Below are 55433 nucleotides of genomic sequence, written 5' to 3' on the forward strand. Positions count from 1 at the left end.
TCTCCCGCAGGATCCCGATGATCTGCTCTTCCGTGAATCTCGCTCGTTTCATTCCGTCCGTCCTTTCAAGGGCCGGACTCTAGCTCCACGTGGAGGAAATTCTCAGGGGCACGTCAGAAGGGGTTGGGTCTGCGGTTGCGCGAGCTGCTGAAATCGTCAGAAAGTTATGCCCGGCTTGGGTTTCAGCCTCGCGCTTTCCTAGATTTCGTAATGATGGGGTCAGGTGTTCGAGTCACCTAAGCGGCACCACCTTTCCATAGTCATCGCTAGGCAGACCACCTGCTCAGCTGCACGCTCTGGCGCAGGCTTGGGCCAATACTTCTGCGGAATCGACCAGCGGCACCGACACATCCTCCGCGGTCAGCAGGAGGGGGACCTCGGTGCAACCGGCGATGACGACCTCGGCGCCTGCCTCGACCAGGGTGGCGGCCAAGCGGCGCATTTCAGCGCGCGCTGCATCGCCGGTGTCGCCGCGCTTCACGGCATAGACGCAGCCCATGAAGGTTTCGCGGTCCTGCCCGGTGAGGCGGACGATCCTGCACCCCCTGGCCTGAAGGGACCGGGTATAAAGCGCCTCACCGCCCGGCGTGGCCAGGACGCCGACCTTCCTGGGCGCGGCCTCGCCAGTCGCCGTCAGCGCCGCCTCGGTGGTCTCGGCGATCATGTCGATGAAGGGCAGGCCGGCCTTCTTGATTCCGGCCGCCTGGGCATGAGCGGTGTTGCAGGGCATAGCCAGGACCTGGGCCCCAGCGTCTCGCAGCCGCATCGCCATCTGACCCAGAACGCTTTCGGCGGCATCCGGCTGGCGATTGCGGTCGGGCACCTGGGGATTGATGTCGGCGATGATCCGGATGTGGTCGGCATCCCCCTCGGCGGGGGTCAGGGCCTGAATCCGAGCCAGAAAGGCCACGGTCGCGGCGGGGCCCATGCCGCCCAGGACGCCGAGGACCTTGCTCACAATGCCCCCTCCATCTCGCCCTGATAGCCGAACAGGCCCTGCGCCCCGCCGGTGTGCAGGAAGACCACCGTCTCGCCCTCGAACCGTCCGGCCCTGGCCAGGGCGATCAGACCCTTCATCGCCTTGCCGGTATAGACGGGGTCCAGAACGATGCCGTCGGTGCGGGCCGCCAGTTTCAGCGCCTCGATCACCGCCCCGTCGATCAGGCCATAGCCCTCGCCGACATAGTCGCAGTCGGCGACGACCATGGCATCCGTGACGGCGTCGGGCCGGCCAAGCAGGGCTGCCGTCTCCTGCGCCAGCTTGAGCACATTGGTCTCCTGTTTCGGCTTCGGAGCGCGCACCCCGATACCCAAGACCGGAATGTCCGCACCCATGACCGCCAATCCGGCGACCAGTCCCGCATGGGTGCCTGCGCTGCCGGTCGCCGTCACGATCCGGTCGATGGGCAGGTCCAGCTCGTCGGCCTGGACCACGATCTCGCGCGCGCAGTCGACATAGCCCAGGGCCCCGATCGCATTCGATCCGCCGCCCGGGATGACATAGGGCCGGCCACCGCGCGCCCGCACCTCTGCCGCCGTCTTCTCCAGCTCGGCCGGCATGTCCGATCCGCCGTCGACGAAGCGAATGCCTGCGCCGAACAGCCGGTCCATCAGCACGTTGCCGTTGTGGACATAGTCGGTGGCCTTCGACCCGGTCCGCTCTTCCAGGATGACCTCGCACTTCAGCCCGTGGGCTGCCGCCGCCGCCGCCGTCTGACGCACATGGTTGGACTGGACTGCGCCCTGGGTGACCAGGGTGTCGGCCCCCTGTTCGAAGGCGTCGCCCAGCAGGAATTCCAGCTTGCGGGTCTTGTTGCCGCCGCCAGCCAGGCCGGTGCAGTCATCACGCTTGATCCACAACTCCACGCCCAGCGCCTCCGACAGGCGCGGCAGCGGCTCCAGCGGTGTTGGCAGATGCGCCAGACGGACGCGGGGAAAACGGGCGAGGTGCATGGGCGGGCTCCGGTCGAGGGTCACCCCTCATAGCGGGCCGCTATCGGTTTGCCGACCTCAGTTCGCAGCGGGCGGGTTCAGGGCGTCCAGAAGGATCCGGATGGTCTGTTGTGCCGTTAGTTCGCCGCGCTGCTTCAGATGGTCCAGCGCGTCTCCCTGCGCGGGCGTGATGCGGGCGCTGGCCATGCTCCATCCGTCAAACAGGCGCTCCCGGATCGGCTCGCGGTCGATGATGTGCAGTTCGCAGTGCCGTGGGTCGCTCTGAAGTCGGCGCAGCAGGTTGTCCAGCGATGCCGGTCGCCCCTCGATCACCTGAACATAGCGTTCGTTGTGGGCGGCCAGAGCGCCGGTCAGGCCGTCACGGTCGTTGTTCCGCTGTGACTCGGCCAGGATGGTCGCCAGATTGACCAGTGATCCGGTGGATCCTGTCGCCCTGCTCTCATAAACCAGCCGTTCCAGACCTGAATTCATCGCGCTTCCCTCGCCGGTCGCTCAATGCCCGACAACGACAGGGTTGCATAGGGGAGGTCGCGGTGATCGCTGCAACGCCAAAGGGTTACGCTGGCGAAATATCCGCTTTTGTCTCATCATCGGGACATGTCGATCGATTCGCCTGCTCCCCGCCCGCGTGGCCGTGCCGGAACAGAGGCCGCCATTGTCGAGTCGGCCCAGCGCCTGCTGCTGCGCGACGGCTGGTCCGCCCTGAATGTCCAGTCCCTGGCGGCGGAGGCGGGTGTCGATCGCAAGCTGATCTATCGCTATTTCGGGGGCGTCGACGGTGTGGTCGCCCGCCTGGCCCGCGCACTGGATGTGTGGCTGGGCCAGACGCTGGCCGAGGCTCCGCCCAGCACCGCCGCCAGCTATCGCGAGTTCGCGCGCGAGGCGCTGAAGGCCTATCTGGCGGCGTTGCGGGCCAATCCGCTGATCCTGCGGATGCTGGCTTGGGAGCTCAGCGCGGATACGCCCCAGCTGCGTGACATGGAAAGAGCGCGTTCGGCTGTGGTGCAGGACTGGATGCGCGAGCGTCGCCCCCGGCTGCGTCTGCCGCCTCAGGGAGACGTCGTGGCCCTGAACGCCGTCATGCTGGCCGCCGTCCAGCATCTGGCCCTGACCGCAGCCGGCCGGGGCCGGTTCGCGGGGCTGGAGCTGGACGCCGCCGGCTGGGCTCGCATCGAGGCGGCCATCGATCAGCTGACCGCCGCCTGGCCGGATTGAACCGCACGCGCTTTGCGCCTATCGTCGCCCCGTTCTCCGGGGGGTCGCATCCAAGCGGCTGAGATTGGCGTAGCCGCCTGACCCGTCGAACCTGATCCGGGTCATGCCGGCGAAGGGATGAGTAACACGCGGTCCATGGCCCTCGCCACAGGACCCCGCGCCCGACGTCGGCGGAGCCCTCTTGCACAGAGGCCGCCATGAACATCCACGTCACGCCAGAACCCCAAGAGCCCAACGTCGACCTGTCGCTCAAGGATGCGCGCGAGGAGGTCATGCGCGAGACCGGCACCATCCCGACCGGCGAGCGGGCGGGCAGCCGCAAGGTCTATGTCGCCGGCGAGCTCTACCCCGACATCCGGGTGCCGTTCCGCGAGGTGGCGGTGCATCCGTCGGCGAACGAGCCGCCGGTGACCATCTATGACAGCTCCGGCCCCTATACCGACCCGACCGTCACCATCGACATCAAGCGCGGCCTGCCGCACGTGAAGTCCAGCTGGCAGCTGGATCGCGGCGACATCGCCCCCGTCGCCAATCCGCGCGAGGTCCGGCCCGAGGACAACGGCCATGCCAGCGGCAAGAACCTGGCCCCGCGCTTCGACACCTCCAACCACCGCGTCTTCAAGGGCGTCGAGGGCCGCCCGGTCACCCAGTACGAATACGCCAAGGCCGGCATCATCACGCCCGAGATGGAATATGTCGCCATCCGCGAGAACCTGCGCCGCGAGCAGAACAGCCCCTGCATCCGCGACGGCGAGGACTTCGGCGCCAGCATCCCCGACTTCGTGACGCCTGAGTTCGTGCGTCAGGAGATCGCGCGGGGCCGCGCCATCATCCCGCACAACATCAACCACCCCGAGGTCGAGCCGATGATCATCGGCCGGAATTTCCTGGTGAAGATCAACGCCAACATCGGCAATTCGGCCGTCCTCAGCTCCGTGGACGACGAGGTCGACAAGCTGGTCTGGGCCACCCGCTGGGGCGCCGACAACGTCATGGACCTGTCGACGGGCCGCAACATCCACAACATCCGCGACTGGATCATCCGCAACTCCTCCGTCCCCATCGGCACCGTGCCGATCTATCAGGCGCTGGAGAAGGTGGGCGGCATCGCCGAGGACCTGACCTGGGAGGTGTTCCGCGACACCCTGATCGAACAGGCCGAACAGGGCGTGGACTATTTCACCATCCATGCGGGCGTGCGCCTGCCCTTCGTGCCGATGACCGCCAAGCGCGTCACCGGCATCGTCAGCCGCGGCGGCTCCATCATGGCCAAATGGTGCCTCAGCCATCACCGCGAGAGCTTCCTGTACGAGCATTTCGAGGACATCTGCGACATCATGCGGGCTTATGATGTCAGCTTCAGCCTCGGCGACGGCCTGCGTCCCGGCTCCATCGCCGACGCCAATGACGAGGCCCAGTTCGCCGAGCTGCGCACCCTGGGCGAACTGACCAAGATCGCCTGGGCCAAGGGCTGCCAGGTCATGATCGAGGGCCCCGGCCATGTGCCGATGCACAAGATCAAGGCCAATATGGATGAGCAGCTGAAACACTGCCACGAGGCGCCCTTCTATACCTTGGGGCCGCTGACCACCGACATCGCCCCCGGCTATGACCACATCACATCCGCCATCGGCGCGGCCATGATCGGCTGGTTCGGCACGGCCATGCTCTGCTACGTCACGCCCAAGGAGCATCTGGGCCTGCCCGATCGTCAGGACGTCAAGGACGGCGTCATCACCTACAAGATCGCCGCCCACGCCGCCGACCTGGCCAAGGGCCACCCGGCCGCCCGCCTGCACGACGACGCCCTCTCACGCGCCCGGTTCGAGTTCCGCTGGGAGGACCAGTTCAACCTCGGCCTCGACCCCGAAACGGCCCGCAAATACCACGACGCGACCCTGCCCAAGGAGGCCCACAAGACCGCCCACTTCTGCTCCATGTGCGGACCCAAGTTCTGCAGCATGAAGATCAGCCAGGACATCCGCCGGGACGCGGCGGCCCAGAACGATGCGGGCGGCTCGCTGGCGGAAGCGGAGGCCGGGATGGCGGAGATGAGCGCGAAGTTCCGCGCCGGGGGCGGGGTGGTGGAGGTGAAGGTTTAGATATACTCGTCGCCATAATCTGATGACGGGCTCGCGCGGAACACCATCCTCGATGGTGTGGTGGCAGCTTTAGATGTCTTCTTCGGATCGTAGAACTCTACCTTTTCTGACCAAAGCGTTCCGAAGTAAGGGTGGCCGCTTACAAAGCTGGATTTGACAGACCCTGGCCACCACCCCTTGAGCGTCGCTTCATAGGCAAGAAGCCACATCTCCGACTTAAGGCCGTCCTGCGTAGCGAACGCCTTCCACTCTGGAACTTTGAGCTTGCCCGATATCAGGCCGCGATCATTCAGGTCTAAGGTGAGAAGGCCAACTGCGGAGCTTCGCAACGGTCGGACGCGATCAAACAAGCCAGCGTCCAACTTCAGGCCAATCTCCCTCGCCCAGAATAGGAGCCATGCGACTTCATCGGTGTGGGCGGCCTCGGCCTTTACGGGAACTTGCTGCAGAATGAAGTCTGCGATTTCGCCTTTGTCAGTGACCTTGTCAGCGCGGATGGCCGCAAGATGCTCTGCGACAAAGCGCAGACAACTGGGCGAGCGCCTCGCACAGTAGAGAAGCCACCGGAATAGATGGGCCGTGTTAGTGGTTTGCACGCTAAATGAGACAGCTCTCTTGGCCGCAAATAGGAGGACGTGCTCCTTGGAATTCTCATCGGCTAGATAGAGAGCGTGCTCAAAAAATGAGTCTAGGTCGTCTCGCTGGCGAGTGCCCGGGCTAGGTTCGAAATTCCTAATGAAGCTGACCCACTCCGGTGCGTGCTTGCACCCCATCCCGTGGGTGTCTGTCTTCTCAGCACTTAACTCTAGCTCATACTCATAGAGCGCATTGGCGATGCCGACCAAAACGGCGGACTCGGTTTCGTCCTCCCTAAGACCGATAATAAAATCATCGACATATCTCACAGAACGATCATTGAGATCGGGTATGGTTTGCTTCGCAATTTGCTCGATCTCGGCAGCAATCAACTCTGAAACTATCCGAGACGTATCAGGACCGATCGGTATGCCTACAGTTTGTCCCTCCTGACCTGCGCCGATTGCTCGATCTAACTGATTTCCAAAATGACCTTTAAACGCTGGCTTGTTATAGTTCTTCTTTGCGAACTCTTTGCCGACTAAACTCCAAGCGATCGAGTGGGTGTATATCGACGGGAAGAAGCGCGTCACGTCGGTCTTAACGTATCGACCATACAACCCCAAAATTTTTGATCGCCGTCTGGCTACCGCGTCGAAGTCTACTCCCGTGACCGATCGCCCTGGACCAGAAAGCAGGATAGCAGGCTTGAATTCAGATGTGGAAGATCTCTTTAGACGTTTCTCAATATCTGGCCAGTTATCTGCTATGATCTTGGCAACCGCGAACTGGTTGACTGGATTGACAATGGACAGAGACCGGCGGGCATGGCCATAACGAGGAATCGAGTAGTGTTCGGGCTTGGTTCTAAACGCTAGGATTTTTTCAACATCCCAAGCTGACCTAAGCTTGGTCGTACTATTTGCAAAATCTTCCGTAGTGAACGTCGGCGGCAACTCAGTTGGAAAGTAGCCGCGTCCCAAGAGCCGCTTTAACCGACGCTCTTTAAGAGGTCGCGTTGGGACCAATATTTTCTTGACCACCAGTGCCCTCCAGCACCTCCGTTCGACAACTCACACTAGAAGCACGTTAGAAGCCTCGCAACCGGCCAAAACTGCTGTTCCCGCCACCGTCCGCAGCGTCTCTTGGCAGAACCAAGAACACACCCTTTTTCGCCGTCGCGCTGGCTGATCGACCGAGCTAATTTCCTTCCCATGCCCACCCTCGTCCTCCTCGCCGGTCCGAACGGGGCCGGGAAGACCACCTTCATCAACGGCTTCCTGCGTGAGCGCGCGGAGACCTTTCGGTTCGTCAATCCGGACGAGGTGGCGCGCGGCCTGACCGGCGCGGGCGCGCCGCGCGATCTGGCCGCCGGGCGGCGGGTGCTGGAGCGGCTCGACGAGCTGGCGGCCGAGCGGGCGGACTTTGTGCTGGAGACAACCCTGGCCACCCGCTCCCATGCCGTCCGCATCCGCGACTGGAAGGCGGCGGGTTACCGGTTCGAGCTGATCTATCTGCGCCTGCCCAGCGCGGACCACTCCGTCGCCCGTGTTGCGCACCGCGTCTCGCAGGGCGGCCATGGCATTCCGGAAGACACCTTGCGACGACGCTTCGACGTCAGCCTCGAATATCTCGAAACGACCTACAAGCCGCTGGCCGACGACTGGACGGTCTACGCCAGTGGCGGTCCAACGCCCGAACTGCTAGATTGGGGACCGCGATGAGCAAGTCGATCTTCGATCACGAAACTGTCCTGAAGGGCCTTCGGCGCGCCGCCGAGATGGCCAAGCACGGCACGCGCGAGGAAAAGTCCGGCAAGTTCCTGCCGCCGCCCGGCTGGAAGGGTCGCCTGATCACGGCCACCGACGACAGCCCGTCGAAGCCGGCCAAGGGCAAGGCGGCTTAGGCCCCTACGACCGATCTTGACGTAGCCGCATGCTAGCCCTGCCTCCGTTCGCAACGGGAGGAGACAGATGGCAGACGGATCACCCACGCTGTACGGCAAGGGGCGCAGTGCGCCGGATGAGGTCTGGGGGCGGGTGCGGGAGGACTATCTGTCGGGCCTGCCGGGGATCGAGGTCTGTCGGCGGCACGGGGTAGGGCTGACGGCCATGCGCAACCGGGCGGCGCGCGAGGGCTGGCGGCGCACGGACCAGCCCTGGACCCCGCCCAACACCCTGGATCCCGATGACGAGGGGGTCTTGCTGGAGCATGAGATCGACGGCGACCTGGACCGGGTCGAACTGCGCCAACTGTCCTTCGTCGCCTGGCGCCGCATGCAGCGCGCCGTCCTGCGCGGCCAGGCGGCCGAGGCCCTGCGCTGGCGCCGCGTCCGACTCATCCTCGACGCCGAGGCGGTCGAGGAGGATCAGGCCATGGAGCAGGAACAACGCCGCTGGGACTACCTCCACGGCCCGGTCGAAGTGGACCGAGTGGACTGAGTGGACTGTGTTTTCAGTCCTTCTCCCCTCCGGGGGAGAAGGTGGGCCGGAGGCCCGGATGAGGGGGATGCCGGCCGCGCGCTCATTGTCGGACGGTCTGCGAATCTACACAGCCCCCTCATCCGACCCGCTTCGCGCGCCACCTTCTCCCCCGAGGGGAGAAGGCTAAGCCGCCGCCACCTTGCGCAGCGCTTCGGCGAAGACCTCGGCCGGTTGGCCGCCACTGATCAGATACTGGCCCTCGATGACGACGGCAGGGACCGCGTTGATCCCCCGGGCGCGCCACAGGGTCTGGGCGGCGCGGACCTCGGGCGCATACAGGTCGTCGGACAGGACCTCGACCGCGCGGGCCCGATCCAGGCCGGCGGTCGCAGCGGCGTCGGCCAGCACCTCCGGATCGGTCAGGGACCGGTTGTCGGTGAAGTGGGTGCGGAACAGGGCCTCCTCCAGCGCGCGCTGGGCGGGGGCACCGCCCGTCTCGTGCGCCCAGTGCAGCAGGCGGTGGGCGTCGAAGGTGTTCCACATGCGGCTGTCGGGGCCCATGCGCATCTCAAATCCCGGCCAGGCATCCTCGGCCCGTTCGGTGATCATGGCGCGATTGGCGGCGGACTGTTCGGGAGTGGAGCCGTATTTGCGGGCGATGTGTTCGCCGATCTTCTCACCCTCCGGGGCCATGCCGGGGTTCAGCTCGAACGGCTGGAAGGTGATGGTCGCCTCTATCCCCTCGGCCCGGACGGTGGCCAGCGCCTGTTCCAGCCCGCCCAGGCCGACTACGCACCAGGGACAGACCACATCGGAGACGAAGTCGATGCTGAGGGTGCGGGTCATGCGACGGTGACACCCTTCCAGAAGGCGATACGGCCCTTGATCTCTTTCGCCGCATCCTTGGGCTCGGGATAGTACCAGGCGGCGTCGCGGTTCTCCTGACCGTCGACGACGACGGTGTGATAGGAGGCCGTGCCCTTCCACGGGCAGACGGTGGTGGTGTCGCTGGGTTTCAGGACGCCGTCAGTGACCGCGTCCGCCGGGAAGTAGTGGTTGCCCTCGACCACCACGGTGTCGTCGCTCTGGGCAATCACCGTGCCGTTCCATGTCGCCTGAACCATCGTCGTCTCCTGTGAGGGATGAGGACGGGATATGGGGCCTTGGCCGGGTTTCGCCATGCGTCAAATCGTGGGTTCCGTTGTCAAAAAGGACCGGCTAACGTCCTCGCTCTGGAAGAAAGCGAGGCCGTCATGTCCGATCTGGAAACCTTCCGCGCCGAGACGCGCGCCTGGCTGGAGGCCAACTGCCCCGCCGAATGCCGGGGGCCGCTGGAGAACGAAGAGGACCGGGTCTGGGGCGGGCGCAATCCGACCTTCAAGACGCCCGCGCACAAGCGCTGGATGGAGGTCATGGGCGCGCGCGGCTGGACCGCCCCGGAATGGCCGACGGAATATGGCGGCGGGGGGCTGAGCCGCGAGGAGGCCAAGGTCCTGGCCTCGGAGATGCGCCGCATCGACGCCCAGATGCCGCTGTCGTCCTTCGGCATCTGGATGCTGGGCCCGGCCCTGCTGCAGTTCGGCACCGAGGAGCAGAAGAAGCGCTTCCTGCCCGAGATCGTGCGCGGCGAGATCCGCTGGTGCCAGGGCTATTCAGAGCCGGGCGCGGGGTCGGACCTGGCGTCGATCCAGACGAAGGCCGAGGATCGCGGCGACCACTGGATCGTCAACGGCCAGAAGGTCTGGACCAGCTATGCCGACAAGGCCGACTGGATCTTCTGCCTGGTGCGGACCGACCCGGACGCGCCCAAGCATCTGGGGATTTCCTTCGTCCTGTTCGACATGGCCAGCCCGGGCGTCTCGACCCGGCCCATCGTCCTGATCAGCGGCAAGAGCCCGTTCTGCGAGACCTTCTTCGACGATGTGCGGGTGGAGAAGGAGAATCTGGTCGGCGAACTGAACCGGGGCTGGGACGTGGCCAAGGCGCTCCTGGCACACGAGCGGACGATGATCGGGGCCATGGGCAGCCTTGGGGCGGGCCGGCCGCTGGGTCAGGTCGCGGGCGACAGCGTCGGGCTGGACGACGACGGGCGTCTGGACGACCCCATCCTCCGTGCACGGATCGCGGATCTGGACGTCGACATGGCCGCCTTCAATCTTTCGATGGAGAGGGTGGGGGATCAGGTCAAGGCGCGTCAGGCCCACCCCGCCATCGCCTCCATGCTGAAATACTATGGCTCGGAGCTGAACAAGCGCCGGCACGAGCTGATCATGGCCGCCGGCGGGTCGGATGCTTTGGAGTGGGAGGGCGAACGCTCGCGCAACGGCACCGCCGCCCGCGACTGGCTGCGGACCAAGGCCAACTCCATCGAAGGCGGCACTTCGGAGGTCCAGCTGAACATCATCGCCAAACACCTGCTGCAACTGCCGGGAGCCTGAGACCTTGCCGCTGATCCTGACCGAAGAGCAGACCATGCTGAAGGAGGCCGCCGATGGCTTCCTGAACGAGAATGCGCCGATCGCCCATCTGCGGGCCCTGCGTGACAGCCACGATGCCGACGGCGTCTCGCGGGACCTGTGGAAGGCGTTCGGCGAGATGGGGTTTGCGGGCGTCATCATTCCCGAGGAGCACGGCGGCACCGGCCTGGGCGCGGTCGAGGCGGGCGTGGTGGCCGAGGCCCTGGGCCGCACCCTGACGCCGTCGCCCTTCATGGGATCGGGCGTGCTGTCGGCCAAGGTGCTGATCGACGGCGGTTCGGCCGAGCAGCAGACGGCCTGGCTGCCCCGCATCGCGGCGGGCGAGGCGATCCTGTCGCTGGCCGTCGACGAAGGGGCCAAGCACAGAACTTCCGCCATCGCCACGACGGCGGAGCGGTCGGGCAATGGCTTCAAGCTGAACGGGACCAAGGGGTTCGTGCTGGACGGCCACATCGCCGACGCCCTGATCGTGGCGGCGCGGACAGAGGAGCGGCTGACGCTGTTCCTGGTCGATCCGAAGACGGCGGGTGTCGAGATCGAGCGGACCGTCATGGTCGACGCCCACAATGCGGCGCGGGTGACGCTGACCGATGTCGAGGTCGATGCCGATGCGGTGATCGGGGCGGTCGACGGTGGTGAGGGGTTGCTGGAAGGCGCGCTGAACCTGGGCCGGGCATGTGCTGCGGCTTCGCTGACCGGGGCGGGGGATCAGGCGTTCCAACTGACGCTAGAGTATCTGCGGACCCGCAAACAGTTCGGCAGGCTGATCGGCGAGTTCCAGGCTCTGCAGCATCGCTCGGCCCATCTTTTCACCGAGATCGAACTGGCCCGCGCCGCCGTTCTGGGGGCCTTGCAGCGGCTGGATGCGGGGCGCGACGATGCCGGACTGGCGGTTTCGGTTGCCAAGGCCAAGGCCGGGCGTGTCGCGGAACTGGCGGTGCAGGAGGCGGTCCAGATGCATGGCGGCGTCGGCATGACCGACGCCTTCGACGTCGGCCTGTTCATGAAGCGGGTGCGGGTGCTGAACGAACTGATGGGCGACGCAGGCTTCCATACGGAACGGCTGGCGCGGGCGAAGGGGTTCTGAGTATGAAAGCGGCAGGTTCAGTGTGGCTGATGATCGCGGTATTCGCGTCAGCCGGCTGCTCCACAGTGCCCGCAGAGGAGCCCGCCGATCCCACTCGACCGAGGGTAACACTTGATTGCGTGAAATATCCGCTGCCCACACGGGACAGGGCCTTTGAAAGGTGTGTTCTAGTTTCGGTCGAGCCCGACACCGTGGCAACACGCGACCTTGCTGAGCGCTATCTTAGCAACTTGCCTATTGCACGATCGCGCTCGCCTTCCGAGGACCTGATCGGCGCGCAAACCATCCGGGTGTCGGTCCGTCTTACACCACAGGCATCGGCAGTGGGTGACGCGGCGGGAGAGCCCCGCTAAACCCTACGCCAAGGGAGAATGCCTATGACGCGAGCCAACGCGCCTGAGTACATGTCCGGCTTCGGCAATCACTTTGCGACGGAGGCGGTGGCCGGGGCCTTGCCGAAGCGGCGCAACTCGCCGCAGCGGGTGCCGATGGGGCTGTATGCGGAGCAGCTGTCCGGGACGGCCTTCACCGCGCCGCGGTCGGAGAACCGGAGGTCGTGGCTGTATCGCCTGCGACCCAGCGCCCAGCATCCGGCCTACAAGCCCTTCGCCCAGGGTCGTGTCCGATCGGGTCCGTTCCACGATGCGCCGCCGTCGCCGAACCGGATGCGGTGGGATCCCCTGCCCATGCCAGATGCCCCCACCGATTGGGTCGAGGGACTGGTCACCTATGGCGGAAATGGCGATGCAGAGGCGGGGGCCGGGACAGGCATCCATCTATATGCCGCCAACCGGTCGATGGTGGACCGGGTCTTCTATTGCGCCGATGGCGAGCTGCTGATCGTCCCGCAGGCGGGACATCAGGTCTTTGTCACGGAGATGGGACGGATCGATGCGCGACCGGGCGAGATCGTCGTCATCCCCCGTGGCGTCCGGTTCCGGGTCGAGTGCGATGGCCCGATCCGGGGCTATGTCTGCGAAAACTATGGCGCGGCCTTCCGCCTGCCGGACCTGGGGCCGATCGGTTCGAACGGCCTGGCCAATCCGCGCGATTTCCTGACGCCGGTCGCCGCCTATGAGGATGTGGATCGGGCGACCGAATGCGTGCAGAAATTCGGCGGCCGGCTGTGGACCACCACCTTCGATCACAGCCCGCTGGATGTCGTCGGCTGGCACGGCAATCACGCGCCCTACAAATACGACACCGCGCGGTTCAACACGATCGGCACCGTCAGTTTCGACCATCCGGATCCGTCGATCTTTACGGTCCTGACCAGTCCGTCCGATACGCCGGGCGTGGCCAACTGCGACTTCGTGATCTTCCCGCCGCGCTGGATGGTGGCCGAGGACACCTTCCGCCCACCGTGGTTCCACCGCAACGTCATGAGCGAGTTCATGGGGCTGGTGACCGGCGAATACGACGCCAAGGAGGGCGGGTTCGCCCCGGGCGGCGCGTCCCTGCACAACTGCATGAGCGGCCATGGTCCGGACCAGGCCAGCTATGACAAGGCGGTCGCGGCCGAGCTGAAGCCGGTCAAGATCGAGAACACCCTGGCCTTCATGTTCGAGACCCGTATGCCGATCCGCACCACGGAATGGGCACAAACCAGTCCGACGATGCAGCTGGACTATGACGACGTCTGGACCGGGTTCGACAAGGGACAAGTGGAATGAAGCGCATACTGATCGCGGCGGCGGCGCTGCTGATGGCGGCCTGCCAGCCCATGCCGAGCGGCACATCGACGGAGATGGCATCGAACGATCCACCGGTGGTCCAGACCCCTGCCCCGGGCACCGATGCAGCCGCCTGTGCCGCGCGGGGCGGGAAGATGCTGCCGCAGGGGCGGATGCAGTCGCTGCAGTGTGTGGTGTCCTACGCCGATGCGGGACGCCGCTGCACGGACGGCGACGATTGCCAGGGCGACTGCCGGGTCGAGGAGGTCAACGGCACTCCGGATGCCGGGTCTGCCGCCGTCGGCCAGTGCCAGGCCAACAGCAGCCGCTTCGGCTGCTACACCACCGTCGAGGGCGGCAAGGCCGAGGCGACCATCTGCGTCGACTGACGGCAAGCATGGAAAAACCCCCGCCGCGATTGCGACGGGGGTCTTCATATCGTTCGTCCGGTCAACGACCGGTGCGTGAACGCCCGATCTTACTGCGAGGGGGTGTTCGAGGTCGTCATGCCGCCATCGGCGTTGCCGGCCTGTTGCTCGATGCGGTTGGCTTCGGCGTTGGCCGAGGCTTCGACGCGGTCGGCTTCGTTTTCCAGCGCTGCGGCACCGGCTTCGGTCGGGGCAGCGGCGGCTTGGGCTTCCAGGCTCTCGGCTTGGGCTTCACCTTGGGCCTCGATGGCGTCGGCTTGCTTTTCGGCGGCTTCGTCAGCGGGGCTCTGGCAAGCGGCGAGGCCGGCGAAGGCGAAGGTAGCGGCGGCGGCGATAATCAGTTTACGCATGGATAGTTTCCTCCAGTGAGGTCCGGATAACGTCACCGATCACAAACGGTTCACGCGCCCGTGAAGAATTTTATCCGGCGTCGGAGAAGGCCACGCGCGCCGCCCCGAGCAGGGCCGCATGCTTGTGCAGGATCACCTTAGTGGGGATGGCGGCCATATAGTCGGCGAACCGGCCTTTGCGCTCGAACCGCTCGCGGAACGGGCTGGCCTTGAGGAAGGGCAGGATACGCGGCGCGATGCCGCCGGCGATATAGATGCCACCCCGCGCGCCGGTGGTCAGGGCGATATCGCCGGCCACTGCCCCCAGGATGGCGCAGAACCGGGCCAAGGTGGCCCCGCAGGCGCTGTTGGGATCTTCCATCGCCTCAGTGGTGATCTGGGCCGGATCGTCGATGTGGGTCTCGCGCCCGTCGATCTCTGCCAGGGCGCGGTGCATGTTCAGCAGGCCTGGGCCACAGATCAGCCGCTCAATCGAGACCCGGTCGTAGCGGCGACGCAGGATGCGCAGGATTTCGTCTTCGATGGGATCGCCCGGCGCGAAACAGGCATGGCCGCCCTCGGACGGCATGGCGATTTCGTTGCCGTGGATGTCACGCGCCAGGGCCGAGACGCCGAAGCCGGTACCGGGGCCGAGCACGGCGATGGCCGAGCGTTCTTCGCCCTCGTCCGGGCCGCCCAGAGACGCCAGCTGATCCTCCGGCACGACGGGTGCGCCCCAGGCCAGGGCCTCGAAGTCATTGATCAGGCGCACGGGGTTCAGACCCAAAGTGGCCAGCTCAGCTTCCGAAACCTGCCACGGCGAGTTGGTCAGGTCGATGGCACCATCCGTCACCGGACCGGCAACGGCAATGACGCCGCCGGTCGGTTTGACCTCGCAGCCGTCAATGAAGGCCTTGACCCCGCCCAGGAAGGTCGGGTGTTCCGAGGCCGGAAAGCTTTCGTGATGTTCCAGCACGGGCTTGCCGCCGATCATGTGGGCGATGGCGAACCGGGCATTTGTGCCGCCGACGTCCCCGACCAGCAGGGTCTTGTCCCAGTTCACCGTCATCAGGCAGTCCTCACTACGTTAGCCGACCGTTGCCCGGTCTTTGTGATCGTTTGTGGCTCAGGCGTCCACGGCCCGGTCGTTGACGTTGTTGTCGGGCGGGGTGTCCTTGTGGTCGGTCTGGCCGGGCGGCAGGCCGAAACAGACACTGGCACCCTCTTCGGCGGTCGAGACGACGTGGCGGAAGGCACCGAACAGTTCGCGGCCATAGCCCCAAGTGGAGCCCTCGGCGTGATGGGACGACCGGACGGCGGGCGCGCGATCGGCCAGATCGGCTACGTCGACCGTGGTCAGGACCCCGGCCTCGGCATCGAGGCGGATGATGTCGCCGTCGCGGATGTTGGCGATCAGGCCTCCGGCCAGAGCCTCGGGCGAGACGTGGATGGCGGACGGCGTCTTGCCGCTGGCCCCCGACATGCGACCGTCGGTGACGAAGGCGACCTTGAACCCCTTGTCCTGAAGGATGCCCAGCGCGGGCGAAAGGCTGTGCAGTTCCGGCATGCCGTTGGCGCGCGGACCCTGGAAGCGCAGGACGACGATGACGTCGCGGTTCAGCTTGCCGTCCTTGAACGCTTGAAGGGCGTCTTCCTGGGTCTCAAAGACGGCGGCGGGGGCCTGGACGATGCGGTTCTCGGGCTTGACGGCAGAAATCTTGATGACGGCGCGACCCAAGTCGCCCTGGACCAGTCGCAGGCCGCCCTCGCGGTCGAACGGGTCGGAGGCGGGGCGTAGAATGTCCGTGTCCAGACTTTCGGTGACGCCATCCTTCCAGACCAGTTCGCCGTCCTGGAGGATCGGCTCCTGGAAATAATGATGGATGCCCCGGCCCATGACGGTGTGGACGTCGGAATGGATGTGGCCGGCCGTGGCCAGTTCGCGCGCCACGAAGGCGATGCCGCCAGCGGCCTGGAAGGCGTTCACATCGGCCGAACCGTTGGGATAGACGCGGGCCAGAAGCGGCGTCACGGACGACAGCTGATCCATGTCGGTCCAGTCGATCAGCACGCCGGCTGCGCGTGCCATGGCGACCAGATGGATGGCGTGGTTGGTCGAGCCGCCGGTGGCCAGCAAGGCCACGATCATGTTGACGATGGATTTCTCGTCGATGACGTCCGCCATCCGAGCCTCGCCACTGCGGGCCAGTTCGACCGCACGCTTTGCCGCCGCAGCGGTCAGGGCGTCGCGCAGGCCCGTTTCGGGATGGACGAAGGCGGTGGAGGGCAGGTGCAGACCGCCCAGCTCCATCATCATCTGGTTGGAGTTGGCGGTGCCGTAGAAGGTACAGGTACCGGGGGAATGGTAGCTGCCGATCTCGCTGTCCAGCAGGGTCTGGCGATCGACCTGTCCTTGGGCGTACAGGGCGCGCACGCGGGCCTTTTCCGCATTCGGGATGCCGGACGGCATGGGTCCTGCGGGGGCGAAGACGACGGGCAGGTGGCCGAACGCCAGGGTTCCGATGAACAGGCCGGGCACGATCTTGTCACAGACGCCCAGGGCCATGACGGCGTCGAAGGCGTCGTGGGTCAGGGCGATGCCCGCCGACATGGCGATCAGGTCGCGGCTGAACAGCGACAGCTCCATGCCGGGGCGGCCCTGGGTGACGCCGTCGCACATGGCGGGGGTACCGCCCGCGACCTGGGCCGTCGCGCCGACGGTGCGGACCGCGTCGCGGATGACGGTGGGAAAGCGCTCGAACGGCTGATGCGCCGACAGCATGTCATTATAGGCGGTGACGATGCCGACATTGGGCTTGGACCCATCCATGGCCGTCAGCTTGTCGGCGAGGGTCTGGCCGGCAAAAGCATGGGCCCAGTTGGCGCAGGAGAGCTTGGCCCGGCCCGCGCCGCTGTCGCGTGCAGCGTCCATGCGGCGGATGTAGTCGGAACGGGTGTCGCGCGAGCGGTCGACGATGCGGGCGGTGACCTCGGCGACGACAGGATGCAGGTTGGCCATCAGGCTTTCTCCGTCCACAGAACATCCAGCGGAACGTCGGCGGCGATCAGGGCGGCGATGGGCTGGGTCGCGGGATCGCCCTGCATTTCACGTTCGAAGACGGCTCGCTTGGCGGTGCCGGTCAGGGCCAGGACAACGCGCCGCGCCTGGATCAGATACGGCAGATTGATCGACAGTCGCTCCAGGCTGGGGGCCAGGCCGTCGCGGCCTTGCGGCACGCCGAGAACCGTCGGCTTGAGCGTCGGCGACAGCAGTGTCTTCAGGGTCGGGCTGTAGGGGAACATGGAGCAGATATGGCCATCCTCCCCCATGCCGAGAAGGACCGCATCCAGACGGCCGTGCGGAGCCAGGGCCTGAGCCGCGCGGGCGGCGGCGCGGTCGACCGTGACCTCCGCATGATACAGGGGCAAGAAGGTCGCTGCGGCGGCGGGACCGGTCAGCAGCGTCCGCTTGAGCAGGGCCGCGTTCGAATCCGGCGAAGTCTCGGGCACATAGCGCTCGTCGATCAGGGTCACGGCGATGCGGGACCAGTCGAGGCCCGCCTCGGCCATCCGCGCATAAATGGGCGAAGGGGTGGAGCCGCCCGATCCGGCGAAGGTCGCCTTGCCGGTTTCGCTCAGAGCCTGGCCAAGAGTGTCGGTCAGGCGGGTGGCGCAGGCGTCGGCCCAGTCTGTGCCGGTGGCGAAGGTCTGGATGGCGGGGGCAGGGCGGTCAGTCATTGCCGGTGTTCCAGCGCCGACCCGTGCGGTCCAGCAGCAGATCGGCCTCGGGCGGGCCCCAGGTTCCGGCGACGTAGTCCCTGGGCTTGAAGGCCGCGTCCTGCCAGGCCTCGGAGACCTGATCGACCCATTTCCAGGCCTGCTCGGCCTCGTCGCGGCGGACGAACAGGGTGGAGTCTCCGGCCAGGGCGTCGAGCAGCAGCCGCTCATAGGCGATGCGGCGGCGGGGCGGCTTGGCCGACTTGTCGTTCTGGCCCCACGACAGGGACATCTGGATGGGCTGAAGCTGCATGCGCTGGTCCAGCCCGGGCTTCTTGTTCATCACCGACAGGGAGATGTCTTCCTCGGGCTGCAGCTCGATGACTAGGCGGTTGGCCGTCACCTGACCCCGGTCGTTGTCGAAGATGGAGTGGGGCAGGGCCTTGAACTGGATAACGATCTCGGTGCGCTTTTCCGGCAGGCGCTTGCCGGTGCGCATGAAGAAGGGGACGCCGGCCCAGCGCCAGTTGTCGATGTCGGCGCGAATGGCGACGAAGGTCTCGGTGTCCGAGGACTGGCCGCGCTCCTCGTCATAGCCCTTGACCGGCTGACCCTCGCTGGTGCCCGCCACATATTGTCCGCGCACGGTGACGCGCTCGGCCTCGTCATGGGTGATGGGGCGCAGGGAGCGCAGCACCTTGACCTTTTCGTTGCGGACCGAGTCGGGCTCCAGGTCGCTGGGCGGCTCCATGGCCACCAGGCAGAGTAGCTGGAGCATGTGGTTCTGGAGCATGTCGCGCAATGCTCCGTACTCGTCGTAATAGGGCCAGCGGTCGCCGACGCCGACGGTTTCGCCCACCGTGATCTGGACGTGGTCGATCGAGAGGTTGTTCCACAGCGGCTCGAAGATGGTGTTGCCGAAGCGCAGGGCGATCAGGTTCTGGACCGTCTCCTTGCCCAGATAGTGGTCGATGCGGAACACTTGCTGTTCGGAGAAGGCATCGGCGACGGCGTCGTCGATTTCGCGGAAGGTCTCCAGATCGCGTCCGACAGGCTTTTCCAGCACGACGCGGTCGTCGGCCTCGGCCAGGCCGGCGGCGCGCATGGCGGTGACGATGCGGGCATAGAGCGACGGCGACACGGCCAGGAAACTGGTGCAGGTGCCGGGCCCAACCTTGTCCTTGAGCGGCTTCAGGCTTTCGGCCGAGGTGGCGTCGACGGCCAGGTAGTCGAGGCGGGCCTCCAGCTTGGACCATGCCGCGTCGGACCAGGCGTCGTCCGCCTTCGCCTTGCTCTCGACCGACTGGCGGACGCGGGCGACATAGTCCTCGCGGCTTTCCTCGGACCGGGCCGCGCCGATGATCTTCAGATCGTCGGGCAGCAGGCCGTCATGCTCCAGATAGTAGAGCGAGGGCAGGAGCATCCGCAGGGCCAGATCGCCTCCGCCGCCGAACAGCACCAGTGCCGCCATCTGCGCTCCTTCTCTCTCGTCAGACCCTCTAGCCCTCAGGGTCTTTGGCCGGTTTTGCGCGTGTGGCCAACACGTCGAGCACGTCCTGAAACACCAAGTTACGCGATCGCAGCAGCACCAGCAGGTGATAGATCAAATCCGCGGCCTCGCTGGTCAGTTCCTCATCGGGACCGGCGGCCCCGGCGAGCGCGGTCTCGACCCCCTCCTCGCCGACCTTCTGGGCGACGCGCTTGGGACCCTCGGCGATCAGGCGGGCGGTCCAGCTTTCCGACGGATCGGCGGCGGCGCGGTCGGCGATCGTCTGCTCCAGACGCGCGATACGGCCCACACCCGGGGCGTCGTCGTCGCCGAAACAGCTGATGCGGTTCAGGTGGCAGGCATTGCCGACGGGCCGGACCTTCAGCACCAAGGCGTCGCCGTCGCAGTCGGGCGTGATCGAAACGACATGCAGCCGGTCGCCCGAGGTCTCGCCTTTGCGCCAGCGCCCGCCCCGCGATCGGGAATAGAAGGTGGCTTCCTTTGAAGCGATCGTCTCATCCAGCGCCGCGCGGTCCATATAGGCGAGCGTCAGCACCTGCAGGGTCGCGGCGTCCTGCACCACCACGGGGATCAGGCCGTCGCCCTTGGCGAAGTCGAGGGTGTCGAGGTCGATCATAGTCTTACCTCTATACCGTCGCGCTCGAGCTGGCGTTTCAGGTCCGGGATGGTCAGGGCACCGGAGTGAAAGACGCTGGCGGCCAGGGCACCGGACACGTCGGCCTGCTGAAAGACATCGCGGAAGTGGTCGACCGCGCCCGCGCCGCCGGAGGCCACCAGCGGAATGGTCAGGCAGGCGCGCGCGGCCTGAAGCTGGGCGATGTCATAGCCGCGCCGGACGCCGTCCTCGTCCATGCAGTTCAGCACGATCTCTCCGGCCCCCAGGCCTTGCGCCTCGACGATCCAGTCCAGGGTGCGGCGGCCCGCGCCCCGGCTGGCGGTCGGGTCGCCGGTGTATTGGTGCACGACCCAGTCGTCGCCCGCGCGCTTGGAATCCACGCCCAGGACCACGCATTGGGCACCGAACCGGTCGCTCATCTCGCCGATCAGATCGGGACGTTCCAGGGCGGGGGAGTTGATCGAAACCTTGTCGGCCCCGTGGTCCAGACAGCGGGCGGCCTGATCCACACTGCGGATGCCGCCGGCCACACAGAAGGGGATGTCCAGCAGCCGGGCGATGTCGCTGACCCAGTCATAGTCGAGGGTGCGCCCCTCAGGACTGGCGGTGATGTCATAGAAGACCAGTTCGTCGGCCCCCTGGTCGCGATAGCGGGCGGCCAGTTCGGAGGCATCGCCCATGTCGACGTGGTCCTTGAAGCGGACGCCCTTGACCACCCGCCCGTCGCGCACGTCCAGGCAGGGGATGATGCGACGCGCTGTCATTGCACCGCCACCGCTTCGTCCACGGTGAACCGCCCCTCATAGATGGCCCGGCCGATGATAGCCCCGTCGCAGCCGATGGCGCGGGCGGCCTTCAGGTCATCCAGCGAGGAGACGCCGCCCGAAGCCTGAACCTTCAGGTCGGGGCGACGCAGCATGATCTCGGTCAGCAGCTCCAGATTGGGACCGGTCAGGGCCCCGTCGCGGCCGACATCGGTGACCAGTAGGTGTTTGGCCGTACCCGTCGGATAGCGGTCCAGCGCGGCCCACAAATCGATGTCGGCCGCCTGGGTCCAGCCCTTCAGCGACGGCACCCAGCGTGTGCCATCGGCCCGCACATCGATGGCCAGGGTCAGGCGCTCCGGCCCGAACCGCTCCAGCCAGCCCGCGACCGTGTCCGGGGCCGAGACGGCGAGAGACCCGACGACCACGCGGCTGACCCCGGCGTCCAGCAGAGCCTGGACGTCGTCGGCGGATCGCACGCCGCCGCCGGACTGGATGCGGATGTCGATCGCCCCGGCTAGTTCGCCGATCAGGCCGTGCTGGACCGCGCGGCCCGCCTCGGCCCCGTCCAGATCGACGATGTGGGCCCACTGGGCACCCGAGGCGACGAAGCCCGCCAGGCGCGCGGCGGGGTTGGTGTCATAGGCGGTCACCTGATCGAACCGCCCGTGCATCAGGCGCACGGCGACGCCGGCTCTCAGGTCGATGGCGGGATAGACGATCATGCGGGCAGGCCCAGAAAGTTTTGCAGGATGCGCGCCCCGGCCCTGGCCGAGCGCTCGGGGTGGAACTGGCAGCCCCAGCGGTTGGCGTTGCGAACTACGGCGGGCACGACGGTGCCGTAGTCGGCGCGGGCCAGGGTGGCCGGGCCGTCGGGGCAGACGAAACTGTGCACGAAATAGGCCCAGTCGCCGGGCTGGACGCCCTCCAGCAAGGGGTCGTCGCGCACGACCTCCAGGCGGGACCAGCCCATGTGCGGCACGGGCAGGGACGGGTCGATGTCGAAGCGCGACACGTGGCCGGGAATCAGGCCCAGCGTCTCGACGCCCTCGCCCTCGTCGCTGGCGTCGAACAGCAGTTGCTGGCCCAGGCAGACGCCCAGCAACGGGCGTGGAAAGGCGCGGATGGCCTCGACCAGACCCAAGGTCTCCAGACGGCTCATGGCATAGGCAGCGGCCCCGACACCTGGCAGGATCAGCCGCTCGGCGTCGGCGATGTCGGCAGGATCGCTGGTCAGACGCACGGAGGCTCCCAGCCGTTCCAGCGCGAACTGGACCGAGGCGACATTGCCGGCACCGTAGGAGAGGACGGTGACGGGGGTCATAACACCCCCTTGGTCGATGGCACGACGTCGCCCTCGACGCGGATGGCCTGGCGCAGGGCGCGGCCAAAGGCCTTGTAGACGGCCTCGGTCTTGTGGTGGTCGTCCTCGCCGGTGACGCTGATATGGACAGCCGCCCCCATGGCCTCGGCCAGGGAGCGGAAGACGTGGGCGGTCAGATCGGTGCGATAGTCGCCGATGAAGGGCGTCGAGAACGTCCCCTCGAACAGCGGATAGGGACGGCCCGACAGATCGATGGAGACGGACGCATTGGCCTCATCCATCGGCAGGACGAAGCCGTAGCGGGCGATGCCGCGCCTTTCACCGAGGGCTTGCTTCAGGGCCTGACCCAGGGCGATGGCGCTGTCCTCGATGGTGTGGTGCGGATCGGTGTGCAGGTCGCCCTCGCATGACAGCCGGATCGAGAAGCCGCCGTGCGCCGCCACCTGCTCCAGCATGTGATCGAAGAAGCCGACGCCGGAGTGGATGCTGACCGGGCCGGTCGCATCCAGATCGACGGCGCAGACGATACGGGTTTCCTTGGTGTCACGTACGGCCTGTCCGGTGCGGTTGGCGCGCGTCTGGGTGGGAGTCAGGTCGAGGGCGGCCAGCAGTCGGTCGTTGATCTCGGGCCGAGAGGAGACGGGCAGACGCAGCCGCTCGCCCGCTTGTTCGGCCACGACGCCGAACCGGGCCAGCGCCGTCAGGACGGCGGCGGGATCGGAGGGGCGGACCATGAGGACAGGGCCGACGCCCGCCTCGACCGTCATCTCGCGGGCAATGGCTTTCGACAGACGTTCGCGCTCGCGGACGGTGGCAGCGATACGCTCGCGGGTTTCCAGCAGGCGCGACGGGTCTAGAGCCTGCAACGCCAGTCGGAGGCTGACCTCGGGCAAGGCGTAGGGCTCCATGACCGACGCCAGGCGGGCCAGGGTCTGGGGCTGTGCCAGGGCGGCTCCGACCCGCGCACCGGCCAGACCATAGGCCAGCGACAGGCTGCGCAACACGACCAGATTGGCGTGGTCGCCGATGATGGTCGCGGCCGAGGTGGCGGAGGTGAACTCGGCCATGCCCTCGTCGACGACCAGCAGGGCGGGGGCGACCCGCTCGGCCATTTCGGCCACGGCCTCGGGCGAGCCGAGGGCGCGCAGGACGACGGTCCCGGTCTCGACGGTGGTGCCGGGCCGGGCATAGATGTCCGCCAATGTGGAATAGGGCTGGGCCTTCGGGGCCTCGACGGTCAGGCCCTCATGCGCGGCGAGGCGATAGATGAGCTCGAGCCCATGAGTCAGGCCGCGCACGGGCAGGACCCGATCGGTGGAGACGCCATAGATGTCGGCCATGCGGGCGGCGAGCGCTGCGGGCTGGGCCGGATAGCGGTCCAGGCCTTCGCCGCCGGAAACGAGGGGTGCGAAGGGGGCGGGCAGATTGGCGATCATGCCTCGATCCTCAGATCCGCCGCCCGCGCGTGGGCCTCCAGCCCTTCCAGCCGGGCCAGCCGGGCCGCGACAGGGGCCAGGGCGGCCGCGCCTTTCTCGGACACAGACTGCACCGACATGGACGTCATGAAGCTGGCGGCGGTGACGCCGCCCAAGGTCTTTGCCCCGCCGTCGGTGGGAAGGACGTGGCTGGGACCGGCGGCATAGTCGCCCAGGGTTTCGGCGGCATAGGGCCCGACGAAGACGGCTCCGGCGGCGGTGATCTTGTCCACGCGGGTCTCGGCGTCCTCGGTCTGCAGCGCGAGGTGTTCGGGGCCATAGGCGTTGGAGACGGCGCAGGCGGTGTCGAGATCGGGCACCCGGATGGCGCGGGCCTCGGCAAGCGAAGCGCGGGCGATGTCGGCGCGGGGCAGGGTGGCGATCTGGTCGTCCACCTCGTCCAGAATCTCGTCGATCATCCGCTCGCTGTCGCAGACCAGCACGACCTGGGCGTCGGCGTCATGCTCGGCCTGGCTGAGCAGATCAGCGGCGGCCAGGGCCGGATCGGCGCGGCGGTCGGCTATGACCAGAAGTTCCGATGGTCCGGCGGGCATGTCAACGGCGGGGCCGCCGGGGCGGCTCGATGCCTGCTTCTTCGCCTCCGCGACCCAAGCATTGCCGGGGCCATACAGCTTGTCGCACGGCAGGATTATGCCGTCCTCCAGCTCTGCACCGAAGGTCAGGGCCGCGATGGCTTGGGCACCGCCGACCAGCCAAAGGTCGTTCAGACCCGCCTCGGCGGCGGCGAAGATCATGGCCGGGTGGGGTTGCCCCGACTTCGACGGCGGTGTCACCGCAACCCGGCGACCGACACCCGCGACCTCGGCCGGAATGGCCAGCATCAGAAGAGAGGAAAACAGCGGGGCCGAGCCGCCGGGCACATAGAGGCCAACGGTCGACAGCGGTCGCCAGACCAGGCGCGAGCGGACGCCGGGCGTGATCTCGACCCACTGCGAGTCTTCGGGCCGCGTCGCCTGATGGAAGATGCGCACATTCTCGGCGGCCATGCGGATGGCGCGAACATCGGCGGGGGCGAGGGCGGCGCGGGCCTCGGCCACCACTTCGGGGGTGAGGGCCAGGCGACGCGGCGGGGCACCGTCCAGCTTGACGCTCCAGTCGGTGACGGCCTGACCGCCGCGGGCCTGAACGTCGTCCATGATCTGGCGCACTGTGTCGGTGACGCGGGTTTCGGTGCGGCGGCGGGGACGGGCGAGGGCTTCCATGCGGCCTGCCGCATCCAACAAATTCCAGTCGAAGCGCTTCATCACATCATCTTCTCGATAGGCAGGACGAGAATGGCGGAGGCCCCGGCAGCCTTCAGCTTCTCCAGCGTTTCCCAGAAGACCGCCTCCTGACAGACGGCGTGTACAGCCACGGCATCGTCACGGCCCGACAGGGGCATGACGGTGGGCGAGCCTGCGCCCGGCAGGATGGCGGTGATGGCGTCCAGCGCCGAGCGCGGCGCGTTCAGCATCACATATTTCGCTCCCTGGGAGGACACGACGCCGCTCATCCGTTCGATGATGCTGTCCAGCAGGTGCGCCAGGCCCGGTTCGGGTGCCACGGGCGAGCGGATCAGCACGGCCTGGCTGTCCAGCACCGTGTCCTTGGCCACCAGGCCATTGGCCTCCAGCGTCGCGCCGGTGGAGACCAGGTCGCAGATGGCGCTGGCCAGCTTCAGCCGGGGCGAGACCTCCACGGCCCCGCGCATGGTGACAATGTCCGCCGCCACGCCGCGCGCGTCCAGGTAGCGGCGCAGGATCTTGGGATAGGAGGTGGCGATGCGCAGGCCGTTCAGCGACGCCGGCCCGTCGTAAGCGAGCGTCGGGGGCACGGCGATCTTCAGCGTGCAGCGCCCGAAGCCCAGGGGCATGACGACCTCGGCCACCGGGCCGCCGTTGCGCGCCTCCTCCAGTACATTTTCGCCGACCACGCCCAGGTCACAGACGCCATCCGCCACGAAGGTGGGAATGTCGTCGTCGCGGACGCGCAGCAGGTCGATCGGATAGTTCTCCACCCGATACAGCAGGTCGTTATTGCCCTTGATGACCCTCAGACCCGCGTCGCGGACGAGGTCGAGGCTGCGTTCCGACAGGCGCCCGGACTTCTGGATGGCGATGCGAAGTCGCCCTTGCACGGTACTCATGTAATCAACTCAGCCTTTGATCCGATCCAGCACCAGGCGGTAGCCCTGATGCGGCATTTCCTTGAGGTAGCGGGCCACGCGTACGACGGTGGTCGGGCTGGCATGGGCCTCCACCGCGATCTCGCGATAAGACTTGCCGCCGCTGTCCAGCAGACGCGCGACCTCCCAGCGCTCGGCGAAGGCGCGCAGTTCCGCCGGGGTGCACAGGTCGTTCAGAAACGCCTGAACCTCCTCGCGGGTCTTGAGCGCCAGGAGGGCGTCATAGAGCGCGACCCGGCTCAGGGTCATATCGGCGGCGGGACGGGTCTCGGCGTCGGTCATGGCGTTCCACTATGGTGTAACGCTGGAACGGTCAAGGGGCGAAGTTCGGGATGGAAAGGTGTCGCAGGCCTCTCTATCTGAGCCTCATGGACAAGGTTGTGATCATTGGCGCGGGGCATGCGGGCGGGACGGCGGCGGCGCTGTTGCGGCAGTACGGATTTGAAGGCCAGATCGTGCTGGCGGGGTCTGAAACCGTGCCGCCCTATCAGCGCCCGCCGCTGTCCAAGGCCTGGCTGAAGGGGCATGCGGAGCGGGACGATCTGCTGCTGAGGCCCTACAGCTTCTATGTCGAACAGGACATCGATCTGAGGCTGGGCGTGACGGCGACCGCCATCGACCGGGCGGGCCGCAGCGTCGCCTTTTCGGATGACACGACCCAGACCTATGGGGCCCTGATCCTGGCCACAGGCTCGGTAGCGCGAAAGCTGGCCATTCCCGGCGCGGATCGGCCCGAACTGATCGAACTTCGGACGCTGGAGGATGCCGAGCGGCTGAAGGCGGCGCTGGGGCCCGGCAAGCGGCTGGCGGTGGTCGGGGGCGGCTATGTCGGGCTGGAGGCGGCGGCGTCGGCCCGCGCCCTGGGGGCCGAGGTGGTGGTGATCGAGCGGATGGAGCGGGTGCTGGCGCGGGTGGCGTCGGAGACCCTGTCGACCTTCTTCACCGCCTGGCACCGCGCCCAGGGCGTCGACATCCTGACCGGAGCCGAGGTCACGGCATTCGAGGATGCTGGCGTGCGGCTGGCGGATGGACGGCTGATCGAGGCGGATGCGATCCTGGTCGGGGTTGGGGCCCTGGCCAATGAGGCGCTGGCTTATCGGGCGGGGCTGGACTGTGTGAACGGCATCGTTGTGGACGAGACGGCGCGGACCAGCGACCCCGCCATCTGGGCGGTCGGCGATGCGACCCACCGTCCGATCCCGGTGCACGGCGCGCTGCGGCATCGGCTGGAAAGTGTGCCCAATGCGCTGGAACAGGCCAAACAGGCCGCCGCCGCCATCACCGGACGCCCTGCGCCCGCGCCGGAAGTGCCGTGGTTCTGGTCCGATCAGTATGAACTGAAGCTGCAGATCGCCGGCCTGCCCGAAGGGGCAGACCGCCAGATCGTGCGGGGTGTGCCGGCTATCGATTCGGACCCGGTCGGCTTTGCCGTCTTTCATCTGGCGGGCGACCGGATCGTTTCGGTCGAGGCGGTCAATGCACCCGCCGAGTTCATGGCTGGGCGCCAGATGATCGCGCGCGGCACTCCCGTTGATGCGGACAAGCTGGCGGACACCTCGGTGTCGATGAAGCTGGTCGCCGCCTAGCCGATCGTCAGGTCCAGCTGGCGCGAGATCAGCAGTCGGCCGGCACCGAGGTCCAGCGCCGCGCGGCGGCCCTCGAAAGCCTCCATGCCGACAAGTCCGTCCGGGAAGTTGGGCAGGGCCGGCTGTTCGAAAACGCCGACCTGAACCCGGCGGTATAGTTGCTCGGCAAAGGTCACGGTGCGGGCCTCTACGGTATCGGCGCGCATCGAACCGCCGAGGACCAGGCTGACGCCGCTTTCGCTGGGACGCCCGTCCAGCAGCCCGACCCCGGCGGCAGACCCGCGCGACACGGCCAGCAGAGAGGACGAGCCGGTATCGACGACGGCATTCAGGGCGTTGCCCTCCACCGTGACCTCGGCGACCAGGGCATTGCCGTCGCGCACGACCTCGGCCTCGATCAGATCGTCGGGCGGGACGAAGGCATCCGGCACGATCAGGCGGACGTGACGGCGGTCGGCGTCCAGCGCGAGGACGACCTGTTCCAGCACATCTCGGCCCAGGATCAGCGGCGTGGCCAGCCCTTCCACCGCCGCCAGTGGACCAAGATCGAGGATGGCGGCGCGGAGACCGCCGATGCGAAGGCCAGGCAGATCGAGGTCCAGGGTCGTGCCGCGCCCGACCTGCGATCCGCCCCCGACGCCATAGGCCAGCAGAGGCATGTCGAACAGCGAGCGTTCGCGCGGGGCCAGGGTGGCTACGAAACCACGGTCCACCACCGAATACTGGGCCCCGGTATCGATCAGGGCGATGACGTCCTGGCCCTCGATCCTGGCCTGAATGGTCGGGACGTTGGCGCGCCGGGCATAGGGCGACCAGGGCGTGGCATGGCCGTCGGCAAAGGTCAGATCGGGTCTCGGCCAGATCAGATTGTCGCGTGCCCACCAGGCCGCGCCGGCGACGGCGGCCAGTCCTGCGGCGCGGATCAGGAGATTGCGGCGGTTCATGCCGTCTCAACATGGCGGCTGGGGCGGGGCGATGCCAGAGCGCGTTTGTCGCGGGCAACGGCGACCTGATGGATGCCCCCCGACATCCATCAGGCCCCTTGGCCAGACCGGTGTCTCCGACGCCCGGTCGACCGTCCGTGTGCAACCGGACGCGAGCGGAACTGGACCATGCCTCCGGTTTGCCGTCGAACGGCTTCACCCCTCAGGCGAATGACTTGGCTAACGCGGGCCGAATGGGACGATGCGGTTGGCGGTGTCGTGGCCGATGTCGGCAGTGCCCAAGTAGGGGATCCCCGAGCGCGCGCACCAGTAGCGGGCGATCTCCTCCGCCGTCAGGCCGAATGCCGGATCGTTCTCGACGATGTCCGAGACGCGGCCCAGCCGAATACCTGCGACGCGCCGGATCGACGCCTGGCCGGTCAGGTGGAACATCATCCGGTCGATCCGGTACAGCGGCTCTGCCACATCCTCCAGCATCAGGACGTGGCCCGTCAGATCGGGCTCCAGCGCGGTGCCGACCAGGGCATCCAGAATGCTGAGATTGAAGGCCACGGCGGGCCGCGGATCGGTGTGCAGCGACGGCTCCCAGCCCGCGCGGTCGCCCTTGGTCAGCCAGCGCAGGGCGCGATAGGCTGCCGCGTCGTCCCGCACCGCGTCCGAGGCCATCGGCCCGTGGGCAATGTGCGGAAAGCCCGCCTTGTAGAGCAGGGCCAGCAGGCTGCCGGCGTCCGAATAGCCCAGATAACGCTTGGCCCGCGCAAGCTCGGTCAGGCGCGGCAGGACAGCCTCTGCGATCCGGCACGAGCCATAGCCGCCGCGCGCGAACCAGATGGCGTCCAGGCGCGGATCGTTGGCGAACTCCACAAAGGCATTAGCCCGTGCCGCGTCATCGCCGCCGAAATGCCCGTGCTTGAGGAAACAGGCGGGGTGGAAAACCACCGACACGCTGCCGTCGGCATAGTGGTCCGCCATCCAGGCGTGGACGGCCTCGGCGCGGCTGCGGTCGAAGCGCGAGCTGGCGTTGACGATACCGATCTTCATGAGGCTGTGGTCTCGCGCTTCGCCCGCAAACAAAAATGATCTAGTCAGGCGGCCCGACCTTCCCCGGTTTCGCCCCCCGAGATCAAGCGTGCATCAAGACGACTATTTCTTCTGCGGTATCGGCGGCTCGGGCATGCTGCCCCTGGCCCTGATCGTCCAGTCGCGCGGCGGTCATGTCGAGGGCTCTGACCGGTCCAACGATCAGGGGCGGACGCCGGAGAAGTTCGACTGGCTGCGCGGTCGGGGCATCGCCCTGCATCCCCAGGACGGATCGGGTGTCACCCGGGCAGACCAGGTCGTCGTCGCCACCGGCGCGGTAGAGGATACGGTGCCCGATATCGGTGCGGCGCGGCGGGTTGGCGCTCGCATCGTGACCCGTCCGCAGATGCTGTCGCAGCTGTTCAATGCCGCCCCGACCTCGGTCGGCGTGGCGGGCACGAGCGGCAAGTCCACCATCACCGGCATGGTCGCCTGGATCCTGCATCAGGCCGGGCGCGCGCCCACCGTCATGAACGGTGCGGTGATGAGGAATTTCGTCGATGGCGATCACCCCTTCGCCAGCGCCCTGATCGGCGGTCAGGACCTGTTCGTGTCGGAGGTGGATGAATCGGACGGCTCCATCGCCGCCTATGACGCGACGGTGGCGGTGGTCTCCAACATCTCGCTGGACCACAAGTCGATGGAGGAGTTGCGCGATCTATTCGGTGGCTTTGTCGCGCGGGCGGATCGGGCGGTGCTGAACCTGGACAACCCCGAGACGGCGGCCTTGGCGCAAGGGTTGAGCGAAGCGGGGCGGCCCGGTGCGGTGCTGACCTTTGCACTCGGCAACGAGGAGGCCGATCTTTCGGCGCACAAACTGTTGCCCCAGCCGACAGGGATGACCTTCAGGCTGAAAGATCGCGCAAGCGGAGCCAGCCTGCCTGTCACTCTGAATGTGCCCGGGGCCCACAATGTCGCCAATGCCCTGGCGGCCTTGGGGGCGGCGACGGCGCTGGGTGTACCTCTGGCCGATGCGGTCGGGGCGTTGGAGACCTTTGCGGGCATCCGGCGGCGGATGGAGGTGGTGGGAACCGCCGGGGGCGTCACCGTCATCGACGACTTCGCCCACAACCCCGACAAGATCGCCGCGACGCTGAAGACACTGCATGCCTTCGACGGGCGGCTGCTGATCCTGTTCCAGCCGCACGGGTTTGGGCCGCTGAAACTGATGAAGTCGGCGTTCATCAAAGGGTTCGCCGGGCTGATGCGGCCCGATGACGTGCTGCTGATGCCCGAGCCGGTCTATTATGGCGGCACGACCGACCGCAGCGTCGGCAGCGAGGATATTGCGGCAGGCGTGCGAGCCCGTGACCGCCACGCCGAAGCCCTTGCCACGCGCGAGGCCTGTGGCGACCGCGTGATCGAAATGGCCCGACCCGGCGACCGGATCGTGATCATGGGCGCGCGGGACGACACTCTTTCGACCTTTGCGGAAGGGCTCGTTGAGCGGTTGAAATCGTCCGTTTAGGGACTGAATTTAAACAGATTATCGCGAAAGGTTCACGAACGGCAAAGCTGCCGTTCAACGTCCCGCGTCTATAGCTCGCTGCCCACAGGAGTAGCGTATGGCCCGGATCGGAGATTTTGCCAGCGTCGCGCCGCCCGTGGGCCCGGACACGCCAGGTGCCGAAGTCTTCGACCGTTTTCAGCGCGAGGCGGACACCCTCGTCATCGCCGTGGTCGATGCGGATCAGCGCCCGCTGGGGCTGATCGAACGCAATGCCTTCACCCTGAAGATGGCCGCCGAGTTCGGCCGCGCCCTCTACGCCCGTCGCCCCGCCTCAACCTTCATGGATTCAAACCCGCGCGTGCTGGACGCCGATGCCGACGCCGAAGTCCTGTTCGACAGCATCGATGCGCAGAGTCTGGGCGGGCTGCTGAACGGGTTCGTCGTCACCCGCGCGGGCCGCTATGTCGGTGTCGGGGCGGGCGTCCATGTGCTTCAGGCGGGCAGCGCCATCCAGAAACGTCGCGCCGAGGCCATGAGCGAACTGGCCCAGGATCTGGTCCGGGCCGAGGCTGAAGCCCGCGCCTCCAGCCGCGCCAAGTCCGAGTTTCTGGCGGTGATGAGCCATGAGATTCGTACGCCCCTGAACGGCGTGCTGGGCGTGGCCGCCTTGATGGAGCGGGAGCTGACGCAGGAGGCCATGCGGCCCTATGCGCGGACCATTCTGGATTCGGGCCACAGCCTGTTGCGCCTGCTGACCGATGCGCTGGACATGTCTCGCGCCGAGGCGGGCCTGATGAGCTTCGAGACGGCACCGGTTCACATCGACGCTATCGCCGCCGATCTGACGGCCTTATGGACGCCGCGGGCACAGGAGAAGGGGCTGACCCTGACGGTGCGCTGCGAGACGGTGGGCCATGACTGGGTGGTCGGCGACGAGATGCGGCTGAAGCAGCTGCTCAACAATCTGATCGGCAATGCCCTGAAGTTCACGCCCTCTGGCGAGGTCACGGTGCATCTGACCAGCACTTGGGATCAGGGGGCCGTGCGTCTGATCGGGATCGTTGACGACAGCGGTCCGGGCATCGACGAGGCGACGGCCCGCACGATCTTTCAGCCGTTCAATACCGGCAAGGCTGGGCGTGAGGGGGCAGGCGCGGGCCTGGGTCTGGCCATCTGTCGCCAGATCGTGGAGCGGATGCAGGGGGTGCTGGCGGTGGAGCGATCCCCGCAGGGCGGGGCGCGGTTCCGGTTCGACCTCGCGCTGCCTTGCGCAGGTCCGGAGATGCGCGGCGCGGTCGAATGCCTGCCCGAGCCGACGCCGCACGAGACGCTGCATGTGCTGGTCGTCGACGACAACGCCACAAACCGGTTCGTTGCGGGCAAGCTGCTGGAGATGTTCGGCTGCACGCATGAGACCGCCGACGACGGGGCGCAGGCGGTCCAGGCCGTAGCGTCGCGGCCCTTCGATATGGTCCTCATGGACGTCAAAATGCCCGTCATGGATGGGGTTGACGCGACACGCGCAATCCGCGCCTCGGGCCACGCCCAGGCCGCGATTCCGATCGTGGCCCTGACCGCAAACGCCGATTCGCGTGACGAGATCGAATATCTTGCGGCCGGAATGAATGGAGTGGCGCAAAAGCCGATCCAGCCCGAACTACTTCTGGCCGCCATTCGTCGCGCCCTGACACCGGCCGAGACCGAGGTTTCTCAAGCGGCTTGAGCGCCGATGGGGCGCTCTGACGCGGCCTGAAACGGCAGACAGGACGCAACTGTCGAGCCTTTGTCGTATTGTGGCGGAGATGATCCAGCTTCCGCCGCCGCCGCCACCGCCCGCCGTGTCCCAACTGCCGGAGGTGGTCGTCACTGCCGCCCGGCTGCCGCCCGCTGCCAGCGAGGCCGCGTTTTCGGTGACGCGGCTGACCGACGATGATCTGAACGACCAGGTGCGGCTGGACGAGGCGCTGTCGCAGGTGCCGGCGGTGTCGCTGTTCCGGCGGACCTCCAGCCTGTCGGCCAATCCGACGACGCAGGGGATATCGCTGCGCGCGATCGCGCCGTCCGGCGCGGGGCGGACGCTGGTGACCCTCGACGGGGTACCGCTGAACGATCCGTTCGGGGGCTGGGTGATCTGGTCCCAGGTGCCGACCGAGAGTCTGTCGGGGTTGGACATCGTGCGAGGTGCGGGCGCAGGGCCCTATGGAGCCGGAGCCCTGACCGGCGTCATCGCCCTGCGCGAGCGGGATGCAAACTCGGTGCTGGACCTTTCACTCGGCGAGCGTGGGGGGCTTCGGGCGTCGGGGGCGGGCGTCACAACGGTCGGGCCGGTGCAACTGGTCGGTTCGGCGCTTCATGAAACCAGCGACGGCTATGTGCCTGTGCGTGGCAATGCGGCTGGCGCGGCGGATACCGCGCTGGATTTGGACGTGAAGAGCGCGGCGCTGCGCGCGGATGTTCGGGTGGGGGCGGCGACGGTGTCGCTGCGGGCGTCCGCCTTCGAGGAAGAGCGCGGTTCGGGGCTAGCCGGGGCGCGGGCGACGGCGTCGGGCAACAGCCTCAGCGTGACGGCGGCCAAGGCTCCGACGACCGAGCGCGCGGGCTGGCGGTTGCAGGCCTGGCGGCGCGAGAGCGATCTGGCGAATACGTCCGTGGCCGTCTCGGCAGACCGGGCCACAACGACGCCCGCCAATGATCAGTTTGAGACGCCCGCCACCGGCTGGGGCGTGAATGCGGCTCTGCGCGGGGTTGAGACCGGCGGCTCGGGCGGTCGTCTGGAGTGGGAGGTCGGGGCGGATGCGCGGCTGGCAGAAGGCGAGACGCGAGAGCGGTTTCGTTACATGTCTGGAGCCTTCACCAGAGACCGGATCGCGGGCGGCGAGACGACGGTGGCGGGGGTCTATGCCGACGGGTCCTGGCGTACGGGCCCCTGGCTGGTCGCAGGTGGTTTGCGGTATGATCGCTGGACAACAGAGAATAGCCGACGGCTGGAGCGCGACCGGGCGACCGGGCTGCCGACGCTGGACGAGAGCGATCCGGACCGGTCGGGCGAAGTGGTCAGTGCGCGGCTGGGGGTGCGCCGCGATCTGGGCGGGGGGCAGGCCGTGCGTGCGGCGGCCTACAGCGGGTTCCGTCCCGCCACCCTGAACGAACTGCACCGGCCGTTCCGCGTCGGCAACGACCTTACCGAGGCCAATGCGGCGCTGGAGCCGGAGCGGCTGACTGGCGTGGAAGGCGGCTGGGCGTGGGAGAGCGAGACGGCGTCCCTGTTAGCCACCGTGTTCTGGAACCGGATCGAGGACGCCATCGTCAATGTCACCATCGGGCAGGGGCCAGGCACCTTTCCTCGCGCGGGTTTCGTGCCCGCAGGAGGGGTGCTGCGCCAGCGCCAGAATGCGGGGATCATCGAGGCGACGGGGCTGGAGATCGACGGGCGGTTGGCCTTGAGCGAGACCCTGTCCCTGCGTGCAGCCGTGTCAGCCACGGATGCGCGGGTCGATGGCGGGACGGCGGCGACGCAGCTGACCGGCCTGCGTCCGGCTCAGGCTCCGATCTGGAGTGCGACGGCCGGGCTGGAATGGTCGCCGATGCATCGCCTGACCGTGGCCGCCGACGCGCGCTGGGAAAGCCGACGGTTTGAGGACGATCTGAACAGCCGGGTTCTGGACGCCGCGGCGACCGTCGATGCCCGGATCGAATGGGCGGCGTCGCCCTCGGCCACAATCTGGCTGGCCGCCGACAATCTGTTCGACGCCGATGTCGAGGTGGCCGAGACAGGAACAGGAGTCGCCTCATTCGGCCCGCCGCAGACACTTCGTGTCGGGATCAGACTGGCGCGTTAGAGGGCTGAAGACTCCCACTTGCAAATGGTTCTCAGTTTCGGCAAATAACGCCGGTGACCGACGCCGCCGCCCCTGCCAAGCCGAAAGCTGCCCTGAACGCCAAACGGTCGTTCTGGCTGAAGCAGCTGCATCAGTGGCACTGGATTTCGGCGGCGATCAGCCTGGTCGGCCTGTTCCTGTTCGCGGTGACAGGTATCACTCTGAACCATGCGGCTTCGATCCCGGCTACGCCGGTGGTGTCCGAACAGACCGCGACCCTGCCCGCGCCCCTGGTCCAACGGCTGGAGGCCTTTCCGCAAGAGACCACCGATCCCGTCCCCGACGCCGTCGCACGCTGGGCGTCCGATGCGCTGAAGATTTCCATCGCCGGTCGTCCAACCGAGACCACGGCGGATGAAGTCTATGTCGCCCTGACCGAACCAGGCGGCGACGGCTGGCTGACCATCGACCGCGCCACGGGGGAAGCGGTGCACGAGCGGACGACCCGCGGCTGGGTCGCCTACCTCAATGACCTGCACAAGGGGCGCAATACCGGGGCGGTCTGGTTATGGTTCATCGATGTGTTCGCTGTGGCCTGCATCGTCTTTGCCGTCACCGGTTTCGGCCTGACCTGGCTGCATGCGCGCCAGAGGCCCTCGACCTGGCCGCTTCTGGGGCTTGGTCTGCTGATCCCCGTCGTCATCGCCCTGATCTTCATTCACTGACTGCTCACCGGACCGTCGCCCATGCGCAAGCTCACCCTCGCAAACACCCTGCCCGTTCTGGCCGCCACCGCCGCGACCGCCGTCGCCGGACCGGCCCTGGCGGCCGACCTGAGTGTGTCGGTCGAGATACCGCGCCTGTCCGGTGCCTCGTATCACCGCCCCTATGTGGCCGTCTGGATCGAGCGGCCGGACAACGTCGCCGTGCGGACCCTGGCCGTCTGGTATCAGCAAACCGCCAATAACGAGGGCGACGGCAAGGATTGGCTGAAGGACATGCGGACCTGGTGGCGGCGCGGTGGTCGCGCCATGACCATGCCGGCCGACGGCATCTCCAGCGCCACCAAAGCCCCCGGTCGGCACACCGTGAGCGTGTCCGGAGCCCGCCTGCGCGACCTGCCCGCCGGCAACTATGTCATGGTGGTTGAGGCGGCCCGCGAGCTGGGCGGACGCGAGGTTGTGCGCGTGCCCTTCCGCTGGGGCGGGGCCAATACGGCCCGGGCCACCGGCTCCACCGAACTGGGCGCGGTCAGCGTCACCGTCACCCGATAAGAAGGAAGACCTGTCATGAAGAAGTCGATCGCCATTCTCGCGGCCTTGGCCGCCCTGGCCGCGCCGCTCACCGCCCAGGCTCACCGCGCCTGGCTGGCCCCGACCGCCACCGTCCTGTCGGGCAGCGACGCCTGGGTCGGGTTCGACGCCGGCATGTCCAACGGGGTCTTCATTCCGGACCACGCCGCGATGAATCTGGCCGGTCTGGTCATCACGGCACCGGACGGGTCGACGGCCGCGCCCGAGAACATGATGCGGGCTCGCTATCGGTCGTCGTTCGACCTGCATCTGACGCAGGCCGGCACCTGGCGCGTGGCCAATGTCATGAGCGGCGTGATCGTCAACTACAAGGAAAACGGCGAGCAGAAGCGCTGGCGCGGCACTGAGGCCGAGATGGCGACCGCTATCCCGGCGGGGGCGACCGATGTCTCGGCCACCCGTTCCGACAGCCGGATCGAGACCTTCGTGACCCTGGGCGCACCGAGCACGACTGCTCTCGCCCCGACCGGCAAGGGGATCGAGCTGGTGCCCGTGACTCATCCCAACGACTTGGTGGCCGGTGAGGCCGCGACCTTCAAGCTGGTCCGCGACGGTCAGCCCGCCGCCGACCTGGACGTCACCATCGCGCGCGGCGGCACCCGCTATCGCGACAATCCCGAGGAGATGACGGTCAAGACCGGTGCCGACGGCAGCTTCACCGTCACCTGGCCCGAAGCCGGCATGTACTGGATGAATGCCTCGGTCCGCACGCCCGCCCAGGGCGATCAGATGGCCGCCAGCGCCCAGTACAACGGCGTCGTGGAAGTGCTGCCCTGACTGACGCGATGTCTAGCGGCGCGGCCAACCGCGTCCTGATTCCGACCCATGGCCGCGTTCCGTCGCGGCCGCCGGGCCGGACGATCTGGGACTTCGCGGGCCAGAGCATGGGGACCGACTGGTCCGTGCGTCTGGTCGCGCCGTCCGGTCGCGATCGCGCCGAACTCCAGACGGCCATCGATGCTGAGTTGGCGCAGGTTATCGCCCTGTTCAGCCATTGGGAGCCGACGTCGGAGCTGGTGCGCTGGAATGCGGCTCCGGCCGGGTTCTGGGCGGTGTCCGAACCGTTCTGGTCGGTGCTTAACGCGGCCATGGACCTGGCCGACGACACCGATGGCGCGGTCGACCCGACGCTGGGAGCCCTGGTCGATCTGTGGGGCTTTGGGCCGCCCGGTCCGAGGTCCGGCCTGCCGACGGATGAGGAGATCGCGATCGCCCTTTCCGTCAGCGGCTGGCAGCGGCTGCGCCTGAACCGCGAGGCGAAGGCGGTGCAGCAGGTCGGCGGCATGAAGCTGGACCTGTCCGGCATCGCCAAGGGTCATGCCGTGGATCGCGTCTCCGAACGGCTGACGGCGCTGGGTGCGACCTCGCATTTGGTCGAGATCGGTGGCGAGTTGCGGGGCGCGGGGGTCAAACCCGATGCCCGTCCCTGGTGGACCGAGCTTCAGGCCGCGCCCGGCGCGCCAGGCCCGCGCACGCTTGCGGCCCTGTTCGATATCGCCGTGGCCACCTCCGGCGACTGGGTCCGCACCTTCAGCGTCTTCGGTCAGAACTACGGCCATACGCTGGACGGCCGCACGGGTCGGCCCCTGACCCACGGCCTGGCCTCGGTCAGCGTGTTTGCGGAGACCGCGATGCGCGCCGATGCCATGGCCACCGCCCTGATGGTCATGGGGCCGGAGGAGGGGCCGGCCTATGCGGCAGCGACCAATCTGGCCGCGCTGTTCGTCATGCGCGGCCCGTCTGGCATGACCGAATACCTTTCCCCCGCCCTGATCGCCATGATGGAAGAGGGGGCGGAGTGACAGCCGACCCCATGCGCTGGCTGTGGGCAGCCGTGGCCGTCGCGCTGTGGCTGGCCGTCATCGCAGCGGTCGTGATCGCGCGCAGGCTGGCCCGCAGACGAGAGGCCGCTAAGGCTGCCGCCCTCGCCCCCACCGAGGGTCGGGCCGATGTGCTGGTCGCCTATGCCAGCCAGACGGGACTGGCTGAGGAGCTGGCGTGGATGACGGCGCGAAGCCTGTCCGAGGCCGGCACATCGGCGCGTGTGGCCCTGCTGGGCGACCTCGAAGCGAAAGACCTGCGGATTGCCAGACAACTGCTCATCGTCGCCTCCACCACAGGCGAGGGCGACGCGCCGGACAGCATGTCATGGTTCGTGCGCAAACAGATGTCGGGACCGGCCGATCTGTCTGGCCTGCGCTACGGCCTGCTGGCGCTGGGCGACCGGACCTATGCGGAGTTCTGCGGTTTCGGCCGGGCGCTGGACGGCTGGCTCCAGGCCTCGGGAGCAAGCCGGCTGTTCGACACGGTCGAGGTCGACAATGGCGAGACCGGCGCGATCCGGCACTGGCAGCATCAGCTGGGTCAGCTGACAGGGCATGCGGTCCAGGCTGACTGGACTCCGCCCGCCTATGACCGCTGGCGTCTGGTCGAGCGGGCCCACCTGAACCCCGGCAGTCCGGGCGGCGAAACCTGGTGGCTGGCCTTCGAGCCGGTGGATCATGCGCCGGACTGGGTTGCGGGCGACATTGCGGAGGTGGGGTTGCCCGCGCGCGACGGTCAGCCGACGACGTCACGTGAATATTCGGTGGCCTCGCTGCCGAGCGAAGGGCGCGTGATCTTCATCGTGCGCCGCATGATCGCGCCGGATGGGACGCCTGGCCTGGGATCGGGATGGCTGACGCGCGACCTTTCGGTCGGCGACGAGATCGGGATGCGGATCCGCACCAACCGCAGCTTCCACGGTCCGGCGGTAGAGACGCCCCTGATCCTGATCGGCAACGGCACCGGTCTGGCGGGACTGCGTGCGCATCTGAAGGGGCGCGAAGGGGCAGCACACGGCGGTACCTGGCTGATGTTCGGCGAACGGACGCTGGCACACGACGCCCTGCTAGACGAGGAGCTTCAGGCGGCGCTGGCCTCGGGCGCGCTGACGCGGCTGGCTCGCGCCTTCTCGCGGGACGCCGGTGATGAGCGCTATGTGCAGGCCCTGATCACGGAGCATGCGGCGGAGGTTGCGGCCTGGGTCGGGTGCGGTGCCACGATCATGGTCTGCGGGAGCCGGGACGGCATGGCCGGCGGGGTGCATGCGGCGCTGGAGGATGTGCTGGGCGCAGACGGTCTTCAGGCCCTGACCGAGGCAAGCCGCTATCGACGCGACGTCTATTAGACTTCTGACCAGCGCCGGATCAGGTTGTGATAGACGGCGGTCAGCTCCAGCACTGCGGCATCCTTTGGCCCCTTGTCGGCGCTGACCCGCTGGATGGCCACGTCCAGCCGGAACAGGGTCTCGCGGTCCGCGTCGTCGCGGATCAGGCTCTGTAGCCAGAAGAAGCAGGCGACCCGCTTGCCGCGCGTCACCGGCGTCACCCGATGCAGGCTCTTGGACGGATACAGCACCAGATCACCGGCGGGCAGCTTGACCGACTGAGGCCCGTACATCTCCTCGATCAGCAGTTCGCCGCCGTCATAGTCCTCGGGCTCCGACAGGAAGAGCGTGGCCGACAGGTCGCTGCGGATGCGGACATCGCCTCGCCGCCGGATCGCATTGTCCACATGCACCCCGAAATGCTCGCCGCCCTCATAGACGTTGAACAGGGGCGGAAAAATCGTATGGGGCAGGGCGGCGGAGACGAACATCGGATTGGCGTTAAGGGCCTGCAGCACCAGGTCCCCGACCTCGCGCGCGACGGCGCTTTCCTCCGGCAGCTGACGATTGACCTTTGCCGTCGCCGACTGATGGCCGGACGTCGCATTGCCGTCGGCCCAGGGCCCGGCGTCCAGACGTGCGCGCAGGGAGTGGACCTCGTTCTTGGTGAAGACCTCCGGGATGTGCAGCAGCATGGTCCGTCCTCGATGATAAACGCCATAGACCCCGACGCTGGGAAACGCCGGGGCTCACAGTCTGACGCGGATTGTCTCAGTAGCGAAGGTTCAGGGTCAGAATGGCCTGCCGCGCAGGGGCCGGGTCGGCGTGATGCACGCCATTGGTGCGCAGGATGTACTCTTCGTCGCCGGCGTTCTGGACATTCAGCTGCAGCGAGGCCCGCTCGTTGATGTCGTAGGACGCGAACAGGTCCACGCGCGTGTATTCGGGTGCGAAGATGCGGTTGATGCCGCCTCCGGCCCCGCCCTGATTGCCACCCAAATTGTCCGAGACGTAATAGACGCCGCCACCGAGGGTCAGGTTCGGAAGCACGCGATAGGTCGAGAACAGGCTGACGGTGTGTTCGGGCGTATTGGCCAGTTGCTGGCCGTTCAGCGGGTTGGGGATGATCACCCCGCCCACCGTCGTGGTCGCACCCTTCACCAGTTTGGAGTCCATCCAGGTATAGCCGCCGAACACCTGCCATTCAGGGGTGATGTTGCCGGACACGCCCAGCTCTACGCCCTGGACCATGACCTCGCCGTCCTGAACGACCGTGGGCGCGGTCTGGGTCACGGCGTTCTGGCGCTCCAGACGGAAGGCGGCAGCGCTGAGTTGCAGCTGGTCGCGGAACAGGCTGGCCTTGGCCCCGACCTCGTAGCTGGTAGTTTCTTCGGGATCGAGCACGGCCTGGGCCGCCGTGGCGGCGGTATTCTGGTCCCCCGCCGCGATGGTCGGCGGCGTCGAGGATGTGGAATAGGACGCGTACAGGCTGGTCGTTTTGGTCGGCTTGAACACCAGCCCGGCCTGATAATTGACGAAGTCCCAATCGGCCTTGGGCGCGGCGGTGATGCCGGTCACCGTGAAGACGCCATTGGCCTGGGTCGCCGCGGTGTTGACGCCCTCGACGGCATAGTGGTCGTACCGGACGCCCAGATTCAGGATCAGGCGCTCGGTCAGGGCGATGCTGTCAAAGGCATAGACGCCGATGGACTCGGTGTCCGACCAGCTCAGCGGCCCCCGATTGATCACGCCCGTCCACGGATCGTTCGGCGTCGGTGCGAACAGACGGGTGCAATCGCCGGCTCCCAGAGCGCTGGCGGCGGTCGGCGGCGTGCCGTTCACGGTGACAAGGCCCGTCGGGCAGGCGGCACCCGAGGTGGTATAGGTGGAATAGGAGGCGTTGCTGTTGCGCTCCTGGCTGTACTCCACGCCGACATCGTAGTTGTGCAGGATGCCACCGGTCGAAAACCGGCCGAACACATCGGTGACATGGGCGAGGGTGTCGACCGGATTATAGCGGGTCTTGGTGCCACGCTTGGTCCAGTAGGTGCCGTCCGCCGCCAGTCCGACATAGCCGCCATCCGCCGGGTTGCCGACGATGTAGTCGTTCAGCGTCTCGGAATAGCGGGTGACGCTGCGGACATTCACCGCGTCGCTGAACCGGTGGCGGGCGTCAAAGGTGAAGCTGTCCACCCCATTGATCAGATAATCGCGTGCCGTCAGGCCATAGAAGCTGTTGCGCGGCACATCCAGAATGCCGCTCTCCGTACGCGGACGAACGGGTGCGGTCGATGTGGCCGACGGATTCAGCTTGGTGAACAGCGGGATGCCGTAGTCCGGCATGGAATCCGCCGTCAGGTGATAATAGCTGAAGACCATGGAGGTATCGGTGCCCAGGCCAGCGCCCAGCGACAGCCCCAGACCCCATTTCTCGAAATCGACCGCGTCGCGGCCCGGCACGTCGCCAGACGATCCCATCAGGTTCAGGCGCAGGCCTGCGGTCTCACCCAGTGCCCAGTTCTGATCGATCGTGCCTCGGACATAGTTGTCTGTACCCGCGCCCAGGCTGAAGCGACTGTGGTCCCTCAGGGTCGGCTGTTTCGACGACAGATTGATCGATCCTCCGCCCGAGCCACGGCCGGAATAGACGCCATCCGGGCCCTTCACGACCTCGATCTGTTCCAGGTTGAAGACCTCGCGCTGCTGGCCACCCGTATCACGGATGCCGTCGACGAAGATGTTGTTGCCTGACGACTGGCCGCGGATGAAGGGGCGGTCGGCCAGGGGCTGTCCGCCTTCGCCCGCGCCGAAGGTGATGCCCGGTGAGGTACGCAGGATATCTTGTAGCGAGGTCGCGGCGGTCTGTTCGATGATCTGCTGTGGGATGATGGTGACGGCGCGCGGGGTGTCGACCAGCGGGGCGACGAACTGTGGCGACTGCGGTTCACGACGGACACGCTGGCCGTTGACGTTGACAGTGCCCAGGTCGGTGGGATCCTGGGCATCGGCCGTGGCGATCGGCGCATCGGGGCCCGGTTCCTCAGCGCGCGTCGGCGTGGCGATCAGCATGCCTGCCGCGCTGGAGGCGAACAGGAGGGCGCGAAGCGTGTCGGCACGGGAAGTCATTGGCGTATCCGGTAAGAGAGGTAATGCGAGCGGTTCGCATTATCACTTTCCGGCTCTGCCGCAACCTCTATTGCGACACATTCTCAATAATTGTCCTGTCCGGGCGTCTAGCCCATGTTTGCGATATCACATGCCGCTGGGTCGCCCGCCTCATAGCCACGACGCAAGGCCGCGACACGCTGAGCCGAGGATCCGTGGGTAAAGCCGTCGGGCTGGACCGCCCGCCCACTGCGTCGTTGAAGCGTGTCGTCACCGATGGCCGCGGCGGTGCGCATGCCTTCCTCTAGATCGCCCGCCTCGACGGCGACCTGGCCGTTCGACACCGCTGAGGCGTTGCGGGCCCACATGCCGGCATAGCAGTCAGCTTGCAGCTCCAGAGCGACGGAATAGCGGTTGGCCTCGGCCTGACCGCGCGCGCGCTGCTGCGCGCGCTGCACCTGTTGCGAAGTCCCGGTCAGGGTCTGGACGTGATGGCCATATTCGTGAGCGATAACATAGGCCCGCGCGAACTCGGCCCCTGACGCGCCGAGCGACGTCTCAAGTTCCTGCCAGAAAGACAGGTCCAGATAGACCTGCTGGTCGGCCGGACAATAGAAGGGCCCCATGGCGGCCTGGCCCGTGCCGCAGGCCGTGCCCGTTCCGCCCTCATAAAGGACGACGACCGGAGGCTGATAACCCTGCATCTTCGTGCGCCAGACGTCGTCGATATTGGCGCCGATCACATCGACGAAGGCCCCGGCCTGGTCCTCGGGACTGCCGACCTGACCCTGCTGGCTGCTGCCCCGACCCTGCTCGACCGTCTGCAATACGCCGCTCACATCCTGGCCGGTGAACAGATAGATCAGGCCGACGATGACGACGCCGCCCAAACCGAGTCCGCCGGCAGCGATGCCACCGCCCATTCCGCGCCGGTCTTCAATATTGCCGCCGCGCCGTCCACCCTGCCACCGCATGATCGCTCTCCCTCGTCCCCAAAGCCTTCAATGGTCCAAGCTAGGCCGGAACGCCGCAGTCAGGGAAGGGATGCAGGGCGATCGCGCTCAGGGGACCTGTCGGTTCAGCCAGGCGTCGATCTGGCCGACCGCGGCATCATGCGTAATTCGCCGCTGTTCGGCCGCCTGTCGTGCGGCGCGTTCCTGCTCCGGCGAGCGCAGGGCGGGGAGGGGCTGCGGCTGGACAGGCTCGGGCTGACGCGCACCCACGATCCGATCCCGATTGACCTGTGTCTGCAACTGCCCCGCTTGGGCTTCCAGGCGGCGCTGGTCGGCCCCCAGTCGCAGCCGCTCCATTTCCAGACGGTTCTGATCAGCGCGATACCTCTGCGCATCGACGGCAAGCGCGCCGGGCCGTGTCTGCCATGCCGGTGGCAGCGTTTGAGCAAGTGCCTCGGCGGGGATTGTCACGACAGCGAGCGTAAGGCCGAGTAGTGGGAACGGCAGAACTTTCATCGTCGCAACATGGGCCCGCATCGCCGGATCGCCAAGCGTGACGGTTCAGGTGCCCGACAAGGTCCAGACCCGCGTGCGCTTGATAGCCAGGTCTTCCAGCTCTCGCGTGGTCGGCACATGATATTCGGCCAGCAGCTCAAAGCCGCTCTTGGGAAAGTAGGTCCGCATCGGGTCGCCGACCAGAATGCGGATCCCTCGTGCGTGTGCCTCGACCAGCCAGGCCAGCACGGCGTCAGCCATCGGCTTTTCGTAGAAGACGTCACCGGCGCAGATCACGTCCACATCCGGTATGGGCTGATGCAGCAGATTCTCTGTCGTGTAAGCGGCTTCGACGCCGTTCAGCGCCGCGTTCAGCGCCACCGCCGCCTCGCAGAACGGATCGATGTCCGCACACAGGACCGAGGCAGCGCCAGCCTTCATGGCGGAGATCCCGACCAGTCCCGATCCTGCGGCGAGATCCAGCACCGCCTTGCTGTCCACCTCCAGCGGATTGTCCAGCAGCCAGCGCGCCAGACCCTGTCCGCCCGCCCAGGCAAAGGCCCAGAACGGCGGCGGCAGGCCGATCTCCTCCAGCGCCTCCTCTGTCATCCGCCAGATCGGCGTCACCTCGTCGGCCAGCCATAGAGAAATCTCCGGCGCGTGCGGCACGGTCTGTACGCGCGTGTTGGCTGTGATGAAGGCGATAGGATCGGCGATGGGCATTCATCGGCAAAAGCGCGGCCATGGACCTCAGGTCAAGAGGATCCGGGAGCTAGCCAAGTCAGGCGCGCCTGATAGAATGTCAGGTTGACACGACATTTAACTCGTGTAAGGTCGGCCTTACATCGAAAGGACGCATCATGTTGAATGCTTGGAAGACCGGCACGCCTGCCCATCGGAAATATATCATCCGTACGCTCGCCTTCATGATCCCTTACATGCTGGTCTGCATTTCGATGATGACGACCGATGCGTTCGACGACATCATTGGCAAGCCAGCAGGATGGGGCCTCGCCGCCGCCGTCGCCGCACCCGTCGTCGGTCAGTTGTGGGCCACGCTCAGCCTGATCCGCGAGAGCGACGAGTTCATGCGGGCGGTCACGGCCAAGCAGTTCATCGTTTCCGCCGGCCTCGCCATGGCGCTGGCGACCTTCTGGGGATTTGCCGAGACCTTCGCCAATGCCCCTCACTTGCCCGGCTGGCTGATCTATGCCGCCTTCTGGGGCATATTCGGCGTCGTCTCGCCCTTCATCCAGGGCAGCCGCCCATGAAGAACCGGCTCAAACTTCTGAGGGTCGAGCGCAACTGGACCCAGGAACAACTGGGCCAGGCGCTGGGGGTCTCTCGCCAGGCGATCAATGCCCTGGAGACCGAGAAGCACGACCCCTCCCTGGACCTCGCGTACCGGATCGCCGTCCTGTTCGGGCGACCCGTGGAAGATATCTTCGAAAACCCGCACGGCTGAGGCCGGCGACAACCCTCAAACCTGGAGACTGATATGTTGGACGCCTTCTTCAAGGCGCGGCCCCGGCTGCGTGCTGCCCTGTTCGGACTGGCCGTCTGCGCCCCCTGTTTCGCGGTCGGTGTGGGCCAGGCCTTCGCTCAATCACCGAATGCTGTCGCAAGTTCTGCCTACACCTCCGATCGGCTGTCGGTTCAGGTGGTCGGCACCGGTCCTGACGTCATCCTGATCCCCGGCTTCGCCTCCTCGCGCGAGGTCTGGCGGGCGGAGGCGGACCGGCTGAAGGCGACGCACCGGGTGCATCTGGTCCAGTTGGCCGGTTTCGCCGGTGAACCCTGGACCCACGGCGACGGCCCGTTCGTCGCGCCGATGATCGAGGAACTGGCGCGCTACATTCGCGACACCGGGCTGGAGAAGCCTGCTGTCATCGGCCATTCCATGGGTGGGCTGAGCGGCATACTGCTGGCACAGGCGCATCCCGATCTGGTCGGCAAGGTCATGAGCGTCGACAGCCTGCCCTTCTTCAGCGCACTGTTCGGACCGCAGATCACGGTCGAGGCCGCGCGCCCCTTCGCCGAACAGGCGGCGCAGTCGATGCTGAACCCCGACGCCGACGCCTTTCGGGCCGGACAGACGCAAGGGGCTGTCGGACTGGCACGCGATCCCGCGACGCGCACCGCCATGGTCGAATGGTCGATGGCCTCGGACCGTCAGGCCCTGGCATCCGCCATTCGCGACGTCATGACGACAGACGCCCGACCGGGTCTGGCCGGCATGACGACACCGGTCTGGGCCATCTATGCGTCGGATGCGAACGGCGGGGCCGCCGCCTCTATGGCCGATGCAATGTGGACCCGCGAGTATGCCGGCCTGCCGAATGTGCACGTCGAGCGGGTCGACGACAGCCGCCACTTCATCATGGCCGATCAGCCGGAGCGGTTCGCCGCCGTCGCGGACCGGTTCCTGGCGGAGTGATCGCCTATCGTGTCGGGGTTACGTCCCCGGTACGGGCGAGCGTGCCGCCGAACTGACCGGCCCAGGAAGGGGCCAGCAGGGACTGGAAGGTCGAGGCAGACAGAGCGACTTCATAAGCCCCGTCGGAATAGGGACCGATCTGATAAGGACCGACCAGGAAGATCAGGCCCGCAGCCTTGCCTGGTTCGGACCCTGCCGCCAGGACAAAGGGCGTCGCCGCGGCGCGGGGGCAGGACCAGTCCGAACCGGTTAGGGTCACTGGAGCGCTGTCGGGCGAGCGGGCCTTCTTGGCGGTGTTCAGCGCGGCACACAGAGCCCGATCCAGCGCCGTCATGTCGGCTCCGGGGCGGAACAGGGCGGTGCCCGGGACCTGCGCCTTGGCCGTCTTGTCCCACAGGATGCCGGTCGTGATCGTATTGGGGTGCGCCCCGCCGGAATAGTCGAAGTCCACCCGCTTGAGGCTGAGCAGGCCAGCCGTCTCGCCCGCTGCGGTCACGGCGATGGTCTTTTCGTAAGGGGGGCGCTGCTCGTCGAACCCGGCTTCGGCCTGCTCGCCCTGTGCGCCCTCGACGAACTGGCGCAGGGTCTGAACCTCCTTGGCGTAAAGGGCGGAATGAAGCTGAGGCTGGGTCTTGATGGCGTCCGGCAGGGTCAGCCTGACCTTGGCGAAGGGGGTGTCGCTGTCGAACGCCATGGGCGCGGCGGCGGCCGTAGAGACAGCGCCCGGCGCGGCGGACGTTTCGGTCTTGGGTGCTGTCTCGCGGTCGCGGTTGCAGGCAGCGAGGGTCGTCGCGACGGCGGCGGTCAGGATCAGGGTGCGGACGGTCTTCATGGGGCAACTCCTTGCAGGGGCCATAGGACACCCAGAATAATGGCGATCAGCAGGACGAACCCCGCCTCGCGATTGGATCGGAACAGACGCAGCGCCAGCGCGCCGTCGTCAGCCCTCACCCGCCGCGTCTGCCATGCCAGATGGAGCGCATAGGCGGCCAGCCCGATCCAGAACAGCGGTCCGAGGCCCGCAAAGGCCCCCGCCAGTCCGGCGAAGACGACGGCCAGAATATAGAAGACGCCGACACCTGTCTGGATGTTACCTCCGAGCCGCCGCGCCGAGGATTTCACCCCGACCATTGCGTCGTCCTCGATGTCCTGAAGCGCATAAAGAGTGTCGTAGCCGAGGGTCCAGAACATACCGCCGAGATAGAGGAGGAGGGCAGGGATCAGCAACGCGACAATCGGATGGATGGGCGCGGAAACAGCGAGAGGCACCGGCCAAGCTGAAACCAAGATGCTCGCCGCCGCAAAACCCATCAGTGCGCCCCAGTTAAAGGTCAGTCCCAGCCAGGCCTGGGGCCACCAGGTGATACGCTTCATGAAGGGATAGGCCGCGACCAACGCCAGCGATCCGACGCCGAGCAGAATGGCCGTCAGGTTCAGGGTCAGAAGGATGAGCAGACTAATCAGGCTGGATCCGATCACGAAGGCCCAGGCCTGTCTGACGCTGATTTGGCCGGACGGGATCGGCCGCTGAGCCGTTCGCGCCACTTGGGCGTCGATGTCGCGATCGACGATGTCGTTGAAGGCACAGCCCGCCGCCCGCATCAGGCAGGCCCCGATGGCAAAGCCCACGACCAGCCAGGCGTCATAAAGGTCCGGCGTCTTTCGATACTGCGCCAATGCCAGCGCGATCCCCTGCCAGCCCGGCAGCAGCAGCAGCCAGACGCCGATGGGCCGGTCGAACCGGCCCAGTTTCAGCCAGGGCTTCAGACCCTCCGGCGCATGCCGGTCCACCCAGTTCGAACCGGCATCGGGGAGGGGGGTGGATGTCATGTCAGGCTTCCAGACAATTCCATGGGCGACCGGAGTGCAGCCTTATCCCATCGCCGCGCTGCGGGGCGGAGCCACGCCTGGCACCCGGTCCATGGCCAGCAGTTCCATGCGGAAAACCAGTACGGAGTTCGGAGGAATCTGGCCTGACGACCGATCACCATAGCCCAGCTCGGGCGGGATATAGACCAGCCATTCGTCGCCGACCTTCATGCGCTGCACGATCTCGGTCCAGCCGGGTACGACCTCATTGAGGGTGAAAACCGCCGGTATGCCGCGCTGATAGGAGCTGTCGAACACCGTCCCGTCGGTCAGGGTGCCCTCATAGTGGACGCTGACCAGGTCGTTGCTGTCGGGGCTTTCGCCGCCGGTCGGGCCGGACTTCAACACCTTGTACTGGATGCCGGAGGGCGTGGTCTGGATGCCCTCGGCCCTGGCGTTGTCGGCCATGAAGGCCTTCGCCTCGGCGATGGCCGGATCGACCGGTGGCGTGTCCTCGCCGCGGTTGCAGGCGGACAATGCCGCGAGCATTCCGATGACGGCCAGTGGCCTAGCCCATGCGTAGCGCATAACCGGCCTCCTCCAGTCCCTGTCTGATTTCCTGCGCATGCGCCTCGCCGCGCGTCTCGACCATGATGTCGAACTCCGCACCCTTGGCGGGTACGTCCAGCGCCAGCCGGTTGTGCACCACGTCGATGATATTGCCACCCAGGCCACCGATGACGCCGCTCATCTTCGACATCATGCCGGGGCGATCGTCACCCAGGATGCGATAGACGATCAGCCGCTTCTCGCGCACCAGTTCGCGATTCAAAACGACGGCCAGCATACGCGCATCGATATTGCCGCCGCACAGGACCAAACCGACCTTCATGCCCTTGAACCTGTCGGGATAGGCCAGCAGGGCTGCCAGACCACCCGCGCCCGCGCCCTCGGCCACCGCCTTCTCCAGCGTGGCATAGTAGGAAACGGCGGTCTCGAAATCCGCCTCCTGACAGACGAGGACGTCTTCGATCAGCGGATCGGCGATGGCGAAGGGGATGTCGCCCACGGCCTTGATGGCGATGCCCTCGGCGATGGTCTGACCACTGCATTTGGGGGTCTCGCCGCGGCGCTTGGCGGTGAAGGAGGGATACATGGCCGCCTCGACACCAAAGATGCGGATGTCCGGCTTCATGGCCTTGGCCGCGACGGCGCAGCCTGCGATCAGGCCGCCGCCGCCGATGGGGATGATCAGGGCGTCCAGATCGGGCGCATCTTCCAGGAACTCCACGGCACAGACGCCCTGCCCGGTCACGATGCCTTCGTCGTCGAAGGCCGAGATGAAGACATAACCCTTCTCGTCACGCAGACGATGCGCCTCTTCGGTCGAGCCGGTGAAATCCAGGCCCTTGATGACGACGGTTGCCCCGTGGGCTCGCGTGCCGTCGGCCTTCACGAAGGGCGTACCCTCCGGCATGACGATGGTCACGGGAATGCCCAGCCGCCCGCCGTGGTAGGCCAGGGCCTGGGCGTGGTTGCCGGCGCTGGCGGCAACCACGCCGCGCCTGCGCTCGTCCGGCGTCAGCTGGAGCAGCCGGTTCAGGGCCCCGCGCTCCTTGAAGCTGCCGGTGAAATGCAGATTGTCGAACTTGACCCAGACCTCGGCCCCGGTCAGCAGCGACAGGCGGCGGGAATGGCGCACCGGGGTGCGGTCGACCTGGCCGGCTATGCGGTCGCGGGCGGCCAGGATATCATCATAGGTCACGGTGGGGGTTACGCTCATGGGGTGTCCCTGCTGTCCGGTCTGACGCCGGACTGATGCCCGCTTTTGACCCAGCGGAAGGCGGGCCGCAACCTTGACCTTCGACCCCTTTGGGCCTTCTGTGCGCCAGCCCAGTCGCACGCTTACGGAGACCCGCCCATGTCCACCCTCAAGCCGTTCGCCCGTCCCCTGATCGCCCTAGCCGCCGTCGCCAGCCTGAGCGCCTGTGCTACCACGCCGATGGAGCCGGTCTATGGCGGGGCCATGTCCTCGACCTTCAGCGCGGCGGACTTCGCCTGGTCGGAACGGTCGGGACCGGCCTCGATCGACGGTCGGGTCGACTATCGCCGCGACGGCCAGGCGTTTGCCTGCACCGGCTCGGTCGTGCTGACGCCGGTGACGCCCTATACCCGCCACCGGTTCCAGACCCTGTACGGGTCGACGGATCGTGCGGCGTTGCCGGCCTCGGTCGTGCGCTCGCGCAATGTGCCCGATCCGAACGGGGACTATCGCTCCTATGTGCGCCAGGCGACCTGCGCCAACAACCGCTTCGCCTATGAGGGCCTGCCCGACGGAGAATGGTTCCTGATCGCCACGGTCAGCGCGGGCGGCGACCCCATCGTCCTGATGCAGCGGGTCCAGACGCGCGGCGGGCGCCGGGTGCCGGTAACACTGTAGCGTCGGCTGACGCCGTTGATCCGATCACAGATCGGTTTGTGAACCGCGTTCGCCTTTGTTTCGCCTTGTCTGGTCCGCTTGGGTCTGGTTCGTTCATTCCAGAGGGGAGCGCGTCCATGTCCCAGCACAACATCACCGGGTCCGAAGCCTTCGGCAAGAAGCCCATGGTCCTGCTGCGTTCGGTCAAGACCGGCGCCTTCCGCCGCAAGCGCGCGGCCCGCACCTGGGCCGCCTTCGTGGCCGGGGCGGTGGTCGCCGTGGTCGGTGGGGCCGTTGCCATGGCCGCCGTCTTCGGACCCACCCTGTTTGGCTGAAGACGGGTTAACGACCTGGGGTGTTTGAGAGAAATCCGCCGACCAGTTCCACCGCCTCGGCCAATCCCATCCGCTGCACCTCGCAACCCAGCGGCAGGCTGGCAAAGAGCCGCGTCGGGGCGGCGGCGTCCAGCATGACGAACACGCCCTTGTCGTCGGCTCGCCGGATCAGCCTACCGAAGGCCTGGGCCATCTTGGCGCGGGCCAACGCGTCGTCGAAACTGCGCGCCTGAGGTCCACCGCCGAACCGCGCCCGCCGCGCCTTATGCAGCAGGTCCGGACGGGGCCAGGGCACGCGGTCGAAGGCGAGGATACGCAAGGATCGGCCCGGCACATCCACGCCGTCCCGCACAGCGTCGGTGCCCAGCAGGCAACTGTCCTGCTCCGCCCGGAAGACGTCGACCAGGGCCCCGACTTCCAGCGGATCGACATGCTGGGCGTAGAGGGGGATGCCTGCCTTGGCCAGGTCAGGTCCCAGCCGCTCATAGACGGCCTTCAACCGGCGGATGGCGGTGAACAGGCCCAGCCCCCCGCCGCCCGCCGCCAGGAACAGTTCGCGCATCGCCGCCGCCGTCTGACGCGGGTCGTCCTTGGTCAGATCATTGACGACGATGACCCGGCTGTTGGTCGCATAGTCGAAGGGACTTTCGACCTTCAGCGTGCGGGCCGGTTCGATCAGGCGGGCCGAGCCGGTGCGCAGGCGGGCCATGTCGAACGGGTCGTCCGACAGGGGATCGGACAGGGTGGCCGAGGTGACCAGCACGCCATGCGAAGGCATTACGACCGCCGCCTCCAGCGGCACGGTCGGGTCGATCCAGTGACGGCGCAGGGCCACATCTGTAATCCGGCCAAAGGCAGCCTCGGCCGACAGCCAGTCCAGAAAGTCGGGGTCCGGCTCGTCTGACGACACCTCCAGCGCCGCCAGCATGGAGCGCCAGCCGGGCAGGGTCATGCGGGCGCGGCGATCCAGGCCGCGCAGCGCGCCCTCGATCCGCGCCCGCGCCGCGCCGTCCAGCTCGGCCGCCTCGTCGTCGAGAATGTCTTCCAGATGCCGCGACAGGGCCAGCAGGGGAGCCTCGACATCGGCCAGGGCCTTGGCCGCCTCGCGTGCCGTCTCCAGTACCGGATCGGTGACCGGGCGCAGGGAACATTCCATGCCGAACTCGGCCCCGCCGGGTCCCGTCCCCTCGCTGGTTCGTGCCCGAAGCTGCTCCAGCGCCGCGACCAGAAACCGCTCGATCGGCCCGATCGGATTGACCTCGCCGGACGCAGGCGCGATGCGGCCCGACACGCCCTCGCCCGGCAGTTGGGCGGCGGCGCGGACGGCGTCCTGCAAGGCCTTGGTCGCCTCGGCATTGTCGGCACACAGGTCACCCAGCCGCTGCTCCAGCCCGCGCCCACGACGCCCGCGCCCCTCGGGTCCACGCAGCCAGCGGCGCAATTCGGCCGCCTCCTGACCCGACAGGCAGGCGGAAAAGGCGCTGTCGGCGGCGTCGAACAGATGGTGGCCCTCGTCGAAGACGATGCGTTTCAGCGCCGCGGTCTCGCCGTCCTGCTTCAGGCCCCGCGCCGACCGGGCACCGTCGAACGCGGCTTGGGTCATGACCAGGGCGTGGTTGGCCACCACCAGATCGGCCCGGCGACTGGCGCGAATGGTCTTTTCGACGAAGCAGGTCCGGTAGTGGGGACAGGCCGCATGGACGCATTCGCCGCGCCGGTCGACCAGATTGGCGGCACTGGCCTGATGGCTGGGCGCGGTGGCGAACAGGCCGGGCAGCCAGCCGGGATAGTCGCCGCCGGTCATGTCGCCGTCGCGGCTGTGCATAGCCCAGCGACTGGCGAGAGCCATGCCGATCAGGTCGCCGTTGCCCAGCTGGGCCGCCTGCATCATGTCCTGAAGATTCAGCAGGCAAAGGTAATTTTCGCGCCCTTTTCGGACCACGGCCTTGCGCTTGCGCTCTGCTGGATCGGGCCAGAGGGCGGCGCTTTCGCGGTCGATCTGGCGTTGCAGCGCACGGGTATAGGTCGAGACCCAGGCCGCCCCCTGATTGCGTTCGGCCCACAAACTGGCCGGGGCCAGATAGCCCAGGGTCTTGCCCGTGCCGGTTCCCGCCTCCGCCAGCAGGACACGGGGCCGCCCCTCCTCATTGCGCGGCGAAAAGGCATAGGCCGCCTCGGCCGCGTAGTCGGACTGGGTCGGGCGGGTCTCGTCCAGGCCGGAGGCGTGCAACAGCTTCTCCAGACGGATGCGGGCGGACTCGCTATCGACCGGCGCCGACCCCGCCTCGCCGCGAGGAGCCTCATCCTCCCACTCCGGCAGGCGCGACCAGGCGTCCAAACCCGTGCCGCGATGCTGACGGGCGCGGATCAGCTGATGCTGCAAGGCCCCCGTCACCCGCGACGCCCAGCTCCAGCCCGCCCGCGACAGGGTCTCGGCCAGGGTGAAGGCCTCTTCCCGCCCCGGATAGGCCGGATCGGCCAGTTCGCGCAGCAGGCCATCGGCGGCGTCCATCAGCGCCCGAGCCTGCGCCTCCGCGCCCCTCGGCTCGGTCATGCCCATGGCCAGGGCCAGGCCACTGGGTGACGGCGCACAGAACCGCGCCGGCCGGACGAAGGCGAACAGCTCCAGCACATCCAGCAAGTCATGCGATCGAGCGGGCGGCGCGATGCCCAGCCGCCGCGCCGTCAAACTGGCATGGGCGACCATGACGGGTGCGGTGGTGAACGCCCCCTCCGCCGCGCCCCGCCCGACCTTGCGCGCTCCATTGTCGTCGCAGATCGCGCCTGCACCAGGCGGCACGGCAAGGGCGGGCGGCAGGTCGAGCCAGGGCTCGCTGCCGGTCAGGGCCGAGCGGGAAGGAAGCGAGTCGAGAGTCACCTTCTACAGTTAGCGGTTCGGGGCGTGAAACGGAACGGGAACATGCTATAGGCGGCGAGTGACGTCGCCCTCCGCTCCTGCCACGCTTCCCCCCCTCTTCGCCGACTGGTTCGCGAAGCGCGGCTGGGTGCCCCGACGGCATCAGCTGGAAATGGTCGCGGCGGGTCAGGCGGGGGCGCATGCCCTGCTGGTCGCGCCGACCGGCGGCGGCAAGACGCTGGCGGGGTTTCTGCCCAGTCTGATCGATCTGGCCGAGCGTGGGCCGCGCCCAACCCTCGGGCCGGGCAGCGGGGTGCACACACTCTATCTGTCGCCGCTGAAGGCGCTGACCACCGATGTAGAGCGCAATCTGATGACGCCGATCCGCGAGATCGGGCTGAAGATCCATGTCGAGAGCCGCACCGGCGACACCAAGCAATCCAAGAAACAGCGCCAGCGCGAGAACCCGCCGGACATCCTGCTGACCACGCCCGAACAACTCGCGCTGTTCTGTGCCTGGGACGGCGCGCGGGACTACTTCGCCGACCTGAAATGCGTCGTGCTGGACGAGGTGCATGCGATCTGGAGCGGCAAGCGCGGCGACCTGCTGTCGCTGGGACTGGGGCGGTTGCAGCAGTTCGCGCCGGAGATGCGACGCGTGGCCTTGAGCGCGACGGTGGACGATCCGGCGATGATCGCGGATTGGCTGGCACCGGCTGACGACCGTGGAGTGACCATCGTCACCGGCGACCCCGGAGCACCGCCTGTGGTGGATGTTCTGATCTCCGATGGCCGCGTGCCTTGGGCAGGCCACACCGGCCAGCACGCCATCCCGGCGGTCTATGAGGCGATCAGACGGGCGGGGATGAGCCTGATCTTCGTCAACACCCGCTGGCAATCGGAATATGTGTTCCAGCAGTTGTGGGCGATTAATGACGATAACCTTCCCATCGCGCTGCACCACGGCTCCCTCGCTGCCGAACAGCGGCGCAAGGTCGAGGCGGCGATGGCGCGGGGCGATCTGCGGGCCGTGGTCTGCACCTCAACCCTAGATCTGGGCATCGACTGGGGCGATGTCGATCTGGTCATCCAGATGGCGGCCCCCAAGGGGGCCAGCCGCCTGGTCCAGCGCATCGGCCGGGCCAACCACCGTCTGGATGAGCCGTCTCGCGCCCTGATGGTGCCGGCCAGCCGGTTCGAGATGCTGGAATGCCAGGCGGCGCGCGAGGCAGTGGCCGAGAACACCTTCGACTGGGAGCCGGTGCATACCGGAACGCTGGACACCCTGGCCCAGCACGTCATGGGCTGCGCCTGCTCCGAGCCGTTCGCGCTGGAAGACCTCTATGCCGAGATCACGTCCTGCGGCCCCTATCGCGGTCTGACCTGGGAGCAGTTCGAGGAGGTCGTCGATCTCGTCGCCACCGGCGGCTATGCCCTGCGCACCTATGAGCGGTTCGCGCGGATCGTGCGGACGCGTGACGGCAAGTGGAAGGTCCGCAACGCCCAGACGACCCAGCGGCACCGGATGAATGTCGGAGCCATCGTCTCGGCCGGGACACTGAACATCCGCGTGGCCTCTCGGCGTGGAGGCGCAACCAAACAGCTGATCGGCGGGCGCAAGGTCGGCGAGGCCGAGGAATGGTATTTCGAACAGCTGACGCCCGGCGACACCTTCGTGTTCGCCGGTCAGGTCTGGGCCTTTCAGGGCATCACCGGCACCGACGCCTTGGTGACCCATGCCCAGGACAAGGACCCCAAGATCCCCTCATGGGGCGGGTCGAAGTTTCCGATGTCGACCTCCTTGGCTGCCCGCGTCCGCGACATGATCCA

55 protein-coding genes and 1 riboswitch (1 of these 56 running past the window's edge) are annotated in these 55433 nt (G+C 67.1%); of the genes, 24 read left to right on the top strand and 31 right to left on the bottom strand.

Annotation, left to right across the window (positions count from 1 at the left end; all coding sequences use genetic code 11):
* Positions 1-283 precede the first annotated feature (283 nt).
* The 3 genes from ACE3TH_RS13725 to ACE3TH_RS13735 are packed head-to-tail and all read right to left on the bottom strand — an operon-like array spanning position 284 to position 2424.
* Positions 284-958, bottom strand: coding sequence for an aspartate/glutamate racemase family protein (locus tag ACE3TH_RS13725; RefSeq protein WP_374600532.1), 675 nt, complete (start codon positions 956-958; stop codon positions 284-286).
* On the bottom strand, positions 955-1953 hold the full coding sequence (locus ACE3TH_RS13730) for a D-cysteine desulfhydrase (protein WP_374600534.1): 999 nt from the start codon (positions 1951-1953) through the stop codon (positions 955-957). Before ACE3TH_RS13730 ends, ACE3TH_RS13725 begins: the two co-directional genes overlap by 4 nt.
* Before the next feature lie 57 nt (positions 1954-2010).
* Positions 2011-2424: a BLUF domain-containing protein gene (locus ACE3TH_RS13735; protein ID WP_374600535.1), complete on the bottom strand. Its 414-nt coding sequence runs from the start codon at positions 2422-2424 to the stop codon at positions 2011-2013.
* Positions 2425-2550: 126 nt separating this feature from the next.
* Between ACE3TH_RS13735 and ACE3TH_RS13740 the strand changes: the two genes are divergently transcribed.
* Positions 2551-3168, top strand: coding sequence for a TetR/AcrR family transcriptional regulator (locus ACE3TH_RS13740; protein WP_374600537.1), 618 nt, complete (start codon positions 2551-2553; stop codon positions 3166-3168).
* Between the two features lie 27 nt (positions 3169-3195).
* A riboswitch (TPP riboswitch) is annotated at positions 3196-3304 on the top strand.
* 136 nt (positions 3305-3440) lie between these two features.
* Positions 3441-5270 carry a phosphomethylpyrimidine synthase ThiC gene (thiC, locus tag ACE3TH_RS13745; RefSeq protein ID WP_374600661.1) on the top strand — a complete coding sequence of 610 codons (1830 nt, stop codon included), beginning with the start codon at positions 3441-3443 and terminating at the stop codon, positions 5268-5270.
* Here the strand turns inward: thiC and ACE3TH_RS13750 are convergent.
* Positions 5267-6889, bottom strand: coding sequence for an RNA-directed DNA polymerase (locus tag ACE3TH_RS13750; RefSeq protein ID WP_374600539.1), 1623 nt, complete (start codon positions 6887-6889; stop codon positions 5267-5269). The genes thiC and ACE3TH_RS13750 overlap by 4 nt on opposite strands.
* A gap of 171 nt (positions 6890-7060) precedes the next feature.
* Here ACE3TH_RS13750 and ACE3TH_RS13755 point away from each other — a divergent pair, with 171 nt between their 5' ends.
* From ACE3TH_RS13755 to ACE3TH_RS13765, 3 genes are all read left to right on the top strand, one after another.
* Positions 7061-7570 (top strand): AAA family ATPase, encoded by a 510-nt coding sequence (locus ACE3TH_RS13755; RefSeq protein WP_374600541.1) that lies wholly within the window; start codon positions 7061-7063, stop codon positions 7568-7570.
* The gene (locus ACE3TH_RS13760; protein WP_374600543.1) at positions 7567-7752 is read left to right on the top strand and encodes a hypothetical protein; all 186 of its coding nucleotides are present in this window, start codon (positions 7567-7569) and stop codon (positions 7750-7752) included. The genes ACE3TH_RS13755 and ACE3TH_RS13760 overlap by 4 nt, the downstream gene beginning before the upstream one ends.
* A 67-nt stretch (positions 7753-7819) precedes the next feature.
* Positions 7820-8287 (top strand): hypothetical protein, encoded by a 468-nt coding sequence (locus tag ACE3TH_RS13765; RefSeq protein WP_374600544.1) that lies wholly within the window; start codon positions 7820-7822, stop codon positions 8285-8287.
* A gap of 165 nt (positions 8288-8452) precedes the next feature.
* Here ACE3TH_RS13765 and ACE3TH_RS13770 read toward each other — a convergent pair whose 3' ends face one another.
* Complete coding sequence (locus ACE3TH_RS13770) at positions 8453-9115, bottom strand: DsbA family oxidoreductase (protein WP_374600546.1); 663 nt, start codon at positions 9113-9115, stop codon at positions 8453-8455.
* Positions 9112-9393: a DUF427 domain-containing protein gene (locus ACE3TH_RS13775; RefSeq protein ID WP_374600548.1), complete on the bottom strand. Its 282-nt coding sequence runs from the start codon at positions 9391-9393 to the stop codon at positions 9112-9114. Before ACE3TH_RS13775 ends, ACE3TH_RS13770 begins: the two co-directional genes overlap by 4 nt.
* Positions 9394-9522: 129 nt before the next feature.
* Between ACE3TH_RS13775 and ACE3TH_RS13780 the strand changes: the two genes are divergently transcribed.
* From ACE3TH_RS13780 to ACE3TH_RS13795, 4 genes are all read left to right on the top strand, one after another.
* A complete protein-coding gene (locus ACE3TH_RS13780; RefSeq protein WP_374600549.1) occupies positions 9523-10707 on the top strand; it encodes an acyl-CoA dehydrogenase family protein in 1185 nt (394 codons plus the stop codon).
* A gap of 4 nt (positions 10708-10711) precedes the next feature.
* Entirely contained in the window at positions 10712-11833 is a 1122-nt protein-coding gene (locus tag ACE3TH_RS13785; protein WP_374600550.1) for an acyl-CoA dehydrogenase family protein, read from the top strand.
* Between the two features lie 377 nt (positions 11834-12210).
* Positions 12211-13506 (top strand): homogentisate 1,2-dioxygenase, encoded by a 1296-nt coding sequence (gene hmgA, locus ACE3TH_RS13790; RefSeq protein WP_374600552.1) that lies wholly within the window; start codon positions 12211-12213, stop codon positions 13504-13506.
* Positions 13503-13895, top strand: coding sequence for a hypothetical protein (locus tag ACE3TH_RS13795; RefSeq protein WP_374600554.1), 393 nt, complete (start codon positions 13503-13505; stop codon positions 13893-13895). The genes hmgA and ACE3TH_RS13795 overlap by 4 nt, the downstream gene beginning before the upstream one ends.
* A gap of 89 nt (positions 13896-13984) precedes the next feature.
* Here ACE3TH_RS13795 and ACE3TH_RS13800 read toward each other — a convergent pair whose 3' ends face one another.
* The 13 genes from ACE3TH_RS13800 to ACE3TH_RS13860 all read right to left on the bottom strand — a co-directional run bounded on the left by ACE3TH_RS13800 (position 13985) and on the right by ACE3TH_RS13860 (position 26136).
* Positions 13985-14284, bottom strand: coding sequence for a hypothetical protein (locus ACE3TH_RS13800; RefSeq protein WP_374600556.1), 300 nt, complete (start codon positions 14282-14284; stop codon positions 13985-13987).
* A 70-nt stretch (positions 14285-14354) separates the two neighbouring features.
* The gene (gene glk, locus ACE3TH_RS13805) at positions 14355-15332 is read right to left on the bottom strand and encodes a glucokinase (RefSeq protein WP_374600558.1); all 978 of its coding nucleotides are present in this window, start codon (positions 15330-15332) and stop codon (positions 14355-14357) included.
* A 57-nt stretch (positions 15333-15389) separates the two neighbouring features.
* On the bottom strand, positions 15390-17282 hold the full coding sequence (gene edd, locus ACE3TH_RS13810) for a phosphogluconate dehydratase (RefSeq protein ID WP_374600560.1): 1893 nt from the start codon (positions 17280-17282) through the stop codon (positions 15390-15392).
* Positions 17282-18001, bottom strand: a complete 720-nt coding sequence (gene pgl / locus ACE3TH_RS13815; RefSeq protein ID WP_374600561.1) for a 6-phosphogluconolactonase — start codon at positions 17999-18001, stop codon at positions 17282-17284. Before pgl ends, edd begins: the two co-directional genes overlap by 1 nt.
* The gene (gene zwf / locus ACE3TH_RS13820) at positions 17994-19451 is read right to left on the bottom strand and encodes a glucose-6-phosphate dehydrogenase (protein ID WP_374600563.1); all 1458 of its coding nucleotides are present in this window, start codon (positions 19449-19451) and stop codon (positions 17994-17996) included. Before zwf ends, pgl begins: the two co-directional genes overlap by 8 nt.
* Positions 19452-19479: 28 nt before the next feature.
* Positions 19480-20106: a bifunctional phosphoribosyl-AMP cyclohydrolase/phosphoribosyl-ATP diphosphatase HisIE gene (gene hisIE, locus ACE3TH_RS13825; RefSeq protein WP_374600567.1), complete on the bottom strand. Its 627-nt coding sequence runs from the start codon at positions 20104-20106 to the stop codon at positions 19480-19482.
* Positions 20103-20870 (bottom strand): imidazole glycerol phosphate synthase subunit HisF, encoded by a 768-nt coding sequence (hisF, locus tag ACE3TH_RS13830; RefSeq protein ID WP_374600569.1) that lies wholly within the window; start codon positions 20868-20870, stop codon positions 20103-20105. The genes hisIE and hisF overlap by 4 nt, the downstream gene beginning before the upstream one ends.
* Positions 20867-21595: a HisA/HisF-related TIM barrel protein gene (locus ACE3TH_RS13835; RefSeq protein ID WP_374600571.1), complete on the bottom strand. Its 729-nt coding sequence runs from the start codon at positions 21593-21595 to the stop codon at positions 20867-20869. Before ACE3TH_RS13835 ends, hisF begins: the two co-directional genes overlap by 4 nt.
* Positions 21592-22194, bottom strand: coding sequence for an imidazole glycerol phosphate synthase subunit HisH (hisH, locus tag ACE3TH_RS13840; RefSeq protein WP_374600573.1), 603 nt, complete (start codon positions 22192-22194; stop codon positions 21592-21594). The genes ACE3TH_RS13835 and hisH overlap by 4 nt, the downstream gene beginning before the upstream one ends.
* Positions 22191-23630 carry an imidazoleglycerol-phosphate dehydratase HisB gene (gene hisB, locus ACE3TH_RS13845; RefSeq protein WP_374600575.1) on the bottom strand — a complete coding sequence of 480 codons (1440 nt, stop codon included), beginning with the start codon at positions 23628-23630 and terminating at the stop codon, positions 22191-22193. Before hisB ends, hisH begins: the two co-directional genes overlap by 4 nt.
* Positions 23627-24934 carry a histidinol dehydrogenase gene (hisD, locus tag ACE3TH_RS13850; protein WP_374600577.1) on the bottom strand — a complete coding sequence of 436 codons (1308 nt, stop codon included), beginning with the start codon at positions 24932-24934 and terminating at the stop codon, positions 23627-23629. Before hisD ends, hisB begins: the two co-directional genes overlap by 4 nt.
* Entirely contained in the window at positions 24934-25815 is an 882-nt protein-coding gene (gene hisG / locus ACE3TH_RS13855) for an ATP phosphoribosyltransferase (RefSeq protein WP_374600579.1), read from the bottom strand. The genes hisD and hisG overlap by 1 nt, the downstream gene beginning before the upstream one ends.
* 9 nt (positions 25816-25824) lie before the next feature.
* Positions 25825-26136, bottom strand: a complete 312-nt coding sequence (locus tag ACE3TH_RS13860) for a YerC/YecD family TrpR-related protein (RefSeq protein ID WP_374600581.1) — start codon at positions 26134-26136, stop codon at positions 25825-25827.
* Between the two features lie 86 nt (positions 26137-26222).
* On the opposite strand from ACE3TH_RS13860, the gene ACE3TH_RS13865 reads away from it, so the two are divergent.
* Entirely contained in the window at positions 26223-27440 is a 1218-nt protein-coding gene (locus tag ACE3TH_RS13865) for an NAD(P)/FAD-dependent oxidoreductase (RefSeq protein WP_374600583.1), read from the top strand.
* Here the strand turns inward: ACE3TH_RS13865 and ACE3TH_RS13870 are convergent.
* A complete protein-coding gene (locus ACE3TH_RS13870) occupies positions 27437-28384 on the bottom strand; it encodes an aspartyl protease family protein (RefSeq protein ID WP_374600585.1) in 948 nt (315 codons plus the stop codon). The two genes, ACE3TH_RS13865 and ACE3TH_RS13870, sit on opposite strands and share 4 nt — an antisense overlap.
* 219 nt (positions 28385-28603) lie before the next feature.
* Entirely contained in the window at positions 28604-29425 is an 822-nt protein-coding gene (locus ACE3TH_RS13875) for an LD-carboxypeptidase (protein WP_374600587.1), read from the bottom strand.
* 88 nt (positions 29426-29513) lie between these two features.
* Here ACE3TH_RS13875 and ACE3TH_RS13880 point away from each other — a divergent pair, with 88 nt between their 5' ends.
* The 8 genes from ACE3TH_RS13880 to ACE3TH_RS13915 all read left to right on the top strand — a co-directional run bounded on the left by ACE3TH_RS13880 (position 29514) and on the right by ACE3TH_RS13915 (position 39214).
* Positions 29514-30932: a glutamate ligase domain-containing protein gene (locus ACE3TH_RS13880; RefSeq protein ID WP_374600589.1), complete on the top strand. Its 1419-nt coding sequence runs from the start codon at positions 29514-29516 to the stop codon at positions 30930-30932.
* A gap of 97 nt (positions 30933-31029) precedes the next feature.
* Entirely contained in the window at positions 31030-32637 is a 1608-nt protein-coding gene (locus ACE3TH_RS13885; protein WP_374600591.1) for an ATP-binding protein, read from the top strand.
* A 79-nt stretch (positions 32638-32716) separates the two neighbouring features.
* Positions 32717-34753, top strand: coding sequence for a TonB-dependent receptor (locus tag ACE3TH_RS13890; RefSeq protein WP_374600593.1), 2037 nt, complete (start codon positions 32717-32719; stop codon positions 34751-34753).
* A gap of 53 nt (positions 34754-34806) precedes the next feature.
* A complete protein-coding gene (locus ACE3TH_RS13895; RefSeq protein ID WP_374600595.1) occupies positions 34807-35457 on the top strand; it encodes a PepSY-associated TM helix domain-containing protein in 651 nt (216 codons plus the stop codon).
* Positions 35458-35478: 21 nt separating this feature from the next.
* Positions 35479-36006 (top strand): DUF2271 domain-containing protein, encoded by a 528-nt coding sequence (locus ACE3TH_RS13900; protein WP_374600597.1) that lies wholly within the window; start codon positions 35479-35481, stop codon positions 36004-36006.
* A 15-nt stretch (positions 36007-36021) separates the two neighbouring features.
* Entirely contained in the window at positions 36022-36822 is an 801-nt protein-coding gene (locus ACE3TH_RS13905) for a DUF4198 domain-containing protein (protein WP_374600599.1), read from the top strand.
* A gap of 8 nt (positions 36823-36830) precedes the next feature.
* Entirely contained in the window at positions 36831-37847 is a 1017-nt protein-coding gene (locus tag ACE3TH_RS13910) for an FAD:protein FMN transferase (RefSeq protein WP_374600601.1), read from the top strand.
* Entirely contained in the window at positions 37844-39214 is a 1371-nt protein-coding gene (locus tag ACE3TH_RS13915) for a sulfite reductase subunit alpha (RefSeq protein ID WP_374600602.1), read from the top strand. Before ACE3TH_RS13910 ends, ACE3TH_RS13915 begins: the two co-directional genes overlap by 4 nt.
* On the opposite strand, the gene ACE3TH_RS13920 is transcribed toward ACE3TH_RS13915, so the two are convergent.
* From ACE3TH_RS13920 to ACE3TH_RS13940, 5 genes are all read right to left on the bottom strand, one after another.
* Positions 39211-39888 carry a Fe2+-dependent dioxygenase gene (locus ACE3TH_RS13920; protein WP_374600604.1) on the bottom strand — a complete coding sequence of 226 codons (678 nt, stop codon included), beginning with the start codon at positions 39886-39888 and terminating at the stop codon, positions 39211-39213. The two genes, ACE3TH_RS13915 and ACE3TH_RS13920, sit on opposite strands and share 4 nt — an antisense overlap.
* A 76-nt stretch (positions 39889-39964) precedes the next feature.
* Entirely contained in the window at positions 39965-42319 is a 2355-nt protein-coding gene (locus ACE3TH_RS13925; RefSeq protein ID WP_374600606.1) for a TonB-dependent receptor, read from the bottom strand.
* A 107-nt stretch (positions 42320-42426) separates the two neighbouring features.
* A complete protein-coding gene (locus tag ACE3TH_RS13930; protein ID WP_374600608.1) occupies positions 42427-43272 on the bottom strand; it encodes a neutral zinc metallopeptidase in 846 nt (281 codons plus the stop codon).
* A gap of 87 nt (positions 43273-43359) precedes the next feature.
* The gene (locus tag ACE3TH_RS13935; protein ID WP_374600610.1) at positions 43360-43722 is read right to left on the bottom strand and encodes a hypothetical protein; all 363 of its coding nucleotides are present in this window, start codon (positions 43720-43722) and stop codon (positions 43360-43362) included.
* A 90-nt stretch (positions 43723-43812) separates the two neighbouring features.
* Positions 43813-44469, bottom strand: coding sequence for a methyltransferase (locus tag ACE3TH_RS13940; RefSeq protein WP_374600612.1), 657 nt, complete (start codon positions 44467-44469; stop codon positions 43813-43815).
* A 137-nt stretch (positions 44470-44606) separates the two neighbouring features.
* On the opposite strand from ACE3TH_RS13940, the gene ACE3TH_RS13945 reads away from it, so the two are divergent.
* From ACE3TH_RS13945 to ACE3TH_RS13955, 3 genes are read left to right on the top strand one after another with little or no spacing between them, the layout of a single operon-like run.
* Positions 44607-45017: a hypothetical protein gene (locus tag ACE3TH_RS13945; RefSeq protein WP_374600614.1), complete on the top strand. Its 411-nt coding sequence runs from the start codon at positions 44607-44609 to the stop codon at positions 45015-45017.
* Positions 45014-45211 (top strand): helix-turn-helix transcriptional regulator, encoded by a 198-nt coding sequence (locus tag ACE3TH_RS13950; RefSeq protein WP_374600616.1) that lies wholly within the window; start codon positions 45014-45016, stop codon positions 45209-45211. The genes ACE3TH_RS13945 and ACE3TH_RS13950 overlap by 4 nt, the downstream gene beginning before the upstream one ends.
* Before the next feature lie 33 nt (positions 45212-45244).
* The gene (locus ACE3TH_RS13955; RefSeq protein ID WP_374600618.1) at positions 45245-46183 is read left to right on the top strand and encodes an alpha/beta fold hydrolase; all 939 of its coding nucleotides are present in this window, start codon (positions 45245-45247) and stop codon (positions 46181-46183) included.
* Positions 46184-46187: 4 nt separating this feature from the next.
* Here the strand turns inward: ACE3TH_RS13955 and ACE3TH_RS13960 are convergent, their stop codons facing one another.
* From ACE3TH_RS13960 to ACE3TH_RS13975, 4 genes are read right to left on the bottom strand one after another with little or no spacing between them, the layout of a single operon-like run.
* Complete coding sequence (locus ACE3TH_RS13960) at positions 46188-47015, bottom strand: DUF3298 domain-containing protein (protein ID WP_374600620.1); 828 nt, start codon at positions 47013-47015, stop codon at positions 46188-46190.
* Positions 47012-48013 carry a 4-hydroxybenzoate octaprenyltransferase gene (ubiA, locus tag ACE3TH_RS13965; RefSeq protein ID WP_374600622.1) on the bottom strand — a complete coding sequence of 334 codons (1002 nt, stop codon included), beginning with the start codon at positions 48011-48013 and terminating at the stop codon, positions 47012-47014. The genes ACE3TH_RS13960 and ubiA overlap by 4 nt, the downstream gene beginning before the upstream one ends.
* Before the next feature lie 42 nt (positions 48014-48055).
* Positions 48056-48580: an FKBP-type peptidyl-prolyl cis-trans isomerase gene (locus ACE3TH_RS13970; RefSeq protein WP_374600624.1), complete on the bottom strand. Its 525-nt coding sequence runs from the start codon at positions 48578-48580 to the stop codon at positions 48056-48058.
* The gene (locus tag ACE3TH_RS13975) at positions 48561-49775 is read right to left on the bottom strand and encodes a threonine ammonia-lyase (protein WP_374600625.1); all 1215 of its coding nucleotides are present in this window, start codon (positions 49773-49775) and stop codon (positions 48561-48563) included. Before ACE3TH_RS13975 ends, ACE3TH_RS13970 begins: the two co-directional genes overlap by 20 nt.
* Positions 49776-49913: 138 nt before the next feature.
* Between ACE3TH_RS13975 and ACE3TH_RS13980 the strand changes: the two genes are divergently transcribed.
* Together ACE3TH_RS13980 and ACE3TH_RS13985 are read left to right on the top strand one after the other, a co-directional pair.
* On the top strand, positions 49914-50432 hold the full coding sequence (locus ACE3TH_RS13980; protein WP_374600627.1) for a hypothetical protein: 519 nt from the start codon (positions 49914-49916) through the stop codon (positions 50430-50432).
* 116 nt (positions 50433-50548) lie between these two features.
* A complete protein-coding gene (locus ACE3TH_RS13985; protein WP_292175695.1) occupies positions 50549-50746 on the top strand; it encodes a hypothetical protein in 198 nt (65 codons plus the stop codon).
* Between the two features lie 7 nt (positions 50747-50753).
* Here ACE3TH_RS13985 and ACE3TH_RS13990 read toward each other — a convergent pair whose 3' ends face one another.
* A complete protein-coding gene (locus ACE3TH_RS13990) occupies positions 50754-53591 on the bottom strand; it encodes an ATP-dependent DNA helicase (RefSeq protein WP_374600663.1) in 2838 nt (945 codons plus the stop codon).
* 91 nt (positions 53592-53682) lie between these two features.
* Between ACE3TH_RS13990 and ACE3TH_RS13995 the strand changes: the two genes are divergently transcribed.
* Positions 53683-55433, top strand: partial view of a ligase-associated DNA damage response DEXH box helicase gene (locus ACE3TH_RS13995; RefSeq protein WP_374600629.1) — the 5' portion only. Its footprint extends 775 nt past the window's final position; 1751 of the gene's 2526 nt are visible here — the first part of the coding sequence; the start codon lies at positions 53683-53685; its stop codon lies off the right edge, out of view.

Source organism: Brevundimonas sp. (genome assembly GCF_041919755.1).
GTDB lineage: Bacteria > Pseudomonadota > Alphaproteobacteria > Caulobacterales > Caulobacteraceae > Brevundimonas.

Bases quoted from the DNA above. Each gene is read 5' to 3' on its own strand.
- ACE3TH_RS13730 (WP_374600534.1), bottom strand. From the start codon at position 1,953: ATGCACCTCGCCCGTTTTCCCCGCGTCCGTCTGGCGCATCTGCCAACA.
- ACE3TH_RS13735 (WP_374600535.1), bottom strand. From the start codon at position 2,424: ATGAATTCAGGTCTGGAACGGCTGGTTTATGAGAGCAGGGCGACAGGA.
- ACE3TH_RS13740 (WP_374600537.1), top strand. From the start codon at position 2,551: ATGTCGATCGATTCGCCTGCTCCCCGCCCGCGTGGCCGTGCCGGAACA.
- thiC (WP_374600661.1), top strand. From the start codon at position 3,441: ATGCGCGAGACCGGCACCATCCCGACCGGCGAGCGGGCGGGCAGCCGC.
- ACE3TH_RS13755 (WP_374600541.1), top strand. From the start codon at position 7,061: ATGCCCACCCTCGTCCTCCTCGCCGGTCCGAACGGGGCCGGGAAGACC.
- ACE3TH_RS13760 (WP_374600543.1), top strand. From the start codon at position 7,567: ATGAGCAAGTCGATCTTCGATCACGAAACTGTCCTGAAGGGCCTTCGG.
- ACE3TH_RS13765 (WP_374600544.1), top strand. From the start codon at position 7,820: ATGGCAGACGGATCACCCACGCTGTACGGCAAGGGGCGCAGTGCGCCG.
- ACE3TH_RS13770 (WP_374600546.1), bottom strand. From the start codon at position 9,115: ATGACCCGCACCCTCAGCATCGACTTCGTCTCCGATGTGGTCTGTCCC.
- ACE3TH_RS13775 (WP_374600548.1), bottom strand. From the start codon at position 9,393: ATGGTTCAGGCGACATGGAACGGCACGGTGATTGCCCAGAGCGACGAC.
- ACE3TH_RS13780 (WP_374600549.1), top strand. From the start codon at position 9,523: ATGTCCGATCTGGAAACCTTCCGCGCCGAGACGCGCGCCTGGCTGGAG.
- hmgA (WP_374600552.1), top strand. From the start codon at position 12,211: ATGACGCGAGCCAACGCGCCTGAGTACATGTCCGGCTTCGGCAATCAC.
- ACE3TH_RS13795 (WP_374600554.1), top strand. From the start codon at position 13,503: ATGAAGCGCATACTGATCGCGGCGGCGGCGCTGCTGATGGCGGCCTGC.
- ACE3TH_RS13800 (WP_374600556.1), bottom strand. From the start codon at position 14,284: ATGCGTAAACTGATTATCGCCGCCGCCGCTACCTTCGCCTTCGCCGGC.
- glk (WP_374600558.1), bottom strand. From the start codon at position 15,332: ATGACGGTGAACTGGGACAAGACCCTGCTGGTCGGGGACGTCGGCGGC.
- edd (WP_374600560.1), bottom strand. From the start codon at position 17,282: ATGGCCAACCTGCATCCTGTCGTCGCCGAGGTCACCGCCCGCATCGTC.
- pgl (WP_374600561.1), bottom strand. From the start codon at position 18,001: ATGACTGACCGCCCTGCCCCCGCCATCCAGACCTTCGCCACCGGCACA.
- zwf (WP_374600563.1), bottom strand. From the start codon at position 19,451: ATGGCGGCACTGGTGCTGTTCGGCGGCGGAGGCGATCTGGCCCTGCGG.
- hisIE (WP_374600567.1), bottom strand. From the start codon at position 20,106: ATGATCGACCTCGACACCCTCGACTTCGCCAAGGGCGACGGCCTGATC.
- hisF (WP_374600569.1), bottom strand. From the start codon at position 20,870: ATGACAGCGCGTCGCATCATCCCCTGCCTGGACGTGCGCGACGGGCGG.
- ACE3TH_RS13835 (WP_374600571.1), bottom strand. From the start codon at position 21,595: ATGATCGTCTATCCCGCCATCGACCTGAGAGCCGGCGTCGCCGTGCGC.
- hisH (WP_374600573.1), bottom strand. From the start codon at position 22,194: ATGACCCCCGTCACCGTCCTCTCCTACGGTGCCGGCAATGTCGCCTCG.
- hisB (WP_374600575.1), bottom strand. From the start codon at position 23,630: ATGATCGCCAATCTGCCCGCCCCCTTCGCACCCCTCGTTTCCGGCGGC.
- hisD (WP_374600577.1), bottom strand. From the start codon at position 24,934: ATGAAGCGCTTCGACTGGAATTTGTTGGATGCGGCAGGCCGCATGGAA.
- hisG (WP_374600579.1), bottom strand. From the start codon at position 25,815: ATGAGTACCGTGCAAGGGCGACTTCGCATCGCCATCCAGAAGTCCGGG.
- ACE3TH_RS13860 (WP_374600581.1), bottom strand. From the start codon at position 26,136: ATGACCGACGCCGAGACCCGTCCCGCCGCCGATATGACCCTGAGCCGG.
- ACE3TH_RS13865 (WP_374600583.1), top strand. From the start codon at position 26,223: ATGGACAAGGTTGTGATCATTGGCGCGGGGCATGCGGGCGGGACGGCG.
- ACE3TH_RS13870 (WP_374600585.1), bottom strand. From the start codon at position 28,384: ATGAACCGCCGCAATCTCCTGATCCGCGCCGCAGGACTGGCCGCCGTC.
- ACE3TH_RS13875 (WP_374600587.1), bottom strand. From the start codon at position 29,425: ATGAAGATCGGTATCGTCAACGCCAGCTCGCGCTTCGACCGCAGCCGC.
- ACE3TH_RS13885 (WP_374600591.1), top strand. From the start codon at position 31,030: ATGGCCCGGATCGGAGATTTTGCCAGCGTCGCGCCGCCCGTGGGCCCG.
- ACE3TH_RS13890 (WP_374600593.1), top strand. From the start codon at position 32,717: ATGATCCAGCTTCCGCCGCCGCCGCCACCGCCCGCCGTGTCCCAACTG.
- ACE3TH_RS13900 (WP_374600597.1), top strand. From the start codon at position 35,479: ATGCGCAAGCTCACCCTCGCAAACACCCTGCCCGTTCTGGCCGCCACC.
- ACE3TH_RS13905 (WP_374600599.1), top strand. From the start codon at position 36,022: ATGAAGAAGTCGATCGCCATTCTCGCGGCCTTGGCCGCCCTGGCCGCG.
- ACE3TH_RS13910 (WP_374600601.1), top strand. From the start codon at position 36,831: ATGTCTAGCGGCGCGGCCAACCGCGTCCTGATTCCGACCCATGGCCGC.
- ACE3TH_RS13920 (WP_374600604.1), bottom strand. From the start codon at position 39,888: ATGCTGCTGCACATCCCGGAGGTCTTCACCAAGAACGAGGTCCACTCC.
- ACE3TH_RS13925 (WP_374600606.1), bottom strand. From the start codon at position 42,319: ATGACTTCCCGTGCCGACACGCTTCGCGCCCTCCTGTTCGCCTCCAGC.
- ACE3TH_RS13930 (WP_374600608.1), bottom strand. From the start codon at position 43,272: ATGCGGTGGCAGGGTGGACGGCGCGGCGGCAATATTGAAGACCGGCGC.
- ACE3TH_RS13940 (WP_374600612.1), bottom strand. From the start codon at position 44,469: ATGCCCATCGCCGATCCTATCGCCTTCATCACAGCCAACACGCGCGTA.
- ACE3TH_RS13945 (WP_374600614.1), top strand. From the start codon at position 44,607: ATGTTGAATGCTTGGAAGACCGGCACGCCTGCCCATCGGAAATATATC.
- ACE3TH_RS13950 (WP_374600616.1), top strand. From the start codon at position 45,014: ATGAAGAACCGGCTCAAACTTCTGAGGGTCGAGCGCAACTGGACCCAG.
- ACE3TH_RS13955 (WP_374600618.1), top strand. From the start codon at position 45,245: ATGTTGGACGCCTTCTTCAAGGCGCGGCCCCGGCTGCGTGCTGCCCTG.
- ACE3TH_RS13960 (WP_374600620.1), bottom strand. From the start codon at position 47,015: ATGAAGACCGTCCGCACCCTGATCCTGACCGCCGCCGTCGCGACGACC.
- ubiA (WP_374600622.1), bottom strand. From the start codon at position 48,013: ATGACATCCACCCCCCTCCCCGATGCCGGTTCGAACTGGGTGGACCGG.
- ACE3TH_RS13970 (WP_374600624.1), bottom strand. From the start codon at position 48,580: ATGCGCTACGCATGGGCTAGGCCACTGGCCGTCATCGGAATGCTCGCG.
- ACE3TH_RS13975 (WP_374600625.1), bottom strand. From the start codon at position 49,775: ATGAGCGTAACCCCCACCGTGACCTATGATGATATCCTGGCCGCCCGC.
- ACE3TH_RS13980 (WP_374600627.1), top strand. From the start codon at position 49,914: ATGTCCACCCTCAAGCCGTTCGCCCGTCCCCTGATCGCCCTAGCCGCC.
- ACE3TH_RS13985 (WP_292175695.1), top strand. From the start codon at position 50,549: ATGTCCCAGCACAACATCACCGGGTCCGAAGCCTTCGGCAAGAAGCCC.